Consider the following 45,200-nt stretch of genomic DNA (forward strand, 5'->3'; position numbering starts at 1 on the left):
CAGCCGGACGGGCGTAGGCCAACCGGCCCACGCCCACCCACAAGATCAACACATAGGCCAACCGGGTGCCGTACACCTAGATCGTGATAGTCCCGCCAGCGAGCCACCGCCTCGGCGCGCGAGAAGTCGGCCGGGCCGACTTCTCGTGCAGCGGTCGGGCGGGCAGCGAACGGCGCTGTTGGCCGATGCGACTTTCCGAGCGGCCGACCCGACTTCCCACGTTGGCCAGGCACGCCCCGCCGGTGGGTCTGGCGTCCGATGGCACCGCAGGCCATGGCCCCTACGTTCGGTCGGCCGGGAGGTGACCGTACTCCTCAGCAGCCCGGCCGCGCAGTGGGCGGGTTGGGCTTGGCCGCGTGGGCCAGCGGCAGTGCCCAGGGGGCGTGTTCCAGCGTCTGTAGCCGGGACCGGAGGGGCCGCTTGCCTGTTGGTCGCGCACGGGAAGTCGGCCGGGTCGACTTCCCGTGCGTCGTGCCGGGAATTCGGAGGGTTCGCCGTTCGGTGTTTGGGCCGACTACGGGTTGTGGGGGCGGCGGTGGGTGGCCTTCGAGGGCTGGCGGCGGGGGCCGGTGTGGCGTGGCGGGTTGCCTGTTGGTTGCGTACGAGAGGTGGGCCGGGTCGACTTGCTGGGTGTCGGGGTTGTCGGGGCCAGGAGTCGGAGGGCTCGGCTCTCTGTGGCGTCAGCGGGTGCTTGCAGGGTGTGGGGCGGGTGCGGTGCGGGTGGTGAGGGTGAGGGCTGCGCCGAGGAGGCAGAGGGCGGCGGCGACCAGGACGGCGTGGTCGGTGCCCGTGGCCAGGGTGTCGGCGGTGGTGGCGGGCCCGGGGGTGCCGGCGACGGCGACCGTTACGGCGACGCCCAGGGCGGAGCCGATGTAGCGGGAGGTGTTGTTGGCTCCCGAGCCCATGGCCGCGCGGTGCGCGGGGACGCTGCTGACGGCGAGCCGGGCGAGGGCCGCGTTGAGGACTCCGCTGCCGACGCCGGCGACCGCGAGTCCGGGGGCCAGCCGCAGCCAGGAGGAGCCGGGTGTGAGTCCGTACAGTCCGGCTTCGCCGAGGCCGCAGATCAGCAGGCCGAGGGCGACCTGGGTGGTGGCCGACAGGTGGGCGGCCAGTCGGCGGGCCTGGAGGGCGGCGATCACGGACAGGCCGGACCAGAGGGCGAGCACGCCGCCCGCGGCGAGGCCGGAGAGGCCGAGTACGCCTTGGAGCAGGGTGGGCAGGTAGCTCATGAAGCCGACCAGCGAGAGCCCGGTGAACAGGGCACCACCCGTTGCGGCGATGAAGCCGGGGTTGCGGAAGAGGGAGAGGTCGAGCATCGGCTCGCGGACCGTCGCCTCGACCAGGGCGAAGGCGGTGAGCAGCACCACCCCTCCCGCGAGCAGCGCCAGCACCGCGGGCCGTCCCCAGCCGCTGCGGCCCTCGGCGAGTCCGGCGATGAGCAGGGCCGTCCCGGCGGCCAGGGTGAGCACGCCGTACGGGTCGAGCGGGCGGGGCCGCTCGGCCCGGGATTCGGTGAGACCGACGGCTGCGCAGGCGGCCACGGCGGCCGAGGCGAGGGCGAGTCCGCCACTGACCGCGCGCCAGTCGGCCCATTGTTGGACGAGGGCGCCGTAGACCGGTCCGACCGCGATGCCGAGGCCGACGGAGGCGCCCCAGATTCCGAGCGCCCGGATCCGCTCGGGCCCGGCCGGGTGGGCGTGGCTGATCAGACCGAGCGCGGGAGCCAGGACGGCGGCCGAGGCGATGCCGAGCAGGACCCGGGCGGCCAGGTAGACGGTGCCGCCGGGGGCGAGCGCGGCCAGGGCCTCGGCGGCGGCGAACAGCAGGACGCCGGAGGTGAAGACCCGCTTGCGGCCGTGGTCGTCGGCGGCGCTGCCGGCGGTGAGCAGCAGGGCCGAGATGCCGACCAGGGTGCCGGTGAGGATCCAGGTGCGGCCGGCGGCGCCGAGGTGGGCGGCCTGGGCGGTGGCGGCGAGCGAGGCGGTGGGGGCCGTGTAGGCGACGGTGACCAGGGCGGTCGCGGCCGCCGTGATGGCCAGCGTGGCGCGGGGGCGGACAGCGGCGGCGGAGTCGGATGGTGCGGGGGACATGGTGTTCCCTCCGGAGGGCGGGCCTGGAGGACCTGGAGGACCGGGCCGAACCCGGAGGACCGAGGCCGGACCTATAGGTCTGGTGAATGAACCTTCGTCTCGCGCAGCACGCTACCACTGAAAGTCTGTTCATTGAACCCACTCCCTGAGTGGACTACCCTGACGCACATGGCCCTGGGAATCGACTACGAACTGCAGGACTGCGCGCTGGCCCGCGCCCTGGAGGTGGTCGGCGAGCGCTGGAGCCTGCTGATCGTCCGCGACGCGTTCTACGGAGTGCAGCGCTTCAACGACTTCCTCGCCCACCTCGGCATCCCGCGCGCCGTCCTCACCGCGCGCCTCAACGCCCTGGTCGCGGCCGGGGTGCTGCGCAAGGAGCCGTACCAGCAGGCGCCGCTGCGCCACGGCTACCTGCTCACCGGGGCAGGTCTCGAACTCTGGGGCCCGCTCTACCAGTTGAGCCGCTGGGGTGGCCGGCACGCGACCCCGGGCGGCCCGCACCACCTGTTCGCGCACGTCCCCTGCGGCACCGACCTGGACTTCGTCGGTGCCTGCCCCGCGTGCGGCGGCGGGCCGGTCCCGCCGACCGAGGTCGCGATGCGGCCCAACCCCGCCCGCACCGACGACCACCACCGGGAGGACCCGGTCTCCCGCGCCCTGGTCCGCCCGCACCTGCTGCTGGAGCCGATCGCCTCGGCGGCCGTGTAGCGCGACGCCGTCCGGGGGCGGGCAGGCCGACGAGGCCGCCGGCAGCTCGCCGACGGCCTCGTGGGTCACCGGGGTGGAGCCGCGGGTGCGGCGACGACGTCCCGGATCAGGAGTGGAATCAGGGGCGGAATCAGGAGTGGAACCGGACCTCCGGGTCGGCGGCGGTCGGCCCGTCGAACAGCGGCTGGTCGATGCCCTTCAGCTGGAGGTCGAAGAACGCCCCGACGTACCGCCGGGTGAGCTCGGTGGCGCGCTGCCCCGACATGGTGGTGCCGGGGGGCTGGGGCACGCCGAGTGTGTCGAGGAAGAGTGAGTAGTCGGTGAAGCTGCCGTGGTCGGTGCCGTCGAAGGTCAACCAGCGCTTCCAGCCGTCCAGTCGGGGCCAGCTGTCGGTCCAGCTGGTGTCCTCGGCGCCGGGCAGCGGGTGACCGATCATCAGGTACGGCTTGCCGCCGATGCCGGACTCGGGCACCTCGTAGTCCATGCTGCCGTCCAGGTCGACCCCGGCCCGGATCCGGTCGTCCGTCACCAGCGCGGGGACGCTGGCCGCGCCGCCGGCCGAGTGCCCGGCCATGCCGATCCGGTCGCGGTCGATCATGCGGGCGTAGCGCCAGGCGGGGTGGGGGCGGGCGGTGAGCTGGTCGATGACGAAGGAGACGTCCTTCGCCCGGCTCTCGTCCAGGCCCTTCCAGGCCTCGGGGGTCTTGAGCCGGCCGCACTCCACGCAGGGCAGTGTCTGTCCGTCGGGGAAGGTCGTCCCGGTGTTCTCGTAGGTGTGGTCGACCAGGGCGACCACGTACCCGCGGCTGCCCAGTTCCTCGGCGAGGCTGCTGAGCGAGGTGCGCGGCATGGTGAAGCCGGGGGAGAGGACCACCAGCGGGTAGTGCCCGCCCTGGGGGCGGGCATCGGTCCTGGACCAGGTCCGGGTGTCGGTCACCGTCTCGGTCGGGACGGTGTTGCCCGGGATCTTGGCGTCCAACAGCATCCGGGCGGCCGCGGCGGTCATGTACGGGGCCGCAGTGCCGGTTCCCGCGTGTGCGGGGTAGTACATCGTGACCATCAGCTGGCGCGGTCCGGCGGAGGGGACCCAGGGGTCCGTGCGGTCGTGGTCGACCAGGTGCAGGATCTCCTGCCCGACCGCGTACGGCCCGGTCGGGCGCGGGAGTTCGAGGTGGACGGTGCTCGGGGCGGCGGTACCGGCCGTGGTGGCGACCGGTACCGCGGGGGCGGCCAGCGCCGGGGCCGCGGCGGCGACGGACAGCGGCAGGGCGAGCAGCAGTGCCGCCGCGGCGGCGGTGGTGCGAACTCGGCTCGTGCGTCGGTTCGTGCGTCGGTTCGTGTGTCGGCTCATGAGGGCGACGGTAGGTCGCCCGCAGGGAAACTGACGTCGGCTCAGCGGCGTATAGATCCCTTCCGGGAGGCGCCGGTGGCGACCCCTAGGGGATGAGTGGGATCAGTGGATCGCCTCCAGGACCGTCGCGTTGGCCAGGCCGCCCGCCTCGCACATGGTCTGCAGCGCGAACCGCCCGCCACTGCGGCGCAGTTCGTGCACCAGCGTGGTCATCAGCCGGGTGCCGCTGGCGCCCAGCGGGTGGCCGAGGGCGATCGCGCCGCCGTTGACGTTGAGCCGGGCCGGGTCGACGCCGGTCTCCTGGAGCCAGGCCAGGACGACGCTCGCGAACGCCTCGTTGACCTCGAACAGGTCGATGTCGGCGAGCGAGAGGCCCGCGCGGCGCAGCACCTTCTCGGTGGCGGGCAGCACGCCGGTGAGCATCAGCAGCGGATCCGAGCCGGTGACCGCGAAGGAGTGCAGCCGGGCCAGCGGACGCAGGCCGAACCGGGCGGCGGTCTCGCTACTGGTGATCAGGACGGCCGAGGCGCCGTCGTTGATCGGGCTGCTGTTGCCCGCCGTCACCGACCAGGAGATCTGCGGGAAGCGCTCGGCGTAGGCCGGGTCCGCGAAGGCCGGGCGCAGGCCCGCCAGCACCTCGGGCGTGCTGCCCGGGCGCACCGACTCGTCCGTCGTCACCAGTCCGCCGGGCGTCGGCACCGGGACCAGCTCGTCCGCGAACCGGCCTTCGGCGTGGGCCCGGGCGGCCTTGGCGTGCGAGCCGGCCGCGAACTCGTCCATCGCCTCCCGGGAGATCGACCACTTGGCGGCGATCAGCTCGGCGCTGACGCCCTGGGGGACCAGCCCGCCGGGGTAGCGGGCCGCGACCGAGGCGCCGAACGGGTCCGCCCCCGGCGGCACGTTGGACCACATCGGCACCCGGCTCATCGACTCGATCCCGCAGGCGACCACCAGGTCGTACGCCCCGGCGATCACCCCCTGGGCCGCGAAGTGCACGGCCTGCTGGGAGGAGCCGCACTGTCGGTCGATGGTGGTCGCCGGCACGGAGTCCGGGAACCCGGCGGCCAGCCAGGCGTAGCGGGTGGTGTTCATCGCCTGCTCCGCGACCTGGTCCACGCAGCCGCCGATCACGTCGTCGATCAGGGCCGGGTCGATGCCGCTGCGCCCGATCAGGGCCTGGAGGGTGTGGGCGAGCAGCTCGACCGGGTGGACGGCCGAGAGGGCGCCGCCCGGCTTGCCCTTGCCGACGGGTGTGCGGACGGCTTCGACGATCACGGCATCGCGCATGGCTGGCCGCCTCTCCTGCGGTGGAGTGGATTGGAAAAGCAAACTCACTATAGGTCTGTAGGTTTGGGAATCCAACCCTTCAAGGGCGTCGGCCGGACAGGGCCTAACGGGGCGCTGTGGGCGTCGTGGGCGTTGTGGTGCTCCGGGACCGGACCTCCTCCAGGAACTCCGCCGCCGCACGGGCATTGGGCACCGGAAGGGCGAGCGGCAGCCCGGCCGACCGTGTTCGGACCTCCAGCTCCCCGAGGCCGGACGCCCGGGCCGAGTGCACCTCGCCCCAACGGTAGGCCTCCGCCGCGCCCAGCGAATGCGGCGGCCGGTGCACCAGGCCGCCGGCCGTCACCGTCAGCCGCCCCCGGGCGAACCGGACGCTCCCGTCGGTCCGCAGCGTCTCGTGCAGGGCCGCCCGGAGGCCGGGGGAGAGGCGCTCGTCCATCTCCCGGAGCAGTCCGTCCAACCCGTGCAGCTGGGCCAGCACCAGCGGCTCGTCCGCCCCGACGGGCCATATTCGGCCCTGCTCGGGTACCCCTCGACGCCCGCCGGGCGAGTACTCGGCGGCCTCGATGCCCGCCCACGGCAGCAGTCGCTCCCCGCCGTCCGCCCCGACCAGCGCCAGCCCGCCCTCGTGGACCCGCACGGAGTGCAGCCCGGGCGCGGGCCGCAGCAACGCGTACCCGCTCACGACCACCAGCGCGACGGCCGCCACCACGGGCGCGGGCCACCACTCGCCGAGTGCCAGACAGGCCACCGCCGCGAGGACCGCGGCAGTGGCGTCCAACCACGTCCGCGCCCGCCACGGGACGGGCCGGAACCCCCGGTGCACCCGCACCACCCGCCCGAGCGGCCCGACCGGCCCGCGCCGGCCCTGGCCGTTCTCCACGACCGACCGCGCCCACGCCGGCGACCACACCATCGCCATCTCGGCCTCCTTGCTCTCGCCGGTCTCCCCAACCGGAACTGCGACTGTTGGATCACCAGGATCGATCGCCCGCCACCCCGGCGAACAGTGCCAATCAGCACCCTTTGGCCCGAAACAACCGAAGTGTGTCCGGAGCTGATGTGCCGTTCGGCCCAGGAGCGACCGTGACCGCCGGCAGTGTCAGCCGCCGGCCGCCGCAGGAAGTGACCGCCGGCGGCTACCGGCGGCGGGGGAGAGCGAGAGGGGCGACCGTACAGGCGGAGAAGGCCGAGCAGGAGAGGGCAAGGCAGGGCAGGAGGCCACCGCCCCCGTCAGCGCCCCGACGCGCCGAATCCGGTCTGCAGCCTCCGCAGCAGCGCCGTGCCCGCCGGGTCCACCGACCGCCGGCTGTTGGCCAGCACCACCACCCCGACCCGCTGCTCCGGGTCGAACGCGACGAAGGAGCTGAACCCGCCCGTCCCCCCGTTGTGCCACAGCTGCAGGTGCCTGCCCTGCTGGGCGTGCAGCCGGTGGCCGAGCCAGCCGAGGTGCGTCCAGGCGAACGGGTTGACCCGGTGCCTGGTCTCCCGGGTGAGCAGGATCGCGGGTGCCAGCGGTGCGTCCGGCGCGCGTTCGGCGGCCAACTGGGCCCGCAGGAAGGCCGTGAGGTCGGCCGCCGTGGAGTGGAGCCCGCCCATGCCGGGGAGGGCCGCCAGGTCCCAGGACGGCACCGGCCGCCCGCTCGCCGAATGGCCGCACGCCAGTCGTGCCGACTGTTCGCCGTCCGGCCGCAGGCAGGTGTCGGCCAGCCCCAGCGGTGCGCAGACCTCGCGCTCCACCAGTTCCCCGTACCCGGTGCCGGCCCGGCGGGCGAGGGCCAGCCCGAGCAGCCCGGCGCCGAGGTTGGAGTAGCGGAAGCTGCGTCCGGGGACGGCGTGCAGCCGTGTGCGGGACAGCCCGGAGAGTATTCGTTCGCCGGTGCAATGGGCGTACGGGTCGGGCCGGTTGGGCCGGAGCAGGGACCGCAGCACCATGCCCCGGGGCAACCGGGGCAGCCCGGAGGTGTGGGTGGCGAGGTGCCGCAGGGTGATCGCCTCGCCGCCCCGGACCGGGACGGCCGCCGCGTCGGGGAGCAGCTCCGCCAGCGGTTCGTCGAGCCGCACCGTGCCGTCCAGCGCCAGCCGTGCGAGGACGAGCGAGGTGAACACCTTGGTGACGGAGCCGATCTCGAACAGGGTGTCCGCCCCGGGCCGTCGGCCGTCCGGCCCCGTCCGTCCGGCGCCGTGGATCTCGACGGCGTCACCGGCCAGCCCGGCGACCACCACGCCGACGTGCCGGACCGCGAGCCGGTCGGTGGTCTCCTGCACCAGGCGGGCGAGTTCGTTCATGCGTGTGAGCCTAGGCGCCCGCGACCTGCGAAGTCGTCCGCCCGGATAATGATCTCGACCGCTCCGGATGCTCCCACGGGTGTACGCCCGGCTGCGCCGCACGAGGAACGGACGGCTGCGCGCGCTCCTCCCCCCGGAGCAGACCGCCCCGGGGCGAGGAGTGGGCGGGCCGACGGACCCGTCGACCCGCCAGCCCGCCCGCCGGTTCGCGGTCGGCAGGTCGGCAGGTCAGCAGGTCAGCAGGTCAGATTGTCCCCCGGCACCGTGCCGAGGAGCTGGACGAAGCCCTGGTACAGGCTGACCCGGTGCTGCATCTGCGCGGTGTTGTTGCCGTTGCACTCCAGCGTGCCGTTGATGCTGCGGATCGTCTCGCCGAAGCCCCGCCCGTTGACCATCGCGTCGTGCGGGGTCATGGTGCCCGGCCCGTTCTGGGTGTTCCAGTACCAGAGGCCGGTCTTCCAGGCGACCGCCGGATCGGTCTCCACCAGGCTCGGGTTGTTCAGCAGGTCGAGGCCGAGGGCGTCGCCCGCCGCCTTGTAGTTGAAGTTCCAGCTGAGCTGGATCGGTCCGCGCCCGTAGTACGCGGCCTGCCCGGCCGGGCATCCGTACGGCTGCGAAGTGTCGCAGTAGTGCGGGTAGTTGGAGGTGTCCTGCTCGACCACGTAGACCAGTCCGCCGGTCTCGTGGCTGACGTTGGCGAGGAAGGCCGCGGCCTCTTGCAGGCGTACGGTGTCGCTGCCGGTGGCCGCGAAGCCGGGGTAGGCGGCGGTCGCGTCGAGCAGGCCCTGGTAGGTGTAGAAGGGGTTCCGGTTCGGGAACATCTGGTCGAACTGGGCCTGGCTGACCGGGAATCCGCCCGGGTTGGGGGTCGAGGTGGGGGTCGGGGTCGGGCCGGGGTCGCTGGGCCCGCCGCAGGGGCCCTGGTCGCTCCAGACCCCGGAGCCGCCGGTGCTCGGCGGCTCGTTCTGGGTCCACCACTTGGCGGTCCAGTTGTGGCCGCCGTACGAGACGGCGGCGCCGCCGGTGTACACGGCGGTGGCGCTCCACGCGGTGCCGCAGGCGGCGGCGCTGGCGGAGGCCGGGAGGAGCACCGCGAGCGCGAGCGCCGTGACCACGGCGGACAGCAGCGCGAGCAGGCGTTTGGTTGACACGTCATCACCCCTTGTGCGGTGGGGGCCGCACGTCGTCGAGACAGGGACCTGATCGGGGCAGGGGAGCCGGGCCCCGTGCGGGGGCGCGTCGTGGGGGACGGCCGACCGGGGCGCGGGCCGGTACGGGGCCGACACCGACTCAAGCGGAGTGGTCTATACCTGTCAAGGGGTGTGGTGGAAATGCCCCGGCGTCCGCGGACGCGAACCGGGTGCGCGGAACGCGCGCGAGCCTCCTGAACCCAACCCCCGCCCCCGACGCCCCCTACCAGCCCCCGCCCTCAGCGCCCCCACCGCTCCCCGCCCCCCCAACGCCGTCTACCGCTCCCCGAGCGCCGCCCGCAGCCGCGCCGCGACCTCCGCCGCCCCCGCCTCGTCCGGGTACGTCCCGCGCGGCCAGAAGAACCCGCGCAGCCCGTCCTTCGGATTCCGCGGCACCACGTGGACGTGCAGGTGCGGCACCGACTGGCTGATCCGGTTGCTCGCCGCCACGAAGGTGCCCGCCGCACCCAGCCCCCGTTCGACCGCCGCCGCCACCCGCTGCACCCGCAGGAAGAACGGCCCGACGTCCTCGGCCGGCAGGTCCGCCAGGGTCCGGTGGTGGGCGCGCGGCACGACCAGCACATGGCCGGGGAACAGCGGCCGGCGGTCCAGGAAGGCCACCGCCGCCTCGTCGTCCAGCACCCGGTGCGCGGGTTCCTCGCCCGCCACCACCGCACAGAACACGCAGTCCATCCGTCCATTCAAGCCACCGCCGACGTCCCCGGCACCCCCGCAAACCCGGCTCCGCCCGACGTCACCCGTCCGGCGGCCGACCGGGTGCGGGGGCCCGGGCGCCGGACGCACGGTGCTAGCAGGGGAGGGACGGGAAGGGCGGGGGGACTACGGACCGACACGGCGCGTCCCGCGCCGCACGAGGAGGTGGCCCGGATGGCGGGCAAGTTCGAGGTCTACGAGGACGCCGGCGGCAAGTACCGGTTCCGGCTCAAGGCGGGCAACGGCGAGATCGTCGCCAGCGGCCAGGGCTACGGCAGCAAGGAGGCGGCCCACAAGGGCGTCGAGGCCGTTCAGCGGGCGGCCGAAGGGGCGGCGGTGGTCGACCTGCCGAAGGCGGCCTGACCTGGGGCGACACGCGCGTGCCCCGTCGTCGGCCCGCCCGGACCGCCGGCGGGGCACCTCAACCCGCCCGCACCGCCCGCACCGCCTGCACGCGCCCGCGCCACCCGCATGAGCCCGCCCCGGCACTCGCACCCGCTACTCGTACCGGTACCGCAGCGCCTCCCGCTCCGTCTGCTCGATCATCTCGACGGTCAGCGAGTCGTCCCGCAGGTGCGACAGCGTGACCTCCGCCGAGGTCGGCTGGGCGTCCGCGGGCAGCCAGTTCTCCGGCTTCCAAGCCGAGCCGCGCATCAGCGACTTCGGGCAGTGCGCGTACACCTCCTCCACGGCCACCACGATGGCGCTGCGCGGCGGCTTGCCGACGGCGGTCAGCTGTCGCAGCAGCTCGGGGTCGGTGGAGATGCAGGCCCGCCCGTTGACCCGCAGCGTGGTGTCCCGGCCCGGGACGACGAAGAGCAGCCCGACCCGGCCGTTCTCCAGGATGTTGTGCATGGTGTCCAGGCGCTTGTTGCCGGTGGCGTCCGGTATGGCCAGGGTGTACTCGTCGAGCACCGAGACCAGCCCGGCCGGGCCGCCGCGCGGGGAGACGTCGCACCGGCCGGCGGCGTCGGAGCTGGCCACGAACACCAGCGAGGAGCAGGCGATGAGCCGCTGGGCGACGTCGTGCAGGCGGTCCACCTGTTTGCGGCGCGCGTGGTCGCCGGGCTGCTCGTAGACCTCGCGCAGCTGGGCCGGGTCGCTGAGGGCGCCCGCGCTGAGGGCGGCGAACAGGCGGTTCGACGGCGCCGGGACGGCGGTTGACGGTGTGGGGGCTTCCGGGGCGAGGGTCATACCGGGAACCTAGCGGGCCGTCCTCCGTCCGGGAATCCTCCATTCTCCGTGAAAGAGTCGGCTCACCCCTCCCCACCAGCGGTTTTCCGCTGATAATGGGGCCAGGGACCCCAGTCAGCAGTCAGCAGTCAGCAGTCAGCAGTCAGCCGGAGGTGGTGGCCGTGATCGTCAGAATCTGGGCCGGGCAGGTCACGGCGGATCGCATCGAGGAGTTCTGTGCGCACCTGGTCAGCCAGGTGATCCCGCAGCTGGGGCGGACGGACGGCTGTCTGGGCGGTGAGCTGCTGCGCTCGGTGAGCGAGGGCGGGCACCGGGTGCTCGTGGTGAGCCGCTGGCGCGACGAGGAGGCGCTGCGCGGGTACGCGGGGCCGATGTGGCGGATCAGGCCGGTCTGGTCGGAGGGGGAGCTGCACTACCTGAAGCACCCCCCGGAGGTCACCCACTTCATGCCGATCGCCATGCCCGCCACGCTCTGAGGCCGGTGGGCGGCCTCGGGTGCCGCCCCCGCCGCACCCGCACCCGCACCCGCACCCGACCCCGCCGCGCATTCCCCGCAAGGCCGTGAAACAGGCCACAGCGGAACGGTCTCCCTGGGCTTGCGCCCCGCGTGGCACAATGACGTCATCAGCAGTGACGTTCAGCGCACTCCGGGGTCGGTGAAAATCCGAACCGGCGGTTACAGTCCGCGACCCGTCCGCAGCCAGCGGCCGGTTGACCAGGTGAAATTCCTGGACCGACGGTTAAAGTCCGGATGGGAGGCGTGCGCGGGCGGACGAAGAGCAGTACCCGTGGTCCGACACCTATCGGACCGGACCACGGTCAGGTGAACAGCGGGAGCAGTGTCTCCCGAGCCGGGCGAGCGATCTCCCGGCGGCTCCGGCACCCCGGCGACGGGTCGTGTCGACGGCCCTGCGCACCGGTGCCCGTCCGTGTCATCTCCCTCTGCCGCCCCGGAGTCCGCGCCCCAAGCGCGAGGAGACCCGGGTGTTCACCGGCATCATCGAAGAGCTCGGCGAGGTCGTGTCGATCGAGGAGATCGGCGATTCCTCGCGGATCCGCCTGCGCGGCCCGGTCGTTCGGGTCGGCGCGCGGCACGGTGACTCCATCGCGGTCAACGGCGTCTGTCTGACCGTCGTCGACAGTTCCGAGCAACTGGCGGCCGACACCGGCGAGTTCAGCGCCGACGTGATGGCCGAGACGCTGCACCGCTCCAGTCTGGGCGAGCTGGAGCCCGGCTCCCGGGTCAACCTGGAGCGCGCGATGGCGCTCGGCGCACGGCTCGGCGGGCACCTCGTGCAGGGCCATGTCGACGCCACCGGGCGGCTGTTGGGCCGCGAGCCCGGCGAGCGCGACAAGGACGGGAACCTGCGCTGGGAGGTGCTGCGCTTCTCGCTGCCGGAGTCCATCTCCCGCTACCTGGTGGAGAAGGGCTCGATCACGGTCGACGGCGTCAGCCTCACCGTGGTGGAGGCCGCCCGCGACAGCTTCACCGTCAGCCTCATCCCGGCCACCCTCGCGCTGACCACGCTCGGTGCCAAGGCCGTCGGCGAGAGCGTCAACCTGGAGGTGGACGTGCTCGCCAAGTACGTGGAGCGGCTGCTCGAATCGCGCACGCTGCCCAACCTGCCCAACCTGCCGCACGTGCCGGACCGGGCCGTCGGTGACACCTCGGGGGAGAACGAATGAGCTGGCTCAGCGGAGAGGCGTTCACCGTCCTCGGTGAACACGTGAGATGGGCCGACATGATCGGCAACCTGCTCGGTTTCGGCGGTCTGGCGCTCGGCTGGCGCCGCTCGGTGTGGAGCTGGCCGGTCCAACTCCTGTCCGGCGTCGTGCTGATCGCCGCCTATCTCGGGGGCCACGTCCCCGGTCTGATCGGCAAGCAGCTGATCGTCATCGTCACCGCCGCCTGGGGCTGGGCGCAGTGGCGGCGCGGCCGCCGCGACAGCGGCACCATCGCGGTGCGGTTCGCCAGTTGGCCCGAGCGGGTCGCCCTGGTGGCGGGTACGGCCGTCGGCACCGTCGCCCTGGCGCTGCTGTTCACCGCGTACCCCAGCCTGTCCTGGAGCCCGTGGTCGGACGCCTACATCTTCGTCGGCACGCTCGCCGCGATGATCGCCCAGGCGCGCGGCTGGCTGGAGTTCTGGTTCGCCTGGATAGCGGTCGACGCGGTCGGCGTCCCGTTCGCCTTCAACAGCGGCTACACCTTCTCCGGTCTCACCTACTCCGTCTACTTCGTCCTGGTGCTGCTCGGCCTGCGGTCCTGGTGGCTGAGCAGCCGCGAACCGCGAGCCACGTCCGCCAACGTCCCGCAGGGAGCCACGGCATGACCGAGAACCAGACCCCCGCCGCCGGCACCACGCCGGACCCCGACACCACCACCACCACCAACACCACCGCCGCCGACATCGAGCTGGTCCTCGACCCCGTCGAGCGGGCGATCGCCGACATCGCGCTCGGCCGCGCGGTGATCGTGGTCGACGACGAGGACCGCGAGAACGAGGGCGACATCGTCTTCGCCGCCTCCGCCGCCACCCCGGAGCTGATGGCCTTCACCATCCGCTACAGCTCCGGCGTGATCTGCGCCCCGATGACCGGCGAGGAGCTGGACCGGCTCAAGCTGCCGCCGATGACCCAGGTCAACGAGGACCGCAAGGGCACCGCGTACACCGTCTCGGTGGACGCCCGCGAGGGGGTGGACACCGGCATCTCCGCCGCCGACCGCGCCCGCACCGTACGGCTGCTCTCCTCGCCCGGCACCGAGCCCGGCGACCTCACCCGCCCCGGGCACGTCTTCCCGCTGCGCGCCGTCGAGGGCGGGGTGCTGGTCCGCCCCGGGCACACCGAGGCTGCCGTCGACCTGGCCCGGCTCGCCGGACTGACGCCGGCCGGTGCGATCGCCGAGGTGGTCAACGACGACGGCACCATGGCCCGGCTGCCCGAGCTGGTCGCCTTCGCCCGGGAGCACGGTCTGGCGGTCATCTCCATCGAGGACCTGATCGCCTACCGCCGCCGCACCGAACTGCACGTCGACCGGGCCGCCGTCACCGCCCTGCCCACCGTGCACGGCGAGTTCACCGCCGTCGGCTACCAGGGCACCATCGACGGCGTCGAGCACATCGCGCTGGTGGCGGGCGGCCTCGGGGCGGACGGCCGGCTGCCGGACGGCGAGGACGTGCTGGTGCGGGTCCACTCCGAGTGCCTGACCGGGGACGTGTTCGGCTCGCTGCGCTGCGACTGCGGACCGCAGCTGGAGGCCTCGCTCCGGCGGGTCGCCGAGGCCGGCCGGGGCGTGGTGCTCTACCTGCGCGGCCACGAGGGCCGGGGGATCGGCCTGGCCCACAAGCTGCGCGCCTACGAGCTCCAGGAGCAGGGCCGCGACACCGTCGACGCCAACCTGGACCTCGGGCTGCCCGCCGACGCCCGCGACTACAGCATCGCCGCGCAGATGCTGGTGGACCTCGGCGTCCGCTCGCTCACCCTGCTGACCAACAACCCGCAGAAGCTGACCGCGCTCACCGAGCACGGCCTCAAGGTCAAGGGGCGCGAGGCGGTCGAGATCGCGCCCGGCGAGCACAACCTGCGCTACCTGCGCACGAAGCGCGACCGGATGGGCCACGACCTGCCCGGTCTCGGCTCCTGACCCGCCCCACCCACCACAGCAGGAAGTAGGAGAACATGAGCGGCCACGGAGCCCCCGAGCTGACCATCGACGGCGCCGCCGACCTCAAGGTCGCGGTCATCGCCGCCCAGTGGCACGACCAGGTGATGAACGGCCTGCTGGACGGCGCCCACCGCGCGCTGAAGGAGCTGGGCGTCGCCGAACCGACCGTGCTGCGCGTCCCCGGCACCTTCGAGCTGCCGGTCGCCGCCAAGCGCCTGGCCGACCGCGGCTACGACGCGGTGATCGCCCTCGGCGTGGTCATCCGCGGCGGCACCCCGCACTTCGACTACGTCTGCCAGGCGGCCACCGCCGGCCTCACCCAGGTCAGCGTGGACACCGGCGTCCCGGTCGGCTTCGGCGTGCTGACCTGCGACAACGAGGAGCAGGCGCTCGACCGCGCCGGTCTGCCGGGCTCCGCCGAGGACAAGGGCCACGAGGCCGTCACCGCCGCCGTCGCCACCGCGGTGACGCTGCGCGACGCCCGCTGACGGGAGAGTCCGTACGGTCCGGGCCCGGGGCGGTCCACCCGACCGTCCACGGTCCGGGACCGTTTACCGCCCGTCCGCCCGCACGCCGTATGGTGAGTCCCATCATGGCTTCGAAGACATTCGAGGAGCTCTTCGCCGAGCTCCAGCAGAAGGCCGCCACCGGCGACCCCTCGTCCTCCCGTACCGCGCAGCTCGTCCAGCAGGGCGTCCATGCGATCGGCAAGAAGGTCGTCGAGGAGGCCGCCGAGGTCTGGATGGCCGCCGAGTTCCAGTCGGACGAGCAGACGGCGGAGGAGGTCTCGCAGCTCCTCTACCACGTTCAGGTGATGATGATCGCCCGCGGACTGACGCTCGACGACGTCTACAAGTACCTCTAGAACCCCCAGACACCACCCCCCTTCCGCAGGTCCAACAGGTCCCGCAGGTCCAACAGGTAAGGAAGCAACCTCCCATGCTGCGCATCGCCGTCCCCAACAAGGGTTCGCTCTCGGGTCCCGCGGCGGAGATGCTCCATGAGGCCGGCTACCGCCAGCGCAAGGACCCCAAGGAGCTCGTGCTCGTCGACCCGGCCAACGAGGTCGAGTTCTTCTTCCTCCGCCCGCGCGACATCGCCGTCTACGTCGGCTCCGGCCGCCTGGACGTCGGCATCACCGGCCGCGACCTGCTGCTGGACTCGCACTCCAACGCGGAGGAGGTGCTCGCCCTCGGCTTCGCCGGGTCGACCTTCCGCTTCGCCCGCCCCGAGGGCGTGGACGTCAAGGACGTGCAGGGCCTGGAGGGCCTGCGGATCGCGACCTCCTACACCGGGCTGGTCGAGCAGCACCTGGCCGACCACGGCGTGAGCGCGACGGTCACCAAGCTGGACGGCGCGGTGGAGACCGCGGTGCAGCTGGGCGTCGCCGACGTGATCGCCGACGTGGTGGAGACCGGCACCAGCCTGCGCAACGCCGGCCTGGAGGTCTTCGGCGAGCCGATCCTGGTCTCGGACTCCGTGGTGATCCGCCCCAAGGGCGCCGGCGAGGACGCGCGGGTCGAGCAGTTCCTGCGTCGTCTGCAGGGCGTGCTGGTGGCCCGCCGCTACGTGCTGATGGACTACGACATCCGCGCGGAGAAGGTCAGCGCCGCCGTCGCGCTCACCCCCGGCCTGGAGTCGCCGACCGTCTCCCCGCTGCACACCGAGGGCTGGGTGGCCGTCCGCTCGATGGTGCTCCGCAAGGAGGCCCAGCAGATCATGGACGACCTGTGGAGCATCGGCGCCCGGGCGATCCTGGTCACCAACATCCACGCCTGCCGCCTCTGACCTGCTCGCACGTCCGAGAGTAAAGAACGGTTCAATAGGGCGGGGGCGCCACCGGGCGTCCCCGCCCTCGTGCTGTCGCGACCCGGAACGACCGTCGCGGCCCGGATCCACCGTCGCGACCCGGACCCGTCGTCGCGATCCAGACCCATCGGAGACCCCACGTGTCCACGCCGCCCGTCGAGTTCCCCGTCACCTGGGCGCCCCGCCGCACCCGCGTGGTGCTGCTGCCGGTCTGCGCCGTGCTGGTGGTGCTGTTCGTCGTGCTGGCCGTGCTGCTCCCGGAGAACTGGCAGCTCAACGACCGGATCATGATGATCGCCAGCGGTGTGCTGTTCGCCTGCGTGGGCCTGATGCTGGCCCGCCCGCGGGTGCGCGCCGACGCGGAGGGTGTGACGGTGGTCAACTTCGTCCGCAGCCGTCGACTGGCCTGGGCCGAGATCGTCCGGGTCAACTTCCGCCAGGGCGACCCGTGGGCCTCCCTGGACCTCGCGGACGGCACCTCGCTGGCCGTGGTGGGCATCCAGTCCGGTGTCGGCAAGGACCAGGCGATCGCGGACGCCCGCGCGCTGCGCGACCTGGTCGAGCACCACACCCAGGTCTGACGGTCGCAGCGACGGCCACGGGTCCGGCCGCAGCGACGGCCACGGGCCCGGCCGCAGAGACGGCCGACGGCCCGGCCGCGGGCCCGCCCAACGGCCCGGCAACCGGACCCCGACCTACGATTCGGAGGCCCGGCGGGTCCGAACACGCCTGCTACGGTCGCGCCGATATGGTCTACGCTGGTAAAAGCGGGGCAAAACTTCGGCTCCGCCCCAGCACGACCCGAACCGAACCGACCGACCCGGACCAGCCCGGTCCGAGCCGACCTGAGGAGTGACTCTCCCCCTCGATGGACGATCCGTCCGGTAGTACCTACGCCGTCTCGCTTCCGGCCCCCGGAAGGCAGGCGGCACTGTGATCACCGCCTGGCTGCTGTTGCTCGCGGCCCTGCTCCTGATCCTCGCGAACGGCCTCTTCGTGGCCGCCGAGTTCGCCTTCGTGACCGCCGACCGCGGCGAGGTGGAACGTTCCGCCAAGACCGGCGACGCCAAGTCCGCCCGGGTCTCCCGGGCCCTGCGCCACCTCTCCTTCGAACTCTCCGGCGCCCAGCTGGGCATCACCGTCACCTCACTGGTGGTCGGCATGCTCGCCGAGCCGGCCCTGTCGACCCTGCTCCAGCCCGTGATGTCGGGCCTCGGGGTGCCCGACTCGGCCGCCCGCGGCGTCGCCGTGGTGGTCGGCATGGTGCTGGCCACCGTCGTCCAGATGGTGATCGGCGAGCTGGTCCCGAAGAACTGGGCGATCTCCCGCCCGCTCCAGGTGGCCCGCGCGGTCGCCGCCCCGCACATGGCCTTCTCCTTCGTCTGCCGCCCGCTGATCAGCTTCCTGAACGGCGCGGCCGACCGGACGGTCCGGGCCTTCGGCATCGAGCCGCAGGAGGAGCTGGACCACGCCCGCACCCCCGCCGAGCTGGTCTCGCTGGCCCGGCACTCGGCCAGGGCCGGCGCGATAGACGAGGAGTCGGCGACCCTGTTCGTCCGCACCCTCGGCCTCGGCGACCTCACCGCCGAGTCGGTGATGACCCCGCGGATCGACGTCGCCGCGCTCCAGCGCGACGCCACCGCCTCCGACGTCGTCAACCTGACCCGGGCCACCGGCCTGTCCCGCTTCCCGGTCTACGCCGACACCGTGGACGAGGTCACCGGCATCGTGACGCTCAAGGACGCGCTCGCCGTCCCGGCCGCCCGCCGCGGCCTGGTCCGGGTCTCCGAGCTGGCCTCGCCGCCGCTGCTGGTGCCCGAGACCCTGCCCGCCGAGCGGCTGCTCGACCAGCTGCGCCGGCTCCAACCGATGGCCATCGTGGTCGACGAGTACGGCGGCACCGCCGGTGTCGTCACCGTCGAGGACATCGTCGAGGAGATCGTCGGCGAGGTGCAGGACGAGCACGACCCGGCCGACCACCCCGACCTGCTCGCGCTGCCGCCCGTCGACGGCCTGCCGGTCTGGGAGGCCGACGGCCGGGCCCGGCTCGACCAGCTGGAGACGATCGGCCTGAACGCCCCGGACGGTCCGTACGAGACCCTGGCCGGCCTGGTCTCCGACCTGCTCGGCAAGCTGCCCGAAGTGGGCGAGCAGGCCGAACTGCCCGGTTGGCGGTTCACCGTGACCGGCGTCGACCGGCACCGCACCAGTCAGGTCCGGGTGGAGCGCACCAGCGCGCCCGGCCTGTTCGGCGAGGGCGGGGAGAAGGTCCGATGACCATGCTCCAACTAGCCGTCGCCGTGCTGCTCCTGCTCGGCAACGCCTTCTTCGTCGGCGCCGAGTTCGCCGTCGTCTCGGTGCGCCGCAGCCAGATCGAGCCGCTCGCCGAGGCCGGGCACAAGCGCGCCCGCACCGTGCTGCACGCGCTGTCCAACGTCTCCGCGATGCTGGCCGCCGCCCAACTCGGCATCACCGTCTGCTCGCTGGGCCTCGGTGCGCTCGCCGAGCCGACCATCGCCTCGCTGCTGGAGGGCCCGTTCCACGCGATCGGTGTCCCGTCCGCGCTGATGCACCCGCTCTCGTACGGGATCTCGCTGGCCCTCGTGGTCTTCCTGCACATGGTGATCGGCGAGATGGTGCCGAAGAACATGGCCATGGCCGGCCCGGAGCGGGCCGCGCTCTGGCTCGGCCCGCCGCTGGACCGGCTGGCCCGCTGGCTCGCCCCGGTGATCCGGCTGCTGAACGCCGCCGCCAACGGCGTGCTCCGGCTGTTCCGGGTCGAGGCCAAGGACGAGGTCGAGTCGGTCTTCACCACCGAGCAGCTGATGTACCTGCTGGTCGACTCCCGGGACGCCGGTCTGCTCGACGAGGACCGCCAGGAACGCCTGGAGGACGCCCTGGAGCTGGGCCGCCGCCCGGTCACCGACGTGCTGCTGCGGCCCGAGCAGCTGGTCACCGTCGACCCGAAGGCGACCGCCGCCGAGGTCGAGGAGCTCGCCCTGCGCACCGGCTTCTCGCGCTTCCCGGTCACCGACGGCGACCCGGCCGGCCACGGCTACCTGGGTTACCTCCACCTCAAGGACATCCTCGACGTGGAGGACCCGTCGGAGCCCGTCCCGGCCCGGCTGTGGCGGCCGATGACGGTGCTGCGCGGCAGCCTCCCGCTGGACGACGCCCTCGGCGCGATGCGCCGGGCCACCTGCCACCTGGCCGCCGTGCTGGACCAGGACGGCCGGACCACCGGCGTGGTCATGCTGGAGGACGTGCTGGAGGAACTGGTCGGCGAGATGCACGACCCGGACCACCGCACCACGACCTGAGCGACGGTCCGACGGACCCCGGTTCGCTGACAGCGTGTCTGCCGGCGGCGATTCCGCCCAGAGCGTTCAACGGTTCCCATGCCGGCCACCCTCGGAGCAGGGTGGTCGGCATGAGACTTCTGCTGCTGGGTGGGACCAAGTTCGTCGGACGCGCCGTCGCCGAGCAGGCGCTGGCCAGGGGCTGGGAGGTGACCGCCCTCAACCGCGGCACGCAGCCCGCGCCCGAGGGCGTGCGGGTGCTGCGCGGGGACCGCACCGCCGAGGACGGCCTCGCGGCGCTCGGCGCGGGGGAGTGGGACGCGGTGGTGGACACCTGGTCCTGGGCCCCGGCGGCGGTGCGCGACAGCGCCCGGCTGCTCCACGGCCGGATCGGCCACTACGCGTACGTCTCCAGCCGCTCGGTCTACGACCACCCGCTGCGCGCCGGGGCGGACGAGACCGCCCCGGTGGTGGCCTCCTCCCCGGACCTCACCGGCGAGGTGCCCTACGCCGAGACCAAGCGCGGCGCCGAACTGGCCCTGGAGGCGGAGTTCGGCGGAAGCGCCCTGCTGGTCCGGGCCGGGCTGATCCTCGGCCCGCACGAGGACATCGGCCGGCTGCCCTGGTGGCTGAACCGGATCGCCCGGGGCGGCCCGGTGCTCGCCCCCGGCCCGCGCGGCACGGCGCTGCAGTACATCGACGTCCGTGACCTCGCGCAGTGGACCCTGGACGCGGTGACGGCCCGGCTGGGCGGCCCGTACAACGTGGTCAGCCCGGCCGGCCACACCACCATGGGCGGGCTGCTGGAGGCCTGCGTCCGGACCACCGGCTCGGACGCCGAGCTGCGCTGGACCGAGCCGGAGCGGATCCTGGCGGCGGGCGTGCAGCCCTGGACGGAGCTGCCGGTCTGGCTGCCGCCCGGCGAGCTGTACGACTTCCTGCACGGCGCCTCGGTGGCCCGCGCCGTCGGGGCCGGGCTGCGCTGCCGCCCGGTCACCGAGACCGTCGCGGACACCTGGGCCTGGCTGCGGTCGATCGGCGGCGAGGCCCCGCAGCGCGCCGACCGGCCGGCCGTCGGGCTCGACCCCGAGCGCGAGGCGCGGCTGCTGGACGGCTGACCGGGGCGGGCGGGCCGTGGGCCTCGGCCCCGCGGCCCGGCTCCGTCCCCCCGGCCCCGTCCCTCCGCCTGCGCCGTGGGCCTCAGCCCCGGCCGTCGATCAGCTCCCCGTACGCCTGCACCAGGTCCGGCAGCCGCAGGGTGGCCAGGTCCTCCCGGCCGGGCGGCTCGCGCAGCAGCGACAGCCGCAGGTCCCGGTAGGCGCAGGACTTCTCGTACAGGGTGCGGATGAACCGGCCGTTGCCCAGTTCGTCGATCCAGCCCTCGCGCACCACGTGGACGCAGATGCTGGCCAGCTCCTCGGCGGCGTCCTCGTCCCAGCCGTCGCCGTCCCGGCCGGCCAGCGCCGCACCGATCGCGGTCAGCTCGTTCGGCCGGTAGCTGGGGAAGTCGACCCGGGTGGTGAAGCGGGAGTTGAGGCCGGGGTTGGTGGCGAGCAGCCGGTTCATCCCCTCGGGGTAGCCGGCCAGGATCACCACCAGCCGGTCCCGGTTGTCCTCGGCCCGCTTGAGCAGCACCTGGAGCGCCTCGTCGCCGTACGCGTCGCCCTTGGTGTAGCCGGAGTTGGAGAGGCTGTACGCCTCGTCGATGAACAGCACGCCGTCCAGCGCGGAGTCGATCAGCTCGTTCGCCTTGACCGCGGTCTGGCCGAGGAACTCGCCCACCAGGTCGGCGCGTTGGGCCTCCACCAGATGGTCGCCGGAGAGCAGGCTGAGGGCGTGGAAGACCCGGCCGAGGATCCGGGCCACGGTGGTCTTGCCGGTGCCGGAGGGGCCGGAGAAGACGAAGTGCCGCTTCGGCGGCTGGACCGGCAGGCCCTGCTCGGCCCGCAGCCGGGACATCCTCAACTGGGCCGACAGTGCCCGCACTTGGCGCTTGACCGGTTCCAGTCCCACCATCAGCGAGAGTTCGGCCAGGGCGGCGTCCAACTCCCGTTCGCTGGCCACCGGGCGGGGCGCCGGAAGGGCGACGGCGCGGGGCTGGGCCTCGCCGCGCACGGGCAGTGGCAGCGGTGCGGTCGGGGCGGTGGGTGCGGTCGGGGCGCCCGAGCCGGAGCGCTCGCCGGTCGGCTGCGGGGCGCCGTCCGCCGGTGCGGTGCCGGGCTCCTGGGCCGGCCCGGCGAGCGGGCCGTCCACCAGTGTCGCGTCCACCGAGGGGCCGCCGGCCGGGACGGTGCCGGTGCCGAACCCGGCGTCGTAGAGCGGGCCTTCGGCGTACCCGGGGTCGTCCTGGATGCCCGGCCCGGCGACGTCCAGCCCGGCCGGGTCCAGCCCGGTCCCGTCCAGTCCGGCCGGGTCCAGTCCGGTGCCCTCCAGCCCCGTGCCGTCCGGCCCGCCCGAGCGCCCTTCGGCGAGCAGCCCGTCCGCGAGTGAGTCCTCCGCCGAGATCGCCGCCAGTCGGGCCGAGGTGTCCATGAACGCCGGGTCGGCCCGGTGCACCGCGCGGTACAGCGGCAGGGCCGCCGCGCTGCGCCCGGCCCCCTCGTACGCCCGGGCCAGCCAGTAGCGCAGCTCCTTGCGCTGGGGCTGCTCGGAGCGGCAGCGCGCCAGCGAGGCGGCCAGCGGCCCCTGCGCCTGGGCGCACATGTCCAGCCGGACCCGGGCCATCCCGGCGAACAGTCCGGCCTCGATGCCCAGCAGCGGGTCGTCCAGCAGGCGGTCGGTGTCCCGGATCAACTGCTCCCAGTCCTTGAGCAGATAGGAGCGGCAGGCGTACAGGAACTGCGCGGACGGGTCCTCGCTCGGCGCCGGGCACTGCTCCAACGCCCGGTCCAGCTCGGTCAGGTGGCGGCCGTCCAGCCAGTGCGAGGCGTGCGCCAACGCGAGGTCGCGGACGTCCTCCAGCACCGGCTGCACCCACCAGCCCAGCCAGTACCAGGAACTGAGCGGGCGCCGGTGCAGCCGCCGCTGCTCGCCGAAGCGGTTCTGGTTGCGGTACATGGCCAGCAGTGCCGCCGAGGTGTCGCTGCGCAGCGCGTGCAGTCCGAGCCAGGCGTCGGCCATGCCCGGGTCCAGCCGGACGGCCGCCCGGAACTCCTCCTCGGCCCGGGTGTAGGCACCCGCCGTGTAGGCGTCCATGGCCCGCAGCCAGGCCCGGTCGGCGAGCCGGTCCGGGCCGCCCGCCGTGCTGTCGGAACTGTCCACCGTCGTCACTCACGCCCCCCGCGGTGTGGCCCGGGGCTCGGCCGGCGGATCGCCTGTGCGCAGCCGGGCCGGTGGTCGTCGAGCCCCCGGGGCGCATATGCGCCTACCGGGAATCGTACCGGCGCGAGGCTGATCCGGAAGGGTGCCGAACGGGGTCAAATGCGATCGCGCACACGGTGGTTGAGCAGGGAAATGGCCGAAACACCGCTGACCGACGGGCAGTCGGGGGGACCGGACGGCGCCCCCGGCTCACGGGGGAACAAGCCGGGGGCGCCGGGTCCGAGGCGGCCGGAACGGTGGGTTCCGGCGGCTGAGGAGAACCTAGATCCTGGTGATGTCGCAGGTCAAGGGCCTGATCGAAGGCTCACCGACGGTGCCCGTCAGGATCCGTCCGGTCACCCCGTCGACCCGCGTCGCGGCGTACGGGCGGCTCGGGTCGGCGGCGAAGTGCGCCGCCTCCGCGCGGGCCCAACCCGCCCAGAATCCGGCGAGTTCCGGTCCGTCCCGCTGCTCGCCCCGGCGCCGGGCCGCGGCGGCCTCCAGCTCCATCCAGATCACCCGGGCCAGCCACGGCCGCACCTCCCGGCGCCCGGCCCCGACTCCTTCCACCAGCACCACCGGGGCGAGCGGCACCCGGGCGGTGCCCGCGAAGCGGCGCAGCGTCCAGTCGTACACCCGGTGGTCGGCGTCCCGGCCGGCCGCCAGTGGCTCCAGCACCTGTTCGCGCAGCCGGCCGGTCCAGCCGAAGAGCTCGTCATGGGTGGCCAGGTCGTCGAGGTGGACCACCGGCGCCCCGCCGAGGGCCGCCGCCAGCCGCCCGGCGAAGGTGGTCTTGCCGGAGCCCGCGTGCCCGTCCACCGCGACCAGTCGCACCGGTCCGCAGGACGGCGGCAGCGCGCGCAGTTCCCCGGCCAGCGCGGCCAGCGGGTCGACGACACGGACGGCGTCGACGGCGTCGCGCCCGGTCAGCGGCCCGGCGGGAGCGGGCGGACGGGGGGAGGAGGCGGTTCCGGATGCAGCCACAACGTCAACCCTACGGTGCCGTAGCCCACCACTGCGTCCAGTTCATCGGTGCAGGTCGTGACGGCAGCGCGGGTTTCGGGCATACTCGCCTTCGCCACGCCTGTGAACGGCCGTTCACCGCAACCCGGTGCCGGTCGGGCCGACCTGCCACACCTGCGCCGGACCACCCGCCACCCCGGGCCGGCGCCCGATCTTGGAGGCGACCCTCGCCATGACCCCCTCCCCCGTGAAAGCCGTGGAGCGCCAGCTGCCCAGCGAGGAGGCCCGCGAGCTGCTGAGCCTCACCCGCGACCTGGTCCAGCGCGAGCTCCAGCCGCGCGCGGCGGAGGACGAGGCCGCGGGCCGCTTCCCCCGGGAGGTCTTCCGCACCCTCGGCGAGGCCGGCCTGCTCTCCCTCCCGTACGACGAGCGGTACGGCGGCGGCGCGCAGCCCTACGAGGTCTACCTCCAGGTCCTGGAGGAGCTCGCGGCCGGCTGGCTGGCCGTCGGCCTCGGCGTCAGCGTGCACACCCTGTCCTGCCATGCGCTGGCCACCTTCGGCAGTGACGAGCAGCGCGAGCAGTGGCTGCCCGGGATGCTCTCCGGCGACCAGCTCGGCGCCTACTGCCTCTCCGAGCCGCAGTCCGGCTCGGACGCGGCGGCCCTGCGCACCCGCGCCGACCTCGACGGCGGCGAGTACGTGGTCAACGGCACCAAGGCGTGGATCACCCACGGCGGCCAGGCCGACTTCTACAGCGCCCTGGTGCGCACCGGTGTGGACGGCCCCAAGGGCATCAGCTGCCTGCTCGTCCCCGGCACCCAGCAGGGCCTGTCGGCCGCGCCGCCGGAGCACAAGATGGGCATGCGCTCCTCGCCGACCGCCCAACTGCACTTCGACGGCGCCCGGGTGCCCGCCGAGCGGCTGATCGGCGAGGAGGGTCAGGGCTTCCAGATCGCGCTCGCCGCGCTGGACTCCGGCCGCCTCGGCATCGCCGCCTGCGCGATCGGCGTCGCCCAGGCCGCGCTCGACCTCGCGGTCGACTACGCCCGCACCCGCCGCCAGTTCGGCCGCCCGATCGCCGAGTTCCAGGGCCTGTCCTTCATGCTGGCCGACATGGCCACCCAGATAGAGGCCGGGCGCTCGCTGTACCTCACCGCGGCCCGGCTGCGGGACGCGGGCCGGCCGTTCTCCAAGGAGGCGGCGATGGCCAAGCTGTTCTGCACCGACACGGTGATGCGGGTGACCACCGACGCCGTGCAGGTGCTCGGCGGCTACGGCTACACCCAGGACTTCCCGGCCGAGCGCTACATGCGCGAGGCCAAGGTGCTGCAGATCGTCGAGGGCACCAACCAGATCCAGCGCCTGGTGATCGGCCGCCACCTCACCAAGGGCTGAACCAAGGGCCGGAGCGAGGGCCGGACCGAGGCCCGAACCGAGGCCCGATCCAAAGGCCGAGGGCCGAGCGGCCCTCCCCGAAACGGCCCCCGGCCGTCACTCCAGGGTGCGGAGTGACGGCCGGGGGCGATTCCATGTCGTCCGACGCTGCGTCAACTCGCCGACGCCCGGCGGCAGTCAGCGCCGAGCGAGCCGCCGGCGCTGCTCCGGGATGGTGGCCAGCGGCACGGCCGCGGCGACGGCGGCCGCCGCGTCGCGCAGCGGCCGGTGCACCAGCGCGTGCGAGAACGGCTGGGTGCGCCAGTCGAGTCCGCTCGGCAGCTTGAGCAACAGCGCGGCGAACCCGGTCGGTTCGGCGTCCTCCGGGGCCTCCACCTCGGCCAGGTCGTCGGTCGGGATGCCCGAACCCGGGCAGATCGCGGGGGCGAAGGGGTCCCAGGCGGTGGGCAGCAGGGCGTGCTGCGGCAGCCGCTCCTCGTCCGCCACCAGGGCGATCGGACGACGGCACTCGGGGCAGTGGACTCGGAAGATGTCCCAGTACTCGGCCTCGCCGGGGTCGACGCCCGGCACGTGGTCGACCGCGAGGTCGTCGCGGCCGGTCAGTTCGTCGGTCTCGTCGGCGGCCAGCACGCGCTGGTCAGTAGCAGGCATGAGGATCCCCCTAGGATCGGGCCCGGCGTGGTCGCTCTGGGGCCACAACCAGCACTTCCCTGCCATTCGCGCTCATAACCCTGCGGAGTTGTGCACCGCGATGCACCGGGTGTGTCCTTGGCCACACCGCCCGCCACATTCACCCGGCACTTGCCCTTCTGACACCTGCAATCCCACCGCGTGCCACCGCGTGCGCCCCCCGTGCTCCCGACCGGGTAGGTTTGCGCACTGTGGAGGATCTCGACCAACGCATCGTCCAGCTGCTTCTGGAAGACGGCCGGATGAGCTACACGGACCTGGGCAAGGCCACCGGCCTGTCCACCTCGGCGGTGCACCAACGGGTGCGCCGCCTGGAACAGCGCGGGGTGATCCGCGGCTACACCGCGATCATCGACCCCGACGCCGTCGACCTGGCGCTGACCGCGTTCATCTCGGTCAAGCCCTTCGACCCCAGCGCCCCGGACGACACCCCGGAGCGACTGGCCGGGCTGCCCGAGATCGAGGCCTGTCACAGCGTCGCCGGCGACGAGAACTACATCCTCAAAGTGCGCGTCGGTGCCCCCGGCGACCTGGAGGACCTGCTCGCCCGCATCCGCAGCGCCGCCGGAGTCTCCACCCGCACCACCGTGGTGCTCTCCACTCCCTACGAGGCCCGACCCCCGAAGCTCTGAGTCGGACCCGGTGAGGTGCAGACTTAGCCGCATGACCGAAAGCACCTCCCGGACCGTCCTGCTGCGCGGCGGCGCCGTCTACAGCCCCGCCGACCCCTTCGCCACCGCGATGCTCGTGGAGGGCGGGCACATCGCCTGGGTCGGCAGCGACGGCGCCGCCGAGGCCTACGCCGCGACCGCCGACGAGATCGTCGAGCTGGACGGCGCCCTGGTCACCCCCGCCTTCGTCGACGCCCATGTGCACGCCACCGCCACCGGACTGGCGCTCACCGGCCTCGACCTCACCGGCAGCCCCTCGCTGGCCGCCACCCTGGCCGCCGTCACCGCCTTCGTCGAGGCGCGGCCCGAGCCCGGCGGCGTGCTGATCGGCCACGGCTGGGACGAGACCGGCTGGCCCGAGGGCCGCCCGCCCACGCGCGCCGAACTGGACGACGCCGCCCGCGGCGCCGCGCTCTACCTCTCCCGCACCGACGTGCACTCCGCGCTCGCCACCACCGCGCTGCGCACCCTCACCGAGAGCCTCGCCGAGCGGCCCGGCTTCGACGCGGACGGCCCGCTCACCAAGGACGCCCACCACGCCGTCCGGCAGACCGCGCTGGCCCGCCTCACCCCCGAGCAGCGCCGCCGCGCCCAGCGCGCCACCCTGGCCCGGGCCGCCGAACTCGGCATCGGCGCCCTGCACGAGTGCGCCGGCCCGGAGATCTCCTCGGAGCAGGACCTGGCCGCCCTGCTGGCCCTGGCCGCTGACGGCGAGGGCCCCGAAGTCATCGGCTACTGGGGCGAGTTGGGCGGCGTGGAGACGGCCCGACGGATCGGCGCGACCGGCGTCGGCGGCGACCTCTTCGTGGACGGCGCGCTGGGCTCGCACACCGCCTGCCTGCACGCCCCCTACATGGACGCCGAGCACACCGGCACCGCCTACCTGACCGCCGAACAGGTCGCCGACCACGTCGCCGCCTGCACCGAGGCCGGGCTGCAGGCCGGCTTCCACGCCATCGGCGACGCGGCCGTCAGCGCCGTCGTCGAGGGCGTCCGGGCGGCCGGCGAGCGGGTCGGCGCCGACCGGGTCAGGGCGCTGCGCCACCGGGTGGAGCACGCCGAGGCGATGGACGACAAGGCCATCGCCGCCTTCGCCGAGCTCGGCCTGACCGCCTCCGTGCAGCCCGCCTTCGACGCCGCCTGGGGCGGCCCGGACGGCATGTACGTGCAGCGCCTGGGCGCCGAGCGTGCCGCCGGCCTCAACCCGTACGCCGCGCTGCTGCGGGCCGGCGTCCCGCTGGCCTTCGGCTCGGACGCCCCGGTCACCCCGCTCGACCCCTGGGGCACCGTGCGCGCCGCGGCCTTCCACCGGACGCTGGAGCACCGGATCTCGGTCCGCGCCGCCTTCACCGCCCACACCCGCGGCGGCTGGCGCGCGATCGGCCGCGACCACGACGGCGTGCTGGTGCCCGGCGCGATCGCCAACTACGCGATCTGGGCCGCCGAGGAGCTCGTCGTCCAGGCGCCCGACTCCCGGGTGGCCGGCTGGTCCACCGACCCGCGCTCCGGCACCCCGGGCCTGCCCGACCTCACCCCGGGCCGCGAACTGCCGGTCTGCCTGCGCACGGTGGTCCGCGGCCGCACCGTCCACCAGCGGTAAAACCGGGTGAGCCGGCGGGCCGCGGCGCCGTAGGTTGACCGCCATGACCGCACTGGTACCCGCCGACTTCACCGTCCCGCGCGAGCTGCTCGCCCCGGGGTTCCGCCTGGAGCCCCTGGGCGAGCGGCACAACGCCTCCGACCACGCCGCCTGGACGGGCAGCGTGGAGCACATCCGCGCCACTCCCGGCTGGGCCGGCCGCGGCTGGCCGCCCGCCGACGGCATGTCCGCCGAGGAGAACCTCGCCGACCTGCGCCGGCACGCCGCCGACTTCGAGGCCCGCCGGGGCTTCACCTACACCGTCCTGGAGCCGGACCGCGACGAGGTGATCGGCTGCGTCTACGTCTACCCGGACCGGGAGGACCCGGCCACGGTCTCGGTCAGCTCCTGGGTCCGCGCCGACCGCGCCGAACTCGACGCCCCGCTCCACCGGGCCGTCCACGACTGGCTCACCGACCACTGGCCGCTGGCGCGGTTCCACTACGCGGAGCGCTGACGGGCCGGCCCCAGCACCCTGACCTCACGCGATTCCGACCTTCCGGGGTACCTTCTTCGCACAGCGTCCGAACAGCAAGCCCCAGGAAGATGGTGCGCCGGTGGCCATGCCCGTCACCCAGGAGCGGTCCGGGACCGCTCCCGAGCAGCCGGAACCGGCCCCGAAACCCGGCCTCGTCGCCCGCGTACTCGCCAAGGTCCGCGCCGGGCTGCCGCGCACCGGCCTCGCCGCGCTGGCCGGCCTGCTGCTCGCGCTCGCCTTCCCGCCGTACGACCTGTGGCCGTTGTCGCTGCTCGGCGTCGCCGCGCTGTCGCTGCTCACCCGGGGCCGCACCTTCCGCCAGGGCGCCTGGACGGGCTTCGCCTTCGGCTTCCCGTTCTTCCTGATGCTGCTCAGCTGGCTGCGGGTGGTCGGCTGGGACGCCACGGTCGGCCTGTCGGTCATCGAGGCGCTGTTCCTGGCCCTGCTCGGCGGCGCGCTGGCGCTCACCTCCCGGCTGCCCGGCTGGGCGCTCTGGGCGGCCGCGCTGTGGGTCACCCAGGAGTGGGCGCGCGACCGGCTGCCGCTCGGCGGCTTCCCCTGGGGCCGACTGGCCTTCGCCAACACCGCGACCCCGTACACCCCGCTGGCCGCGCTCGGCGGCGCGCCGCTGGTGACCTTCGCCGTCGCGTTCTCCGGCACCCTGCTCGCCTGGGCGGCGCTGCGCCTGCGCGGACCGGGCCGGGCGCCGAAGGCGGCCGCGTTGGCGGCGCTCGGCGCGGTGGCCGCCCTGCTGGCCGGCTACCTCGTCCCGGTGCCGACCGCCGCGGCCGACACCGTGAAGGTCGCCATCGTCCAGGGCAACGTGCCCAACCCGGGGATGGACTTCCTCGGCCGCCCGATGATGGTGCTCAACAACCACGCCTCGGCCACCGAGCGCCTCGCCGCCGACGTCCAGGCCGGCAAGGTGCCGAAGCCCGACGTGGTGATCTGGCCGGAGAACTCCTCCGACCTCGACCCGTTCAGCGACCCGCTGGCCCGCCAGCGGATCGACGAGGCGGTCAAGGCCGTCGGCGTGCCCACCCTGGTCGGCACCCTGGTGGACGGCCCGGACGCCCAGCACGTCCAGAACGAGGGCATCGTCTGGGACCCGGTCACCGGCCCCGGCGCCTCCTACACCAAGCAGCACCCCGTTCCGTTCGGCGAGTACGTGCCGTTCCGCGCCCAGCTGATGAAGGTGATCACCCGCCTCCAGCGGGTCGCCCGCGACTTCTACCCCGGCGACCACAACGGCGTGATGCAGCTCGGTCCGGCCAGGATCGGCGACGTGATCTGCTTCGAGGTGGCCTACGACGAGATCGTCCGGGACACCGTGGACAGCGGCGCCCGGGTGCTGGTGGTGCAGACCAACAACGCGACCTACGCGAAGACCGGCCAGCCCGAGCAGCAGCTCGCGATGAGCCGGCTGCGCGCCGTCGAGCACGGCCGGGCCGTGCTGATCGCCGCCACCAGCGGGATCAGCGCGGTGATCGCCCCGGACGGCACCGTCGAGCAGCGCACCGCGGAGCTGACCCCGGCCGAGCTGTCGGCCACCGTCCCGCTGCGCGACGGCACCACGGTGGCCGACCGGATCGGCGCCGTTCCGGAGTGGACGCTGGCGATCGGCGGCCTGCTGGCCTGCGCCGCGGCCGTGCTGGTCGGCCGTCGCCGGAAGGCCGTGGACGGAACACCGGCCGCCGGGGAATCGTTGGACCAGGTGGTGCCGTAGCCGGCCCGGACCTTCCGTGCGGCGCGCAGAGCACCGCCTGGAGTGGATTCGTACCGTGACCCAGCAAGCTACCCCGACCCGTCCGGCCCCGCGTAGCAGGCTGCGCCGGGTGCTGCCGCTGCTGATCACCGCCTGGCTGGTGCTGGAGATCTGGCTGCTGGTCCTGGTGGGCTCGTGGCTGGGCGGCTTCGCCGTCCTGCTGCTGCTCGTCGCCGGCGGCCTGATCGGAGGCTCGCTGATCAAGCGGGCGGGCCTGAAGGCGCTGTCGGCGGCGATCGAGCAGAGCAAGAACCCGCAGTCCGAGCAGCCGCAGACCGGCACCAGCATGACGGTGCTGGCCGGGCTGCTGCTGATCATCCCGGGCTTCCTGTCCGACCTGGTCGCCCTGACCCTGCTGTTCCCGCCGACCCGGGCGCTGTGGCGGGCCGTCGGCCGCCGGGTCGCGGACAAGGCGATCCGCAGCACGGCCGGCGCGGGCACCGATCCGTTCGCGGACGCGATGCGGCTGCAGGAGCAGCTGCGGATCCACCGCCCGGACGGCAAGGTGGTCCAGGGCGAGGTGGTCGATCCGGACGCCGGTCCGCGCGGTCCGCAGGGCCCGGACACCGGCTACCGCCCGCCGATCACCGGCTGAGCGGGCCGCCCGGCCCGACGAGGCGCGGCGAGGCGAGGACGAGGCCCGGCAACGCGAAGACCGCGAGGACGAAGAGGCCCGGCAACGCGAAAGGGACCCTGGTGACCAGGGTCCCTTTTCGCGTCCTCCCGCACGCGGCGGGAGCGAGGTTGTCAGGCGCTCTTGCGGGTGTCCCGCGGGTGCACCGCGAGGTTCATCCCACCGGAGCGGAGCACGGCCAGCCGCTCGGCCAGCACCTCCTCCAGCTCCTCGCGCGTCCGGCGCTCCATCAGCATGTCCCAATGGGTGCGCGTGGGCTTGACCTTCTTCTCCTCCGGCTCGTCACCGTCGAGGAGCATCGCCTCCTGGCCGCAGAAGCGGCATTCCCAGGTCTGGGGGATCTCCGCCTCGACCGAGAAAGGAACCTCGAATCGGTGTCCGTTCTGACATGCGTACTCGACGGTCTGGCGGGGAGCCAGATCGATACCACGGTCGGTCTCGTAGCTAGTGGCCCCGAGTCGCGTGCCGCGGAGAGCTCGCTCGCTCATGAATCGTGCCTCCCGGGCTTATGGCCCACAGGACTAGTGGTCGCTGTTCTTCGTCGTTCGGTCAACGCTCGGCTTCCGACGAAGATTCCCGTCCCGGGACATGCGTCGTCTGTTGTGCCGCCCCTGTTTGTACCCATCAACGCCCGATTTGTCACATCTGGACGGTGATATCACCCCGGGTGTCACCTATTTCACATCTGGTGATCGTGCGGACTTTCTGTGACGAGCGTACCGGGACGGGATTCCGCGGCCTCCGTCGCCCCCGGGGAGCGGGCGGTCAGGAGATCGGTCGGGACCGGATCATCGGCTCCGTCTTGCCGAGGTCGATCGAGTGTACGGGCGCGACGGTGTCGCCGGGGACGACCGGTGGGCGGTCCGGGCGCGGCGGGGCGTCGGAGGCGGGCTCGGTCCGGCTGTCGCGGTGCGGCAGCAGGGCGATCACCGCGTCCCGCAGCGGGGCCGGGGCGTCCTCGTCCAGCGGGTCGACGGTGGCCGGCACCTGGAGCCGGACCGGGGCGCCGTTGCCGATCCGGGCGTAGCCGCGGCCGACCGGGGCGTGCGCGGCGGGCACGATGTCCAGCGGTGCGCCGAGCACGGCGTGGCCGTCCTCGGGGGTGGCCGGGCCGAGCAGCACCCGGGCCCGGGTGGTGGCCCGGACGGTCGGGGTGATCCGGTCGGCGGCCTCGACGTCGTCGGCGATCACCACGGTGACCCGGGCGGCCCGGCCGTGCCGCAGCGGCAGCTCCAGCAGCTCCTGCGGGTCCGGACGGCCCTCGGCGTGGGCCAGCTCGCCCAGCTCGGTGGGGTGGTCCAGCAGCAGCCACAGCGGCCGGGTGACGTCCTCCGGCAGGGCCGCGCCGGTGTGCCGGGCGGTGTTGAGCGCGGCGAGCCGGCGCTCGGTCTCCTGCGCGGCCCAGTCCAGCGCGGCCAGCGCGCCGTGCAGGCTGGTCTCCACGGTGTGCACGCCGGGCCGGTTCACCAGGCAGGCGTGCTCGCCGGTCCCGGCGCCGTCGATCACCATCAGGTCGGCGTACGGGAGCACCTGGAGCGCGATCGAGCGGACCAGGCTGGAGGTGCCGTACCCGGCGACGCCGAGCGCCAGCAGGTGCGGTTCGGAGGAGCGCGGGCCGGTGCGCCAGATCACCGGCGGCTGCTGGGCGGTGGTGCCGCCCTGGTGGACCGGGATGGTGCGGGCGGTGCCGTCCTCGTCGGTGAAGCCGAGCACGATCTCGCCGGGGGCGGCCACGAAGCGCTGGGCGGCGATGTCGGTGGGCAGCGGGGCCAGCGCGGTGATCCGCAGCCGGTTGGACTCCTCGTCCCAGTCGAAGCGGTACTCCCGGGCCCGGCCGGCCTTGCCCTGGACGACCTGCTCGATCCGGGCCCGGGCGGTCGGCTCGGTGTCGGTGAAGTACGCGGGGTAGCCCAGTTCCAGCCGGGAGAGCCGGCCCTCGCCGTCGAACTCCCAGGAGCTGAAGGCGTTCTTGTAGCTGCCCTCGAAGTGGTACAGCGGGTTGGCGTCCTCGGGGCCGCACAGGTAGGGCGTGAGCGCCGAGTAGAGGGCGGCGAGCTTGACGTCGGCCACGTCGGGCGCGGGCGGGGCGGGCGCCGCCTTGGGGGCCCGGCCGGCCCAGGCGGCGCTGGCCATCAGGGCGACCAGTGCGAACAGCAGGCCGTGCGGCAGCAGGTAGATGCCGACCAGCATCGCGGCGGACAGGAACAGCGTCGGGCCGCGGCGCTCCTTCGGGGTGGCCTGCCAGCGGCCCTTGGCCCAGCCGGCGTGGTGGCGCAGCCCGCGGCCGATCACGGCGAGCGGGGCGAACATGTCGGTGGCGTGGTCCCCGGCGGTTCGGGCGAACTCGCGGCCCTTGCCGAGATGGCGGTGGAGCGGCATTCCAGGACTCCCCGGACGAGTGGGACGGGTGGGGTGAGGGGGGACTGCTCGGCGGTACGACGGGGCCCGGGGCGGTGGGATCCGCGCCCGGGCCGGTGGGGGAGTGGCGGCTAGAACCGAATGCCGCCGAGCAGGCTCGCCAGGCTGGCACCGCCGGCGGTGATGCTCGGGGCGATCGAGGAACCGGCGACGTAGAAACCGAAGAGGGCGCAGACGATGGCGTGGGAGACCTTCAGTCCGTCCCTGCGGAAGAACAGAAAGGCGATGGTGCCGAACAGGACGATGCCGGAAATCGAGAGGATCACTTCTGCTCCTCGGGAGGGGGACGGGGGACAGTGTTACTTAAAGTGCCCTAATCGTGACAAAAAGTAATAGATGATGGAACGGCGCAAATGGGTGGTTCTGCCGTTCAATGCCGCCCCGGAAGCCGGGTGGAGGTATGCGAACCGGCCCGGGTGGGGGCCTCGTCCCGCAGGGATGGCGCGTGGATTCGGTGCCGCGAGGCATTCCCGGGGGGTGGGTGGGAAGTTTCCGGGGGGTCCCGGAAGTTCGCTCGAATGGCGGCGCAACCCGCGTGGCCGCACGTCGTACCCTCCGCACCGCCCGCGGGCCGCGGGCCGGACCGGCGCGGTGGGCGTCCGGAATCCGGACGCCCGCTGGCCCGGGCCGGCGCCGGCCGCTACGGTGCGGTACGCACCAGCCCCGCCCGTCCTCAGGAAAGGCAGCCCGCCATGACCGATGCCCCCGACGCCGAGGTGATCGCGCTCGCCGGGAAGCTCTTCGACGCCGCCCGGGCCGGCGACACCGCCACCCTGGCCACCGCCCTCGATGCGGGCGTCTCCGCCGACCTCACCAACGGCAGCGGCGACACCCTGGTGATGCTCGCCGCCTACCACGGCCACGCCGCCATGGTCGGGGCCCTGCTCCAGCGCGGCGCCGACCCGAACCGCGCCAACGACAAGGGCCAGACCCCGCTGGCCGGCGCCGTGTTCAAGGGCGGAGCGGACGTCGTCGACGCCCTGCTGGCCGGCGGCGCCGACCCGAAGGCCGGCGTCCCGTCCGCCGTCGACGCCGCCGCGATGTTCGGCAAGACCGAGCTGCTCGCCCGGTTCGAGGGTCGTTGAAATGACGCCGTAGGCTCTTCCCCCATGGAGAGCACCGCCGCCCAGGCCACCGGTACCGTCGAGTTCCGCATCACCGGGTACGCCCACCCCGACGCCCAGGCCCTGGCGGCGGAGGTGCAGCAGGAGTACGTCCGCCGCTACGGCAGCCCGGACGAGACCGTCATGCACCCCGCGGACTTCGAGGCACCGGCCGGCCTGTTCCTGATCGCCTACCTGGACGGCCGTCCGGTCGCCTGCGGCGGCTGGCGGGCCAAGCGGACCAGCCCGGACGGCCTGCGGGACGGCGACGCCGAGCTCAAGCGGATGTTCGTGATACCCGAGGCCCGCGGCCGGGGCCTGGCCCGGGCGGTGCTGCGCCGGCTGGAGGACACCGCCGTCGAGGCCGGGCGCACCCGGGTGGTCCTGGAGACCGGCACCGAGCAGCCCGAGGCCGTCGCGCTGTACGGCTCCGAGGGCTACGCGGCGATCCGCAAGTTCGGGATCTACAAGGACCACCCGCAGAGCATCTGCCTCGGCAAGGAACTCACCGCCGCGGTCTGAGCGCCGCACCCGCCGGGTAGACAGCCCTGGTGAGCCCTCGACCGCCGGAAGCCGAACGCCTCCCCGCCCTGGCCGCGCCGGGCGGGGAACTGGACCGCCTGGTCGCGGAGGGCGTGCGCACCGTCGGCGCGGGCGCCGTCTGGGCCGTCGGCGACGCCCGGGGCACGCTCGGCGGCGGTGGCCGCGGCGCCCTCGGGCAGGGCCGGTACGCGCGGCTCGCCGCCGGGCCGGACACCCTCTACGACCTCGCCAGCCTCACCAAGGTCACGGCGCTCTGGCCGTGCGCCGGAGTGCTGTGGCAGTCCGGGCGACTGCCGCTGGACGAACCCCTCGGCCGCTGGTGGCCACCCGCCGCCGGGTGCCCGGCGGGTGTCGTGACGGTCCGTCAACTCCTCGCCCACACCGCCGGATTGCTCCCGTACACCCGCTTCGAGCGGCTCTACGGGCCGGACCGGGCGGCGATCCGGGCCGGGGTGATCGCCGCCCCGCTGCACCGCGCGCCGGGCACCGCCGTCGAGTACACCGACCGCGCCGCCGTGCTGCTCGGCTACCTGGTGGAGGACCTCGGCGGGGCGCGGCTGGACGCCCTCGCCGCGCGCTGGGCCTGGTCGCCGCTCGGCATGACCGACACCCGCTACGGTCCGCTGGGCGCCGCCGAGACCGCCCGGACCGCGCCCACCGAGTACCACGAGCCGATCGACGCCCATCTGCGCGGCGTCGTGCACGACCCCTCCGCCCGGCTGCTCGGCGGCGTCTCCGGCAACGCCGGCGCCTTCTCCACCGCCCGCGACCTCGCCCGCTTCCTCACCGCCCTGCTCGACCCGCCGGCCCGACTGCCCTGGGGCGAACCGTGGATCACCGAATCGCTGCGCGAGCAGACCGGCGGCCTGGCCCCCGCCCGAGGCCTGTCCTGGCTGGTCGCGGCCGGCACCGAACCCGCCGAGGGCACCTTCGTCCACTACGGCTTCACCGGCACCGGGATCTGGATCTCCCGCCGGCTCGGCCGCTGGGCCCTGCTGCTCACCAACCAGGTGCACCACAGCCGGGTCACCCAGCCGCTCACCGACCTGCGCAACGCCTACCGGCGGGCGGTCTTCGGGTAGGCCTGCCCGACCGACTACCCGATCGGGTGGATTAGGCACCAACCGCCTTTGCCGGGGCGGGGATCGCGGCAGAGTGACCGCGACGGACGGCAGCCGGCGGAGGAGGCGCGATGACGGAGACCTGGGCCCTCACGGAGGAGGAGTGGCTCTCCCGGATAGTGCGCGCCTACATCGGGTGCAGCGTGCTGCTCACCGACCGGGACGGCAAGGTCCTGCTGCTGCAGGCCGGTTACCGCGACCACTGGCAGTTGCCCGGTGGCGAGATGGACCCGGGGGAGGGCCCGGCCGAGTGCGCGGCCCGGGAACTGCGGGAGGAGACCGGGCTGTCGGTCGGGGAGTTGCGGCTGCTGGTGGTGGAGTGGCGGGATGCGATCCCCGACCAGGGCGAACACGCCCACCCCGCCGTGCACTTCACGTTCGACGGCGGCACGGTCGCGCCGGGCGCGGTGGTCCGGCTCCAGCCGGAGGAGATCGCCGACCACGGCTACTTCACCCCCGCCCGGGCCGCCGCCCTGCTGCACCCCTGCGCGGTGCACCGGCTCACCGGGGCCCTGGAGGCCCGGCGGACCGGCGCCGCCGCGCTGCTGCACTCGGCGGGGTACGTCGGCTCCTAGAGCAGGGTGCTCCAGTAGTACCAGAACCGGTTGAGCACCAGCAGGGCGAGCACCGCCGCCCACAGCACCGGCAGCGCCCAGTGGTAGCGCGCCGCCTCCCGGGCGACCGTCCGCAGCCGCGGTCCGACCGGGATCACCCCCGTGCGCAGGTTGTGCAGCGTGGTGTACCAGAACAGCACCACCGTCGTCGCCCACACCACCATGCAGTACGGGCAGAGCGCGCCGATGCCGTACAGCGACTGGTCGATCAGCCAGTGCGTGAACACGATGCCCAGGGTGGTCCCGGCCTGAAGGCCCAGCCAGAACCAGCGCCGGTACCCGGCGCCGGCCAGCAGTCCCGCGCCGATCGCCGCCAGCGCGCCGAAGGCGACCAGGCCGAGCAGCGAGTTCGGGAAGCCGAACACTGCGGCCTCCTCGGTGCGCATCACCGAACCGCAGCTGATGATCGGATTGATGTTGCAGCTGGGGACGTACGACGGGTTCTCCAGCAGGCGGAGCTTGTCGAAGGTCAGGACGGCCGAGGCGGCCAGCCCGATGAGTCCGGCGAGGAACAGCAGGAGCGCGAAGGCCCGGCTCGCCCCGATCGGGCCCGGGCCGGCGGCGTCGGGGGAGTCGGGGGCGGGACGGGAGGGGTGCACGGTAGTCGCGGTCATGACAGCACACTCCGGTGGCTGGCTGGGAGGGGCCGGTCCGGCCGGGAGTTCGGCCGGACCGGTGGTGCCGTGCGGTGCGGGGAAGTGGGACGAGGGGAGCGGAGCGGGCCTACTGGAGGCCGGCGGCCTGCTTGACCTGGGCGGTGAACTGCTCGGGCGTCGCCGTGGTGTTGCCAGCGAACAGGTTGATCGACTTGCCGTCCACCTTGACCGTCGGGGTGCCGGTCACGCCGCTGTCGTTGAACGCGTCGGCGACCTTCGCCGCCCACGGCGCGTAGGTCTTGTCGGTGACCGCCTTCACGAAGGCGTCCGTCTTCAGCCCGGGCACCTGGCCGGCCAGGTCCAGCAGGTGGTTGACGTCACCGAAGTCGTCGCTGCGCTCGTCCGGCTGGTTGGCGTAGAGCACGTCGTGGAAGGCCTTGAACTTGTCCACGCCCTCGTTCAGCGCCGCCCCGGCGGCGGCCAGCGCGGTGCGCGAGCCCTTGCCGCCCAGGTTCTTGTCCAGGAAGGCGGCCAGGTGGAACTCCACCTTGATCTGGCCGTCCTGGGTGAGCTCCTTGACCGTCTGGCCGTTCGCCGCCTCGAAGTGCTTGCAGACCGGGCAGCGGAAGTCCTCGTAGACCTCCATGGTGTGCGGGGCGTCGGCCTTGCCGTAGGTGATCACCGTGCCGTTCGGGCCGGTGGTGTTCGCCGGGACGACCAGCGGGGCGTTCGAGGACGCGGCCGAGGCCTTGTCGTCCTTGCCCGAGGCCGAGTTGATCGCGATCGCGACACCGCCCGCGAGGGCGAGGACGACGACGGCCGACACGGTGACGACGATCCGCTGACGGCGCTTGGCGGCCTGCTGCTCGCGGCGCTGCGCCTCCTGGATCCGCTCGCGGGCGCTGATGAGCTTGGCCTCGCGCTTGGTGGGCTTGTCCTGAGCCATGGGGAAGTCAACTCCTGTACGCGGCGCGCGGGTGCGCGCGGGTGGCCGCACGGGGTGCGGCGGGGATCGGGTTACGCGGGAGTCGTGCGCACTGCCTGCGGGCGCGCCGGACCGTACTCGGGAGAGCCGGGGGCGGGGGACTCAGCAGGCAGGCGCGAAGACCGGCGGACCACGCCGGGGGGCCGGGCTCAGCACCACGTCCTCGCGGCGCGGCCGCTCGTGGTCCGACACCGGCAGCGGAACCCGCAGCACCGGACGGACCGGGGCGGGCAGCAGCAGGAGGAGCAGCGCCCGCAGCGGACGGGCCACCGACTGGCGCAGCGCGCGCAGCGCCCGGGCCAGCCCGGACAGCGCCGCGTCGCCCAGTCGCAGCCAGGCCGAGGCCGCCAGCGCGATCACCAGGTGGACGAAGAGCAGCAGCAACTGGGTCGTGGCGGGCGCCAACTCCCCGGCGTGGCCCAGCGGGCCGCCCAGCAGCGAGCCGTCCACCGAGCCGCCGCCGCAGACCAGCAGGTTCACCCCGCGCGCGGAGACGTGCTCGGACAGCACCGGCCCACAGCCGGTCTGGCCCAGGTTGAACGTGGTGTTGAGCAGCAGCTCGACCGGCACCATCACGACGGAGATGTGCAGCATCCGCCGCTCCCCGCCGGCCAGCACGGCCGCGACCAGGAAGACGACGGCGCTCGCGGTGGCCACCAGCGACAGCGGCAGCGGGCGACCGGTGATGACCACCTGGCCCAACGCGGCCATCGGCACGGCGAGCGCGGTGAACACCGCGGCCCGCAGGGCCCTGGTCGTGTGGGTCGAGGTCATCACGCTCCGGAGTATGCCATGGTCCTTACACCGGGCACGAGAGCGCGTGCGCTACTCCGTTCGAGTGATGGCCCCTCAATCGCGCGCGGGCTCGACAGCCGCCGCCGCAGAGCTAGCCTGGAAGGCACTCCCGCTGACCCCGACGAGGGGGTGGACGCTCATGGCGCGGCCCGACACCACGGTCGGACAGGTCCTGCTCGCCCGGATCGAGGCCCAGGCGGTGGTGCTGGCCGGCCTGGACGACGCCGTCCGGGCCGATGAACCCGACGCGGTGCACCGGATGCGGGTCGCCTGCCGGCGGCTGCGCAGCGCCCTGCGGACCTTCCGTCGGCTGCTCGCCCCCGGCGCCACCGACACCCTGGTCGCCGACCTGCGCTGGCTGGGTGCCGCGCTCGGCCGCGCCCGGGACCGCGAGGTGCTCGCCGAACGGCTGGCCGCCCGGGCCCGCGAGCTGCCCGCCGCCTGCGGGCCGGAGCGGGTCGCCGCCGCGCTGGAGCAGTGGGGCGAGGCCGAGCACCGCCGGGTCCGGCCCGAGGTGGTCGCCGCCCTGGACAGCGCCCGCCGACGCTCGCTCACCGCCGGACTGACCGCGCTGCTCGCCGACCCGCCGCTGAGCCCGCGCGCCGCCCGCGCCGCCGCGCCCGAGCTCTCCCGGATCGCCGCCCGCGAGCAGCACCGCACGGCGGACCGGGTGCACACCGCCCTCGCCGCCGGCCCCACGGAACGCGACAGCGCCCTGCACGAGGCCCGCAAGGCGGCCAAGCGGGCCCGCTACGCGGGGGAGACGGCGACGCCTGCGGTGGGCGTGGCGGCGGAACGTTTCGCCGAGCGGATGAAGGCCGTCCAGGAGGTACTGGGCGAGCACCAGGACGCGGTGGTCGCCGCCGCGGCCCTGGTGGGACAGGCGGCCGAGGACGGCGAGGCCTTCGCGTACGGGGTGCTCTACGCCGGGCAGCTGGCGGCGGCCGAGACGGCCCGGGGCCAGCTACCGGAGGCGTGGGCGGGGGCCTCGGGGCGGAAGCTGGCGCGGTTCGGCTAGGTCGCCCGGCAAGATCGGCCGGACAGGACCTACGAGGTGGAGCCGCCGGGCGGCCGGAGCCAGCGGTCGTCCTCGAACTCGGCGGGGAGCTCGTCCTCCCACGGGTCGATGCCCCGCCGTTCGAGCTCGTCGAACCAGCGGTCCCGCTGGGACTCGGGCAGTCGACGGCCGCACCACGGGCAGAACACGATGCCGAGCGTCGATCTGCCGCCGTCGTGGACGACGAGTCCGTACTCCTGGAACTTCGCCGAGTGGTGGATCACCGCATCCGGGCAGTCGAACGGGTCCTCGTGCCGGTCGCACCGGTGGTCCAGGCGGGTCGTCATCTCTTCGCAGCAGTGCTGTGGCATGGCCTAGGGTGCTCGGGATCGGTCGAACGGCTCACGTTCGGCTCGGGTCGAGGCTACGACGCCGCGGGCCCGGTGCGGAACCGGGTCTTCCGCCTACGGTCGCCGCGAAGGCGCGGCGGGTGGGCTGTCCGGCGGGGGCGAGGGCTCGGGCCTCGGGTCGAGCCCCGCCGAGCGCGCCGCCTCGCGCAGCAGGTCGCGGAGCATCGGGACGGTCAGTCGGCCGGTGTTCGTGTTGCGCGGGCTGACGTGGTAGCAGCCGTACAGCTGGAGGTCGGGGCCGCCGTCGCGGGCCGGGAGGGTGACCCGGGCGGCGTGGCCGAAGGCCGGGCGGGGGCGCGGGACGGTCCAGCCGGCGTCGGCGATCACCGGGAGCATCGCCTGCCAGGCGAAGCCGCCGAGGGCGACCACGGTCCGTACGGTGGGCCGCAGCAAATGGAGTTCGCGGGTGATCCAGGGGCGGCAGGTGTCGCGCTCGGCGGTGCTGGGCTTGTTGTCGGGCGGGGCGCAGCGGACCGGGTCGGTGATCCGGACGCCGTACAGCTCCAGGCCGTCGCCGTGCCGGACGGACTCCGGGCGGTTGGTGAGCCCGAGCTCGTGGAGGGCCGCGTAGAGCAGGTCGCCGGAGGGGTCTCCGGTGAAGATCCGGCCGGTGCGGTTGGCGCCATGGGCGGCGGGGGCGAGGCCGACCAGGACGAGCGGGGCGTCGGGCGGTCCGAAACCGGGGATCGGACGGGCCCAGTAGTCCCAGTCCTGGTAGGCGCGGCGCTTGGTGCGGGCGGTCTCCTCGCGCCAGGCGACCAGGCGCGGGCAGGCCCGGCAGTGGGTGACGACCCGGTCGAGGTCGGTGAGTCCGGTGGCGCGGGCGGAGGCCTCGGCGGGGTGGCGGGGGTGGTCCGGGTCATCGGCGGGGGCCGGCTGCATGGCCCCGATCCTAGGGCGTCCCGGGCGTCCACTTCACCGGTGTTCGGGCAGGCGTAGCGTTGAAGCAGTTGCTCCGGCGGCCCCCGGTCCGGCCGGGTCGGCGGTGGCCGGGCGCGCCGGTGTGCGCCGAGGCCGCGAGGAGGCCGCGATGATCGTCGATGCGGTGCTGGGTGCCCTCGGGGGGCTGGTCGGGCTGGGGGCGGTCTGGGCGGGGCTGAGCATCCGGGTGGTCCAGCAGTTCCAGAAGGGCGTGGTGTTCCGCTTCGGCCGGGTGCGGCGGGAGGTCCGGGAGCCCGGGCTGGTCGCGCTGATGCCGATCGCGGACCGGCTGCGCCGGGTGAACGTGCAGATCGTGACGATGCCGATCCCGGCGCAGGAGGGCATCACCCGGGACAACGTGACCGTGCGGGTCGACGCGGTGGTCTACTTCCGGGTCGAGGACCCGGTGAAGGCGACCGTCAACGTGCAGGACTACAACTTCGCGATCTCCCAGGTCGCGCAGACCTCGCTGCGGTCGATCATCGGCAAGAGCGAACTGGACGACCTGCTGGCCAACCGCGAACCGATCAACCAGGGGCTGGAGTTGATGATCGACAGTCCGGCGCTGGGCTGGGGGATCCAGATCGACCGGGTGGAGATCAAGGACGTCGCCCTGCCGGAGTCGATGAAGCGCTCGATCGCGCGGCAGGCGGAGGCCGAGCGCGAGCGGCGCGCGCGGATCATCACGGCGGACGGCGAGTACCAGGCCTCGGAGCGGTTGTCGGAGGCGGCCGCGGTGATGAGCGCGACCCCGGCGGCGCTCCAACTGCGGTTGCTGCAGACCGTGGTGGAGGTGGCGGCGGAGAAGAACTCCACGTTGGTGCTGCCGTTCCCGGTGGAGCTGCTGCGGTTCCTGGACAGCGCGACCGAGTCCCAGCAGCGGGACCTGCTGGCGGCCGCCGCGGTCGCCGCGGCCGCGAAGTCGGCGGAGCAGGCGGTGGAGCGCGGTGAGGTGCCGGACGTGGAGGTCGGCCGCGAGCTTCCCAAGCACGAACTCCCGCCCTTGGAGGAGGTGTTGACCCGGTCGCCGATGGACGGCGCCGACCCGGAGGGTGGGGCGGCGGAGTCGGACGGACAGCAGGAGTCGGACGGACGGCAGGAGGCGGCGGAGCGCACCGAACGGAAGGCGGCGTCCTGAGCGGTGCCCGGTGGCGTCGGCCGCCGGGCCGGACCAGGATGGACGAGGGGGTGGAAGCCAGGTCAGGAGGCGGACCATGACCAGAGCCGGCGACATCATGCACCCCGGGGCCGAGTGCGTCCGCGAGCACGAGACGCTCGCCGCCGCGGCCCGGATCATGCGGGAACGGGACGTAGGCGCGCTGCCCATCTGCGGGGAGAAGGACAAGCTGCTGGGGATCGTGACCGACCGCGACATCGTGCTGCGCTGCGTCGCCGAGGGGCGCGACCCGGCCACGGTGACGGCGGGCGAACTGGCCCAGGGGCGGCCGATGACGGTGGAGGCGGACGAGGACTGCGAGCAGGTGCTGCGGGTGATGGAGCAGTACCAGGTACGTCGGCTGCCGGTGATCAACCACCCGGAGCACAAGCTGGTCGGCATGATCAGCGAGGCGGACATCGCGCGCGGGATGCCGCAGTCCCGGGTGGCGGAGTTCGTGTCGGCGGTCTGTGCGGAGGAGCCGCCGAAGAAGGAGGCCCTTCAGGGCTGAGCCGGTCTGTCGAAACCCTGTCGAAACCCTGTCGGACCCGGTCACTGCCTGGCGAGGGTGTCGAGGTGGCGGCGGAGCACCGCGTGCAGCTCGTCCGGTCCGACCAGGTCGGGGTGCTGGACGGCCTGCAGGGTGAGGCCGTCCAGCAGGGCGGACAGCCGGCGGGTCTCCAGCTCGTGGTCCAGGCCGGGGGGCAGGGCGCCGGTGCGCTCCAGCTCGATCAGCACGCGGCGGACCAGTGCGTCCAGGCCGGCCTGCAACTCGGCGGCCCGGGGGCGTAGTTCGGGCCGGGTTCGGGCGGCGGTGACGAAGGAGAGCCAGAGCGCGGACTCCTCCCGGCGCTCGGCGTCCAGCGGGAGGGTCTCGGCGAGCAGCCGGACGGTGCGGTCGCGCCGGTCGGTGTCGGGCGCGGCGTCCGGGTCGAGCAGGACCCGGGCGTGGGAGTGGATCCGGACGTCGATCCGGCGGGCCAGCTCCTGCATCGCGAAGATCATCAGCTCCGAGCTGCCGGCGATGTAGTGCCGCACCGAGCCGACGGCGAGTCCGGCCTCGTCGGCGACGTTGCGCAGTGAGGCGTGCTCCAGGCCCTCCCGGGCGGCGACGCGCAGTACGGCGTCGGCGACGGCCTGGCGGCGTTCGACGGGGTCGACGATCTTCGGCATGTTGCCGTTATAGCACGGGCGGGCTAAATTGACCCCGGCTGCTGATTTGGCACGGCTGAGCTATAAAAATCGGGGAGTGGGGCAGGGATGAACGACTGGGTGCACATGGCGCTGATCGCCGCCGTCGTGGTCGTGGTGGTGGTCCGGCGGCTGCGCGGTGAGCCGCTCAATGCGCGGGACCTCTTCGCGCCGCCGGTGGTGCTCACCGGCCTCGGCCTGTGGGCGCTCTCGCAGCGGCACGGCCTCGGGGTGGGGGACTACGTCTGGGTCGGCGCGGGCGCCGCGCTGGGCACCGCCTTCGGGGCGCTGCGCGGCGCCACCATCCGGGTCTACGAGCGCGGCGGGGTGCTGTGGCAGCGCTACACCGGCCGGACCTTCCTGGTGGCCGCGGTCTCGCTGGCCGCGATGGCCGGCTTCGCCGTGTTCGCCGAGCACAACGGCCTGGCGGCGGACGCCCGCCCGGTCCAGCTGTCGATCGGGGTGGGCTTCCTGGGGGAGGCGCTGGTGGTGGGCTACCGCGCGCTGACCTCCGGCACTCCGTTCGCGCCGGAGCGACGGGATTCGACCCCGTCGTCGGGCCCGGATCGATTCGGGCGGTAACTTTGGTTGTCGAATCGACTCTCGGTAACTATGGTTGTCGGTATGACCGCTGTGGAGATCACCCCCGAGGAGCGGGCCCGACTGGCCGAGTCCCTGCTCGGTGCACTCGACCCGCTCGCCGTCGCCGTACGGTCCCGGGCGACCGGGCTGCCCGAGGGGCGGATGTGGCACGGTGAGCCGGCCGAGGTCGCGCTCTCCGTGCTGTCCGCCTGGAAGCTGCTGGACGCCGAGGTCCGGCGGCTCACCGCCGTCGCGGCCGCCACCGCCGGCTCCTACGGCGCCAGCTACGAACAGCTGGGTGCCGCCTGGGGCATCACCCGGCAGGGCGCCCGGAAGAAGTGGCCGGAGGCCGTCGGTCGCCCGGCGGCCCGGCCGGGTTCGCTCGAACTGTTCGGCGGCAGCGCCGAGTTGGTCCGGGACGAGGCGGCCGGCGGCTGGCGCTGGACGGCCGTCGGCGCCGACGGCAGCACCGGGGAGGCGGCCGGCGGTCACCCGACCCGGGAGGAGGCCGCGGCGCACGCCGGGGCCTTCCTCGCGGGGCACGCCTAGGGCGCGTATTCGGTCGTGATCAAGTGGTGCTTCTGGTGAGGTCTTTGATCCAGATCATTGCGCCGCGAAGGTGGAGGCCGGCGAGGTAGCT

Annotated in this window: 48 protein-coding genes and 1 riboswitch; of the genes, 28 read left to right on the forward strand and 20 right to left on the reverse strand. The window is 73.7% G+C overall.

The annotated features are described in order from the left end of the window. Positions 1 to 680: 680 nt before the first annotated feature. Entirely contained in the window at positions 681 to 2,090 is a 1,410-nt protein-coding gene (locus ABTZ03_RS36580) for an MFS transporter (protein WP_350517501.1), read from the reverse strand. A 168-nt stretch (positions 2,091 to 2,258) separates the two neighbouring features. Between ABTZ03_RS36580 and ABTZ03_RS36585 the strand changes: the two genes are divergently transcribed. Then, complete coding sequence (locus tag ABTZ03_RS36585; RefSeq protein ID WP_350517502.1) at positions 2,259 to 2,798, forward strand: winged helix-turn-helix transcriptional regulator; 540 nt, start codon at positions 2,259 to 2,261, stop codon at positions 2,796 to 2,798. A 130-nt stretch (positions 2,799 to 2,928) separates the two neighbouring features. Here the strand turns inward: ABTZ03_RS36585 and ABTZ03_RS36590 are convergent, their stop codons facing one another. The 6 genes from ABTZ03_RS36590 to ABTZ03_RS36615 form a co-directional block, all read right to left on the reverse strand. After that, positions 2,929 to 4,149, reverse strand: coding sequence for an alpha/beta hydrolase family protein (locus ABTZ03_RS36590; RefSeq protein WP_350517503.1), 1,221 nt, complete (start codon positions 4,147 to 4,149; stop codon positions 2,929 to 2,931). Positions 4,150 to 4,251: 102 nt separating this feature from the next. Further along, complete coding sequence (locus ABTZ03_RS36595) at positions 4,252 to 5,436, reverse strand: thiolase family protein (protein WP_350517504.1); 1,185 nt, start codon at positions 5,434 to 5,436, stop codon at positions 4,252 to 4,254. Between the two features lie 103 nt (positions 5,437 to 5,539). After that, positions 5,540 to 6,355, reverse strand: a complete 816-nt coding sequence (locus tag ABTZ03_RS36600; RefSeq protein ID WP_350517505.1) for a hypothetical protein — start codon at positions 6,353 to 6,355, stop codon at positions 5,540 to 5,542. Between the two features lie 311 nt (positions 6,356 to 6,666). Beyond that, on the reverse strand, positions 6,667 to 7,722 hold the full coding sequence (locus ABTZ03_RS36605; RefSeq protein WP_350517506.1) for a serine hydrolase domain-containing protein: 1,056 nt from the start codon (positions 7,720 to 7,722) through the stop codon (positions 6,667 to 6,669). 236 nt (positions 7,723 to 7,958) lie between these two features. Next, positions 7,959 to 8,873 carry a glycoside hydrolase family 19 protein gene (locus ABTZ03_RS36610; protein WP_350517507.1) on the reverse strand — a complete coding sequence of 305 codons (915 nt, stop codon included), beginning with the start codon at positions 8,871 to 8,873 and terminating at the stop codon, positions 7,959 to 7,961. A 315-nt stretch (positions 8,874 to 9,188) separates the two neighbouring features. After that, positions 9,189 to 9,605, reverse strand: a complete 417-nt coding sequence (locus ABTZ03_RS36615; protein WP_350517508.1) for an HIT family protein — start codon at positions 9,603 to 9,605, stop codon at positions 9,189 to 9,191. Positions 9,606 to 9,800: 195 nt separating this feature from the next. Between ABTZ03_RS36615 and ABTZ03_RS36620 the strand changes: the two genes are divergently transcribed. Next, a complete protein-coding gene (locus tag ABTZ03_RS36620; protein WP_350517509.1) occupies positions 9,801 to 9,989 on the forward strand; it encodes a YegP family protein in 189 nt (62 codons plus the stop codon). Between the two features lie 135 nt (positions 9,990 to 10,124). On the opposite strand, the gene ABTZ03_RS36625 is transcribed toward ABTZ03_RS36620, so the two are convergent. Continuing rightward, positions 10,125 to 10,820, reverse strand: coding sequence for an MSMEG_1061 family FMN-dependent PPOX-type flavoprotein (locus ABTZ03_RS36625; protein WP_350517510.1), 696 nt, complete (start codon positions 10,818 to 10,820; stop codon positions 10,125 to 10,127). 161 nt (positions 10,821 to 10,981) lie between these two features. On the opposite strand from ABTZ03_RS36625, the gene ABTZ03_RS36630 reads away from it, so the two are divergent. From ABTZ03_RS36630 to ABTZ03_RS36680, 11 genes are all read left to right on the forward strand, one after another. After that, the gene (locus tag ABTZ03_RS36630) at positions 10,982 to 11,296 is read left to right on the forward strand and encodes an antibiotic biosynthesis monooxygenase family protein (RefSeq protein WP_350517511.1); all 315 of its coding nucleotides are present in this window, start codon (positions 10,982 to 10,984) and stop codon (positions 11,294 to 11,296) included. 163 nt (positions 11,297 to 11,459) lie between these two features. Continuing rightward, a riboswitch (FMN riboswitch) is annotated at positions 11,460 to 11,587 on the forward strand. 217 nt (positions 11,588 to 11,804) lie between these two features. Then, positions 11,805 to 12,506 (forward strand): riboflavin synthase, encoded by a 702-nt coding sequence (locus ABTZ03_RS36635; protein WP_350517512.1) that lies wholly within the window; start codon positions 11,805 to 11,807, stop codon positions 12,504 to 12,506. Next, positions 12,503 to 13,150 carry a nicotinamide mononucleotide transporter family protein gene (locus tag ABTZ03_RS36640; protein ID WP_350517513.1) on the forward strand — a complete coding sequence of 216 codons (648 nt, stop codon included), beginning with the start codon at positions 12,503 to 12,505 and terminating at the stop codon, positions 13,148 to 13,150. Before ABTZ03_RS36635 ends, ABTZ03_RS36640 begins: the two co-directional genes overlap by 4 nt. Further along, a complete protein-coding gene (locus ABTZ03_RS36645; RefSeq protein ID WP_350517514.1) occupies positions 13,147 to 14,463 on the forward strand; it encodes a bifunctional 3,4-dihydroxy-2-butanone-4-phosphate synthase/GTP cyclohydrolase II in 1,317 nt (438 codons plus the stop codon). The genes ABTZ03_RS36640 and ABTZ03_RS36645 overlap by 4 nt, the downstream gene beginning before the upstream one ends. A gap of 35 nt (positions 14,464 to 14,498) precedes the next feature. Beyond that, positions 14,499 to 14,972 (forward strand): 6,7-dimethyl-8-ribityllumazine synthase, encoded by a 474-nt coding sequence (gene ribH, locus ABTZ03_RS36650; protein ID WP_350517515.1) that lies wholly within the window; start codon positions 14,499 to 14,501, stop codon positions 14,970 to 14,972. A gap of 104 nt (positions 14,973 to 15,076) precedes the next feature. Then, complete coding sequence (locus tag ABTZ03_RS36655) at positions 15,077 to 15,349, forward strand: phosphoribosyl-ATP diphosphatase (protein ID WP_280685086.1); 273 nt, start codon at positions 15,077 to 15,079, stop codon at positions 15,347 to 15,349. A 74-nt stretch (positions 15,350 to 15,423) separates the two neighbouring features. Beyond that, positions 15,424 to 16,272, forward strand: a complete 849-nt coding sequence (gene hisG, locus ABTZ03_RS36660) for an ATP phosphoribosyltransferase (protein ID WP_350517516.1) — start codon at positions 15,424 to 15,426, stop codon at positions 16,270 to 16,272. 161 nt (positions 16,273 to 16,433) lie between these two features. Beyond that, a complete protein-coding gene (locus ABTZ03_RS36665) occupies positions 16,434 to 16,874 on the forward strand; it encodes a PH domain-containing protein (RefSeq protein ID WP_350517517.1) in 441 nt (146 codons plus the stop codon). A gap of 352 nt (positions 16,875 to 17,226) precedes the next feature. Then, positions 17,227 to 18,570 carry a hemolysin family protein gene (locus ABTZ03_RS36670; protein WP_350517518.1) on the forward strand — a complete coding sequence of 448 codons (1,344 nt, stop codon included), beginning with the start codon at positions 17,227 to 17,229 and terminating at the stop codon, positions 18,568 to 18,570. Then, positions 18,567 to 19,613, forward strand: a complete 1,047-nt coding sequence (locus tag ABTZ03_RS36675) for a hemolysin family protein (RefSeq protein WP_350517519.1) — start codon at positions 18,567 to 18,569, stop codon at positions 19,611 to 19,613. Before ABTZ03_RS36670 ends, ABTZ03_RS36675 begins: the two co-directional genes overlap by 4 nt. A gap of 110 nt (positions 19,614 to 19,723) precedes the next feature. Further along, positions 19,724 to 20,710 carry an NAD-dependent epimerase/dehydratase family protein gene (locus ABTZ03_RS36680; protein WP_350517520.1) on the forward strand — a complete coding sequence of 329 codons (987 nt, stop codon included), beginning with the start codon at positions 19,724 to 19,726 and terminating at the stop codon, positions 20,708 to 20,710. Positions 20,711 to 20,792: 82 nt separating this feature from the next. Here ABTZ03_RS36680 and ABTZ03_RS36685 read toward each other — a convergent pair whose 3' ends face one another. Together ABTZ03_RS36685 and ABTZ03_RS36690 are read right to left on the reverse strand one after the other, a co-directional pair. Beyond that, complete coding sequence (locus ABTZ03_RS36685) at positions 20,793 to 22,787, reverse strand: AAA family ATPase (protein ID WP_350517544.1); 1,995 nt, start codon at positions 22,785 to 22,787, stop codon at positions 20,793 to 20,795. A 387-nt stretch (positions 22,788 to 23,174) separates the two neighbouring features. Then, a complete protein-coding gene (locus ABTZ03_RS36690; RefSeq protein WP_502894708.1) occupies positions 23,175 to 23,822 on the reverse strand; it encodes a uridine kinase family protein in 648 nt (215 codons plus the stop codon). A gap of 265 nt (positions 23,823 to 24,087) precedes the next feature. On the opposite strand from ABTZ03_RS36690, the gene ABTZ03_RS36695 reads away from it, so the two are divergent. Beyond that, positions 24,088 to 25,251: an acyl-CoA dehydrogenase family protein gene (locus tag ABTZ03_RS36695; RefSeq protein ID WP_350517521.1), complete on the forward strand. Its 1,164-nt coding sequence runs from the start codon at positions 24,088 to 24,090 to the stop codon at positions 25,249 to 25,251. A 177-nt stretch (positions 25,252 to 25,428) separates the two neighbouring features. Here ABTZ03_RS36695 and ABTZ03_RS36700 read toward each other — a convergent pair whose 3' ends face one another. After that, positions 25,429 to 25,902 (reverse strand): hypothetical protein, encoded by a 474-nt coding sequence (locus ABTZ03_RS36700; protein WP_350517522.1) that lies wholly within the window; start codon positions 25,900 to 25,902, stop codon positions 25,429 to 25,431. A gap of 230 nt (positions 25,903 to 26,132) precedes the next feature. Here ABTZ03_RS36700 and ABTZ03_RS36705 point away from each other — a divergent pair, with 230 nt between their 5' ends. From ABTZ03_RS36705 to fxsA, 5 genes are all read left to right on the forward strand, one after another. Further along, positions 26,133 to 26,573 (forward strand): Lrp/AsnC family transcriptional regulator, encoded by a 441-nt coding sequence (locus tag ABTZ03_RS36705; RefSeq protein WP_045694655.1) that lies wholly within the window; start codon positions 26,133 to 26,135, stop codon positions 26,571 to 26,573. Positions 26,574 to 26,604: 31 nt separating this feature from the next. Further along, entirely contained in the window at positions 26,605 to 28,212 is a 1,608-nt protein-coding gene (locus tag ABTZ03_RS36710) for an amidohydrolase (protein WP_350517523.1), read from the forward strand. A 43-nt stretch (positions 28,213 to 28,255) separates the two neighbouring features. Then, positions 28,256 to 28,708, forward strand: coding sequence for a GNAT family N-acetyltransferase (locus ABTZ03_RS36715; RefSeq protein WP_350517524.1), 453 nt, complete (start codon positions 28,256 to 28,258; stop codon positions 28,706 to 28,708). A gap of 106 nt (positions 28,709 to 28,814) precedes the next feature. Continuing rightward, positions 28,815 to 30,455: an apolipoprotein N-acyltransferase gene (gene lnt, locus ABTZ03_RS36720; protein ID WP_350517525.1), complete on the forward strand. Its 1,641-nt coding sequence runs from the start codon at positions 28,815 to 28,817 to the stop codon at positions 30,453 to 30,455. Between the two features lie 55 nt (positions 30,456 to 30,510). Then, positions 30,511 to 31,089, forward strand: coding sequence for an FxsA family membrane protein (fxsA, locus tag ABTZ03_RS36725; protein WP_350517526.1), 579 nt, complete (start codon positions 30,511 to 30,513; stop codon positions 31,087 to 31,089). 152 nt (positions 31,090 to 31,241) lie between these two features. On the opposite strand, the gene ABTZ03_RS36730 is transcribed toward fxsA, so the two are convergent. From ABTZ03_RS36730 to ABTZ03_RS36740, 3 genes are all read right to left on the reverse strand, one after another. After that, positions 31,242 to 31,616: an RNA polymerase-binding protein RbpA gene (locus ABTZ03_RS36730; RefSeq protein ID WP_350517527.1), complete on the reverse strand. Its 375-nt coding sequence runs from the start codon at positions 31,614 to 31,616 to the stop codon at positions 31,242 to 31,244. A gap of 277 nt (positions 31,617 to 31,893) precedes the next feature. Continuing rightward, complete coding sequence (locus ABTZ03_RS36735) at positions 31,894 to 33,507, reverse strand: hypothetical protein (RefSeq protein ID WP_350517528.1); 1,614 nt, start codon at positions 33,505 to 33,507, stop codon at positions 31,894 to 31,896. Positions 33,508 to 33,617: 110 nt separating this feature from the next. Further along, complete coding sequence (locus ABTZ03_RS36740) at positions 33,618 to 33,812, reverse strand: hypothetical protein (RefSeq protein WP_097238968.1); 195 nt, start codon at positions 33,810 to 33,812, stop codon at positions 33,618 to 33,620. A 426-nt stretch (positions 33,813 to 34,238) separates the two neighbouring features. On the opposite strand from ABTZ03_RS36740, the gene ABTZ03_RS36745 reads away from it, so the two are divergent. The 4 genes from ABTZ03_RS36745 to ABTZ03_RS36760 all read left to right on the forward strand — a co-directional run bounded on the left by ABTZ03_RS36745 (position 34,239) and on the right by ABTZ03_RS36760 (position 36,888). Further along, complete coding sequence (locus ABTZ03_RS36745) at positions 34,239 to 34,631, forward strand: ankyrin repeat domain-containing protein (protein WP_350517529.1); 393 nt, start codon at positions 34,239 to 34,241, stop codon at positions 34,629 to 34,631. Between the two features lie 24 nt (positions 34,632 to 34,655). After that, positions 34,656 to 35,171 carry a GNAT family N-acetyltransferase gene (locus tag ABTZ03_RS36750; protein ID WP_350517530.1) on the forward strand — a complete coding sequence of 172 codons (516 nt, stop codon included), beginning with the start codon at positions 34,656 to 34,658 and terminating at the stop codon, positions 35,169 to 35,171. A gap of 29 nt (positions 35,172 to 35,200) precedes the next feature. After that, positions 35,201 to 36,274 carry a serine hydrolase domain-containing protein gene (locus tag ABTZ03_RS36755; RefSeq protein WP_350517531.1) on the forward strand — a complete coding sequence of 358 codons (1,074 nt, stop codon included), beginning with the start codon at positions 35,201 to 35,203 and terminating at the stop codon, positions 36,272 to 36,274. A 110-nt stretch (positions 36,275 to 36,384) separates the two neighbouring features. Beyond that, complete coding sequence (locus ABTZ03_RS36760) at positions 36,385 to 36,888, forward strand: NUDIX domain-containing protein (protein WP_350517532.1); 504 nt, start codon at positions 36,385 to 36,387, stop codon at positions 36,886 to 36,888. Here the strand turns inward: ABTZ03_RS36760 and ABTZ03_RS36765 are convergent. From ABTZ03_RS36765 to ABTZ03_RS36775, 3 genes are all read right to left on the reverse strand, one after another. Continuing rightward, positions 36,885 to 37,541 carry a vitamin K epoxide reductase family protein gene (locus ABTZ03_RS36765; RefSeq protein ID WP_350517533.1) on the reverse strand — a complete coding sequence of 219 codons (657 nt, stop codon included), beginning with the start codon at positions 37,539 to 37,541 and terminating at the stop codon, positions 36,885 to 36,887. The two genes, ABTZ03_RS36760 and ABTZ03_RS36765, sit on opposite strands and share 4 nt — an antisense overlap. Positions 37,542 to 37,650: 109 nt before the next feature. Next, positions 37,651 to 38,469: a DsbA family protein gene (locus ABTZ03_RS36770; protein WP_350517534.1), complete on the reverse strand. Its 819-nt coding sequence runs from the start codon at positions 38,467 to 38,469 to the stop codon at positions 37,651 to 37,653. Between the two features lie 141 nt (positions 38,470 to 38,610). Next, positions 38,611 to 39,282 carry a hypothetical protein gene (locus tag ABTZ03_RS36775; protein ID WP_350517535.1) on the reverse strand — a complete coding sequence of 224 codons (672 nt, stop codon included), beginning with the start codon at positions 39,280 to 39,282 and terminating at the stop codon, positions 38,611 to 38,613. A 160-nt stretch (positions 39,283 to 39,442) separates the two neighbouring features. Between ABTZ03_RS36775 and ABTZ03_RS36780 the strand changes: the two genes are divergently transcribed. Then, positions 39,443 to 40,321: a CHAD domain-containing protein gene (locus ABTZ03_RS36780; RefSeq protein ID WP_350517536.1), complete on the forward strand. Its 879-nt coding sequence runs from the start codon at positions 39,443 to 39,445 to the stop codon at positions 40,319 to 40,321. 29 nt (positions 40,322 to 40,350) lie between these two features. Here ABTZ03_RS36780 and ABTZ03_RS36785 read toward each other — a convergent pair whose 3' ends face one another. Both ABTZ03_RS36785 and ABTZ03_RS36790 read right to left on the reverse strand, forming a co-directional pair. Next, positions 40,351 to 40,671, reverse strand: coding sequence for a DUF6980 family protein (locus ABTZ03_RS36785; protein ID WP_350517537.1), 321 nt, complete (start codon positions 40,669 to 40,671; stop codon positions 40,351 to 40,353). Between the two features lie 93 nt (positions 40,672 to 40,764). Further along, a complete protein-coding gene (locus ABTZ03_RS36790) occupies positions 40,765 to 41,592 on the reverse strand; it encodes a uracil-DNA glycosylase (protein ID WP_350517538.1) in 828 nt (275 codons plus the stop codon). Between the two features lie 148 nt (positions 41,593 to 41,740). Here ABTZ03_RS36790 and ABTZ03_RS36795 point away from each other — a divergent pair, with 148 nt between their 5' ends. Together ABTZ03_RS36795 and ABTZ03_RS36800 are read left to right on the forward strand one after the other, a co-directional pair. Beyond that, positions 41,741 to 42,769: a slipin family protein gene (locus ABTZ03_RS36795; protein WP_350517539.1), complete on the forward strand. Its 1,029-nt coding sequence runs from the start codon at positions 41,741 to 41,743 to the stop codon at positions 42,767 to 42,769. 76 nt (positions 42,770 to 42,845) lie between these two features. Continuing rightward, positions 42,846 to 43,298, forward strand: coding sequence for a CBS domain-containing protein (locus tag ABTZ03_RS36800; protein WP_350517540.1), 453 nt, complete (start codon positions 42,846 to 42,848; stop codon positions 43,296 to 43,298). Between the two features lie 41 nt (positions 43,299 to 43,339). Here ABTZ03_RS36800 and ABTZ03_RS36805 read toward each other — a convergent pair whose 3' ends face one another. Further along, positions 43,340 to 43,960 carry a TetR/AcrR family transcriptional regulator gene (locus tag ABTZ03_RS36805; RefSeq protein ID WP_350517541.1) on the reverse strand — a complete coding sequence of 207 codons (621 nt, stop codon included), beginning with the start codon at positions 43,958 to 43,960 and terminating at the stop codon, positions 43,340 to 43,342. Positions 43,961 to 44,047: 87 nt separating this feature from the next. On the opposite strand from ABTZ03_RS36805, the gene ABTZ03_RS36810 reads away from it, so the two are divergent. Beyond that, entirely contained in the window at positions 44,048 to 44,560 is a 513-nt protein-coding gene (locus ABTZ03_RS36810; protein WP_350517542.1) for a DUF1453 domain-containing protein, read from the forward strand. A 42-nt stretch (positions 44,561 to 44,602) separates the two neighbouring features. Further along, the gene (locus ABTZ03_RS36815; protein ID WP_350517543.1) at positions 44,603 to 45,109 is read left to right on the forward strand and encodes a hypothetical protein; all 507 of its coding nucleotides are present in this window, start codon (positions 44,603 to 44,605) and stop codon (positions 45,107 to 45,109) included. Positions 45,110 to 45,200: the final 91 nt, after the last annotated feature.

Origin of the sequence: Kitasatospora sp. NPDC096077, from assembly GCF_040303245.1 — a bacterium.
Classification (GTDB): Bacteria; Actinomycetota; Actinomycetes; order Streptomycetales; family Streptomycetaceae; genus Kitasatospora.

Bases quoted from the DNA above. Each gene is read 5' to 3' on its own strand.
- ABTZ03_RS36580 (WP_350517501.1), bottom strand. From the start codon at position 2,090: ATGTCCCCCGCACCATCCGACTCCGCCGCCGCTGTCCGCCCCCGCGCC.
- ABTZ03_RS36585 (WP_350517502.1), top strand. From the start codon at position 2,259: ATGGCCCTGGGAATCGACTACGAACTGCAGGACTGCGCGCTGGCCCGC.
- ABTZ03_RS36590 (WP_350517503.1), bottom strand. From the start codon at position 4,149: ATGAGCCGACACACGAACCGACGCACGAACCGACGCACGAGCCGAGTT.
- ABTZ03_RS36595 (WP_350517504.1), bottom strand. From the start codon at position 5,436: ATGCGCGATGCCGTGATCGTCGAAGCCGTCCGCACACCCGTCGGCAAG.
- ABTZ03_RS36600 (WP_350517505.1), bottom strand. From the start codon at position 6,355: ATGGCGATGGTGTGGTCGCCGGCGTGGGCGCGGTCGGTCGTGGAGAAC.
- ABTZ03_RS36605 (WP_350517506.1), bottom strand. From the start codon at position 7,722: ATGAACGAACTCGCCCGCCTGGTGCAGGAGACCACCGACCGGCTCGCG.
- ABTZ03_RS36615 (WP_350517508.1), bottom strand. From the start codon at position 9,605: ATGGACTGCGTGTTCTGTGCGGTGGTGGCGGGCGAGGAACCCGCGCAC.
- ABTZ03_RS36620 (WP_350517509.1), top strand. From the start codon at position 9,801: ATGGCGGGCAAGTTCGAGGTCTACGAGGACGCCGGCGGCAAGTACCGG.
- ABTZ03_RS36625 (WP_350517510.1), bottom strand. From the start codon at position 10,820: ATGACCCTCGCCCCGGAAGCCCCCACACCGTCAACCGCCGTCCCGGCG.
- ABTZ03_RS36640 (WP_350517513.1), top strand. From the start codon at position 12,503: ATGAGCTGGCTCAGCGGAGAGGCGTTCACCGTCCTCGGTGAACACGTG.
- ABTZ03_RS36645 (WP_350517514.1), top strand. From the start codon at position 13,147: ATGACCGAGAACCAGACCCCCGCCGCCGGCACCACGCCGGACCCCGAC.
- ribH (WP_350517515.1), top strand. From the start codon at position 14,499: ATGAGCGGCCACGGAGCCCCCGAGCTGACCATCGACGGCGCCGCCGAC.
- ABTZ03_RS36655 (WP_280685086.1), top strand. From the start codon at position 15,077: ATGGCTTCGAAGACATTCGAGGAGCTCTTCGCCGAGCTCCAGCAGAAG.
- hisG (WP_350517516.1), top strand. From the start codon at position 15,424: ATGCTGCGCATCGCCGTCCCCAACAAGGGTTCGCTCTCGGGTCCCGCG.
- ABTZ03_RS36675 (WP_350517519.1), top strand. From the start codon at position 18,567: ATGACCATGCTCCAACTAGCCGTCGCCGTGCTGCTCCTGCTCGGCAAC.
- ABTZ03_RS36680 (WP_350517520.1), top strand. From the start codon at position 19,724: ATGAGACTTCTGCTGCTGGGTGGGACCAAGTTCGTCGGACGCGCCGTC.
- ABTZ03_RS36685 (WP_350517544.1), bottom strand. From the start codon at position 22,787: ATGGACGCCTACACGGCGGGTGCCTACACCCGGGCCGAGGAGGAGTTC.
- ABTZ03_RS36695 (WP_350517521.1), top strand. From the start codon at position 24,088: ATGACCCCCTCCCCCGTGAAAGCCGTGGAGCGCCAGCTGCCCAGCGAG.
- ABTZ03_RS36700 (WP_350517522.1), bottom strand. From the start codon at position 25,902: ATGCCTGCTACTGACCAGCGCGTGCTGGCCGCCGACGAGACCGACGAA.
- ABTZ03_RS36710 (WP_350517523.1), top strand. From the start codon at position 26,605: ATGACCGAAAGCACCTCCCGGACCGTCCTGCTGCGCGGCGGCGCCGTC.
- ABTZ03_RS36715 (WP_350517524.1), top strand. From the start codon at position 28,256: ATGACCGCACTGGTACCCGCCGACTTCACCGTCCCGCGCGAGCTGCTC.
- lnt (WP_350517525.1), top strand. From the start codon at position 28,815: ATGCCCGTCACCCAGGAGCGGTCCGGGACCGCTCCCGAGCAGCCGGAA.
- ABTZ03_RS36730 (WP_350517527.1), bottom strand. From the start codon at position 31,616: ATGAGCGAGCGAGCTCTCCGCGGCACGCGACTCGGGGCCACTAGCTAC.
- ABTZ03_RS36735 (WP_350517528.1), bottom strand. From the start codon at position 33,507: ATGCCGCTCCACCGCCATCTCGGCAAGGGCCGCGAGTTCGCCCGAACC.
- ABTZ03_RS36745 (WP_350517529.1), top strand. From the start codon at position 34,239: ATGACCGATGCCCCCGACGCCGAGGTGATCGCGCTCGCCGGGAAGCTC.
- ABTZ03_RS36750 (WP_350517530.1), top strand. From the start codon at position 34,656: ATGGAGAGCACCGCCGCCCAGGCCACCGGTACCGTCGAGTTCCGCATC.
- ABTZ03_RS36760 (WP_350517532.1), top strand. From the start codon at position 36,385: ATGACGGAGACCTGGGCCCTCACGGAGGAGGAGTGGCTCTCCCGGATA.
- ABTZ03_RS36765 (WP_350517533.1), bottom strand. From the start codon at position 37,541: ATGACCGCGACTACCGTGCACCCCTCCCGTCCCGCCCCCGACTCCCCC.
- ABTZ03_RS36770 (WP_350517534.1), bottom strand. From the start codon at position 38,469: ATGGCTCAGGACAAGCCCACCAAGCGCGAGGCCAAGCTCATCAGCGCC.
- ABTZ03_RS36775 (WP_350517535.1), bottom strand. From the start codon at position 39,282: ATGACCTCGACCCACACGACCAGGGCCCTGCGGGCCGCGGTGTTCACC.
- ABTZ03_RS36780 (WP_350517536.1), top strand. From the start codon at position 39,443: ATGGCGCGGCCCGACACCACGGTCGGACAGGTCCTGCTCGCCCGGATC.
- ABTZ03_RS36785 (WP_350517537.1), bottom strand. From the start codon at position 40,671: ATGCCACAGCACTGCTGCGAAGAGATGACGACCCGCCTGGACCACCGG.
- ABTZ03_RS36790 (WP_350517538.1), bottom strand. From the start codon at position 41,592: ATGCAGCCGGCCCCCGCCGATGACCCGGACCACCCCCGCCACCCCGCC.
- ABTZ03_RS36795 (WP_350517539.1), top strand. From the start codon at position 41,741: ATGATCGTCGATGCGGTGCTGGGTGCCCTCGGGGGGCTGGTCGGGCTG.
- ABTZ03_RS36800 (WP_350517540.1), top strand. From the start codon at position 42,846: ATGACCAGAGCCGGCGACATCATGCACCCCGGGGCCGAGTGCGTCCGC.
- ABTZ03_RS36805 (WP_350517541.1), bottom strand. From the start codon at position 43,960: ATGCCGAAGATCGTCGACCCCGTCGAACGCCGCCAGGCCGTCGCCGAC.
- ABTZ03_RS36810 (WP_350517542.1), top strand. From the start codon at position 44,048: ATGAACGACTGGGTGCACATGGCGCTGATCGCCGCCGTCGTGGTCGTG.
- ABTZ03_RS36815 (WP_350517543.1), top strand. From the start codon at position 44,603: ATGACCGCTGTGGAGATCACCCCCGAGGAGCGGGCCCGACTGGCCGAG.